Origin of the sequence: Robertmurraya korlensis (genome assembly GCF_023715225.1) — a bacterium.
GTDB lineage: Bacteria > Bacillota > Bacilli > Bacillales > Cytobacillaceae > Robertmurraya_A.
On sequence record NZ_JAMBNS010000009.1, the window covers coordinates 1 to 57,262 of the forward strand.

General features: G+C 36.8%; 59 protein-coding genes and 10 tRNA genes (1 of these 69 cut by a window edge). 46 read left to right on the forward strand and 23 right to left on the reverse strand.

Annotated elements, in window-relative coordinates; translation table 11 throughout:
• Nucleotides 1-136: 136 nt before the first annotated feature.
• From M3175_RS15955 to M3175_RS16000, 10 genes are all read left to right on the forward strand, one after another.
• Nucleotides 137-213, forward strand: a tRNA-Arg gene (locus M3175_RS15955).
• A 19-nt stretch (nt 214-232) separates the two neighbouring features.
• A tRNA-Ala gene (locus M3175_RS15960) sits at nt 233-305 on the forward strand.
• A 95-nt stretch (nt 306-400) separates the two neighbouring features.
• Nucleotides 401-477, forward strand: a tRNA-Met gene (locus tag M3175_RS15965).
• Nucleotides 478-494: 17 nt separating this feature from the next.
• Nucleotides 495-587, forward strand: a tRNA-Ser gene (locus M3175_RS15970).
• 46 nt (nt 588-633) lie between these two features.
• Nucleotides 634-709: transfer RNA gene (locus tag M3175_RS15975), tRNA-Asp, on the forward strand.
• A gap of 27 nt (nt 710-736) precedes the next feature.
• Nucleotides 737-809 (forward strand) — tRNA-Phe (locus M3175_RS15980).
• A 14-nt stretch (nt 810-823) separates the two neighbouring features.
• A tRNA-Trp gene (locus tag M3175_RS15985) sits at nt 824-894 on the forward strand.
• A gap of 12 nt (nt 895-906) precedes the next feature.
• Nucleotides 907-982 (forward strand) — tRNA-His (locus M3175_RS15990).
• A 17-nt stretch (nt 983-999) separates the two neighbouring features.
• Nucleotides 1,000-1,071, forward strand: a tRNA-Gln gene (locus M3175_RS15995).
• 128 nt (nt 1,072-1,199) lie between these two features.
• A tRNA-Gly gene (locus M3175_RS16000) sits at nt 1,200-1,273 on the forward strand.
• 120 nt (nt 1,274-1,393) lie between these two features.
• On the opposite strand, the gene M3175_RS24950 is transcribed toward M3175_RS16000, so the two are convergent.
• Nucleotides 1,394-1,522: a hypothetical protein gene (locus M3175_RS24950; RefSeq protein WP_285852312.1), complete on the reverse strand. Its 129-nt coding sequence runs from the start codon at nt 1,520-1,522 to the stop codon at nt 1,394-1,396.
• 261 nt (nt 1,523-1,783) lie between these two features.
• Between M3175_RS24950 and M3175_RS16005 the strand changes: the two genes are divergently transcribed.
• The 6 genes from M3175_RS16005 (at nt 1,784) to M3175_RS16030 (ending at nt 7,597) form a co-directional block, all read left to right on the forward strand.
• Entirely contained in the window at nt 1,784-2,488 is a 705-nt protein-coding gene (locus tag M3175_RS16005; RefSeq protein WP_251520995.1) for a response regulator transcription factor, read from the forward strand.
• A complete protein-coding gene (locus tag M3175_RS16010; RefSeq protein WP_251520997.1) occupies nt 2,478-3,884 on the forward strand; it encodes a sensor histidine kinase in 1,407 nt (468 codons plus the stop codon). The genes M3175_RS16005 and M3175_RS16010 overlap by 11 nt, the downstream gene beginning before the upstream one ends.
• A 160-nt stretch (nt 3,885-4,044) precedes the next feature.
• Complete coding sequence (locus M3175_RS16015) at nt 4,045-5,316, forward strand: S1C family serine protease (RefSeq protein ID WP_251521000.1); 1,272 nt, start codon at nt 4,045-4,047, stop codon at nt 5,314-5,316.
• A 92-nt stretch (nt 5,317-5,408) separates the two neighbouring features.
• Nucleotides 5,409-5,906, forward strand: a complete 498-nt coding sequence (locus M3175_RS16020) for a hypothetical protein (protein WP_251521003.1) — start codon at nt 5,409-5,411, stop codon at nt 5,904-5,906.
• A 2-nt stretch (nt 5,907-5,908) separates the two neighbouring features.
• Nucleotides 5,909-6,580, forward strand: a complete 672-nt coding sequence (locus M3175_RS16025) for a PspA/IM30 family protein (RefSeq protein WP_251521006.1) — start codon at nt 5,909-5,911, stop codon at nt 6,578-6,580.
• A 129-nt stretch (nt 6,581-6,709) separates the two neighbouring features.
• Nucleotides 6,710-7,597, forward strand: coding sequence for a peptidylprolyl isomerase (locus M3175_RS16030; RefSeq protein WP_251521009.1), 888 nt, complete (start codon nt 6,710-6,712; stop codon nt 7,595-7,597).
• Between the two features lie 46 nt (nt 7,598-7,643).
• On the opposite strand, the gene M3175_RS16035 is transcribed toward M3175_RS16030, so the two are convergent.
• The 3 genes from M3175_RS16035 to M3175_RS16050 form a co-directional block, all read right to left on the reverse strand.
• Nucleotides 7,644-9,023: a hemolysin family protein gene (locus M3175_RS16035; RefSeq protein ID WP_251521012.1), complete on the reverse strand. Its 1,380-nt coding sequence runs from the start codon at nt 9,021-9,023 to the stop codon at nt 7,644-7,646.
• A 126-nt stretch (nt 9,024-9,149) separates the two neighbouring features.
• Nucleotides 9,150-9,521 (reverse strand): MerR family transcriptional regulator, encoded by a 372-nt coding sequence (locus tag M3175_RS24955; RefSeq protein WP_285852326.1) that lies wholly within the window; start codon nt 9,519-9,521, stop codon nt 9,150-9,152.
• Nucleotides 9,522-9,685: 164 nt separating this feature from the next.
• Entirely contained in the window at nt 9,686-10,840 is a 1,155-nt protein-coding gene (locus M3175_RS16050; RefSeq protein WP_371321703.1) for a histidine kinase N-terminal domain-containing protein, read from the reverse strand.
• Between the two features lie 252 nt (nt 10,841-11,092).
• Here M3175_RS16050 and M3175_RS16055 point away from each other — a divergent pair, with 252 nt between their 5' ends.
• The 4 genes from M3175_RS16055 (at nt 11,093) to M3175_RS16070 (ending at nt 14,082) form a co-directional block, all read left to right on the forward strand.
• Entirely contained in the window at nt 11,093-11,317 is a 225-nt protein-coding gene (locus tag M3175_RS16055; protein ID WP_251521017.1) for a FeoA family protein, read from the forward strand.
• Nucleotides 11,317-13,320 (forward strand): ferrous iron transport protein B, encoded by a 2,004-nt coding sequence (gene feoB, locus M3175_RS16060; RefSeq protein ID WP_251521020.1) that lies wholly within the window; start codon nt 11,317-11,319, stop codon nt 13,318-13,320. Before M3175_RS16055 ends, feoB begins: the two co-directional genes overlap by 1 nt.
• Nucleotides 13,321-13,336: 16 nt before the next feature.
• Nucleotides 13,337-13,501 carry a FeoB-associated Cys-rich membrane protein gene (locus M3175_RS16065; RefSeq protein WP_251521023.1) on the forward strand — a complete coding sequence of 55 codons (165 nt, stop codon included), beginning with the start codon at nt 13,337-13,339 and terminating at the stop codon, nt 13,499-13,501.
• 119 nt (nt 13,502-13,620) lie between these two features.
• Nucleotides 13,621-14,082 carry a helix-turn-helix transcriptional regulator gene (locus tag M3175_RS16070; RefSeq protein ID WP_119710498.1) on the forward strand — a complete coding sequence of 154 codons (462 nt, stop codon included), beginning with the start codon at nt 13,621-13,623 and terminating at the stop codon, nt 14,080-14,082.
• 87 nt (nt 14,083-14,169) lie between these two features.
• On the opposite strand, the gene M3175_RS16075 is transcribed toward M3175_RS16070, so the two are convergent.
• Nucleotides 14,170-14,490 (reverse strand): hypothetical protein, encoded by a 321-nt coding sequence (locus tag M3175_RS16075; RefSeq protein WP_251521025.1) that lies wholly within the window; start codon nt 14,488-14,490, stop codon nt 14,170-14,172.
• A 198-nt stretch (nt 14,491-14,688) separates the two neighbouring features.
• Between M3175_RS16075 and M3175_RS16080 the strand changes: the two genes are divergently transcribed.
• The 3 genes from M3175_RS16080 (at nt 14,689) to M3175_RS16090 (ending at nt 20,173) form a co-directional block, all read left to right on the forward strand.
• A complete protein-coding gene (locus M3175_RS16080; RefSeq protein WP_251521029.1) occupies nt 14,689-15,960 on the forward strand; it encodes an MFS transporter in 1,272 nt (423 codons plus the stop codon).
• A 446-nt stretch (nt 15,961-16,406) separates the two neighbouring features.
• Entirely contained in the window at nt 16,407-18,164 is a 1,758-nt protein-coding gene (locus M3175_RS16085; protein WP_251521031.1) for an ABC transporter ATP-binding protein, read from the forward strand.
• The gene (locus tag M3175_RS16090) at nt 18,161-20,173 is read left to right on the forward strand and encodes an ABC transporter ATP-binding protein (RefSeq protein WP_251521034.1); all 2,013 of its coding nucleotides are present in this window, start codon (nt 18,161-18,163) and stop codon (nt 20,171-20,173) included. Before M3175_RS16085 ends, M3175_RS16090 begins: the two co-directional genes overlap by 4 nt.
• A 316-nt stretch (nt 20,174-20,489) precedes the next feature.
• Here the strand turns inward: M3175_RS16090 and M3175_RS16095 are convergent, their stop codons facing one another.
• Nucleotides 20,490-20,696 (reverse strand): alpha/beta-type small acid-soluble spore protein, encoded by a 207-nt coding sequence (locus M3175_RS16095; RefSeq protein WP_066058898.1) that lies wholly within the window; start codon nt 20,694-20,696, stop codon nt 20,490-20,492.
• 270 nt (nt 20,697-20,966) lie between these two features.
• Here M3175_RS16095 and M3175_RS16100 point away from each other — a divergent pair, with 270 nt between their 5' ends.
• Nucleotides 20,967-21,209: a hypothetical protein gene (locus M3175_RS16100; RefSeq protein ID WP_251521037.1), complete on the forward strand. Its 243-nt coding sequence runs from the start codon at nt 20,967-20,969 to the stop codon at nt 21,207-21,209.
• A gap of 37 nt (nt 21,210-21,246) precedes the next feature.
• On the opposite strand, the gene M3175_RS16105 is transcribed toward M3175_RS16100, so the two are convergent.
• Both M3175_RS16105 and M3175_RS16110 read right to left on the reverse strand, forming a co-directional pair.
• Complete coding sequence (locus M3175_RS16105; RefSeq protein WP_251521040.1) at nt 21,247-22,344, reverse strand: ABC transporter ATP-binding protein; 1,098 nt, start codon at nt 22,342-22,344, stop codon at nt 21,247-21,249.
• Between the two features lie 117 nt (nt 22,345-22,461).
• Nucleotides 22,462-23,364, reverse strand: a complete 903-nt coding sequence (locus tag M3175_RS16110) for a PucR family transcriptional regulator (protein WP_251521042.1) — start codon at nt 23,362-23,364, stop codon at nt 22,462-22,464.
• A gap of 147 nt (nt 23,365-23,511) precedes the next feature.
• On the opposite strand from M3175_RS16110, the gene M3175_RS16115 reads away from it, so the two are divergent.
• Nucleotides 23,512-23,772: a metal-sensitive transcriptional regulator gene (locus M3175_RS16115; protein ID WP_119707106.1), complete on the forward strand. Its 261-nt coding sequence runs from the start codon at nt 23,512-23,514 to the stop codon at nt 23,770-23,772.
• A 39-nt stretch (nt 23,773-23,811) separates the two neighbouring features.
• Here the strand turns inward: M3175_RS16115 and M3175_RS16120 are convergent, their stop codons facing one another.
• From M3175_RS16120 to M3175_RS16135, 4 genes are read right to left on the reverse strand one after another with little or no spacing between them, the layout of a single operon-like run.
• Nucleotides 23,812-24,864 carry a YheC/YheD family protein gene (locus tag M3175_RS16120; protein WP_251521044.1) on the reverse strand — a complete coding sequence of 351 codons (1,053 nt, stop codon included), beginning with the start codon at nt 24,862-24,864 and terminating at the stop codon, nt 23,812-23,814.
• Nucleotides 24,861-26,231, reverse strand: coding sequence for a YheC/YheD family endospore coat-associated protein (locus tag M3175_RS16125; RefSeq protein ID WP_251521046.1), 1,371 nt, complete (start codon nt 26,229-26,231; stop codon nt 24,861-24,863). Before M3175_RS16125 ends, M3175_RS16120 begins: the two co-directional genes overlap by 4 nt.
• A complete protein-coding gene (locus tag M3175_RS16130) occupies nt 26,209-27,300 on the reverse strand; it encodes a YheC/YheD family endospore coat-associated protein (protein ID WP_251521048.1) in 1,092 nt (363 codons plus the stop codon). The genes M3175_RS16125 and M3175_RS16130 overlap by 23 nt, the downstream gene beginning before the upstream one ends.
• Nucleotides 27,260-28,684: a YheC/YheD family endospore coat-associated protein gene (locus M3175_RS16135; protein ID WP_251521050.1), complete on the reverse strand. Its 1,425-nt coding sequence runs from the start codon at nt 28,682-28,684 to the stop codon at nt 27,260-27,262. Before M3175_RS16135 ends, M3175_RS16130 begins: the two co-directional genes overlap by 41 nt.
• Before the next feature lie 105 nt (nt 28,685-28,789).
• Between M3175_RS16135 and M3175_RS16140 the strand changes: the two genes are divergently transcribed.
• The 4 genes from M3175_RS16140 (at nt 28,790) to M3175_RS16155 (ending at nt 32,965) form a co-directional block, all read left to right on the forward strand.
• The gene (locus M3175_RS16140) at nt 28,790-29,929 is read left to right on the forward strand and encodes a DUF445 domain-containing protein (protein ID WP_251521052.1); all 1,140 of its coding nucleotides are present in this window, start codon (nt 28,790-28,792) and stop codon (nt 29,927-29,929) included.
• Nucleotides 29,930-29,997: 68 nt separating this feature from the next.
• On the forward strand, nt 29,998-30,351 hold the full coding sequence (locus M3175_RS16145; protein WP_119707111.1) for a YlbF/YmcA family competence regulator: 354 nt from the start codon (nt 29,998-30,000) through the stop codon (nt 30,349-30,351).
• 138 nt (nt 30,352-30,489) lie between these two features.
• Nucleotides 30,490-31,356 carry a Cof-type HAD-IIB family hydrolase gene (locus M3175_RS16150; RefSeq protein ID WP_251521055.1) on the forward strand — a complete coding sequence of 289 codons (867 nt, stop codon included), beginning with the start codon at nt 30,490-30,492 and terminating at the stop codon, nt 31,354-31,356.
• Between the two features lie 97 nt (nt 31,357-31,453).
• Complete coding sequence (locus M3175_RS16155; protein WP_251521059.1) at nt 31,454-32,965, forward strand: coproporphyrinogen III oxidase; 1,512 nt, start codon at nt 31,454-31,456, stop codon at nt 32,963-32,965.
• A gap of 32 nt (nt 32,966-32,997) precedes the next feature.
• Here the strand turns inward: M3175_RS16155 and M3175_RS16160 are convergent, their stop codons facing one another.
• Entirely contained in the window at nt 32,998-33,489 is a 492-nt protein-coding gene (locus tag M3175_RS16160) for a GNAT family N-acetyltransferase (protein ID WP_251521061.1), read from the reverse strand.
• Between the two features lie 119 nt (nt 33,490-33,608).
• Here M3175_RS16160 and M3175_RS16165 point away from each other — a divergent pair, with 119 nt between their 5' ends.
• The 7 genes from M3175_RS16165 (at nt 33,609) to M3175_RS16195 (ending at nt 42,324) form a co-directional block, all read left to right on the forward strand.
• A complete protein-coding gene (locus M3175_RS16165) occupies nt 33,609-34,397 on the forward strand; it encodes an enoyl-CoA hydratase (RefSeq protein ID WP_251521063.1) in 789 nt (262 codons plus the stop codon).
• Nucleotides 34,398-34,526: 129 nt separating this feature from the next.
• A complete protein-coding gene (locus M3175_RS16170; RefSeq protein ID WP_251521065.1) occupies nt 34,527-35,426 on the forward strand; it encodes an ABC transporter ATP-binding protein in 900 nt (299 codons plus the stop codon).
• Nucleotides 35,419-36,672 (forward strand): ABC transporter permease, encoded by a 1,254-nt coding sequence (locus M3175_RS16175; RefSeq protein WP_251521067.1) that lies wholly within the window; start codon nt 35,419-35,421, stop codon nt 36,670-36,672. The genes M3175_RS16170 and M3175_RS16175 overlap by 8 nt, the downstream gene beginning before the upstream one ends.
• 109 nt (nt 36,673-36,781) lie before the next feature.
• A complete protein-coding gene (locus M3175_RS16180; RefSeq protein ID WP_251521069.1) occupies nt 36,782-38,002 on the forward strand; it encodes a metallophosphoesterase family protein in 1,221 nt (406 codons plus the stop codon).
• Between the two features lie 12 nt (nt 38,003-38,014).
• Nucleotides 38,015-40,999: an ATP-binding protein gene (locus M3175_RS16185; RefSeq protein WP_251521072.1), complete on the forward strand. Its 2,985-nt coding sequence runs from the start codon at nt 38,015-38,017 to the stop codon at nt 40,997-40,999.
• Between the two features lie 110 nt (nt 41,000-41,109).
• Entirely contained in the window at nt 41,110-42,054 is a 945-nt protein-coding gene (yhaM, locus tag M3175_RS16190; protein WP_251521075.1) for a 3'-5' exoribonuclease YhaM, read from the forward strand.
• Nucleotides 42,055-42,153: 99 nt separating this feature from the next.
• Nucleotides 42,154-42,324: a sporulation YhaL family protein gene (locus tag M3175_RS16195; RefSeq protein WP_251521078.1), complete on the forward strand. Its 171-nt coding sequence runs from the start codon at nt 42,154-42,156 to the stop codon at nt 42,322-42,324.
• A 47-nt stretch (nt 42,325-42,371) separates the two neighbouring features.
• On the opposite strand, the gene M3175_RS16200 is transcribed toward M3175_RS16195, so the two are convergent.
• The gene (locus tag M3175_RS16200; RefSeq protein WP_251521081.1) at nt 42,372-43,241 is read right to left on the reverse strand and encodes a peptidylprolyl isomerase; all 870 of its coding nucleotides are present in this window, start codon (nt 43,239-43,241) and stop codon (nt 42,372-42,374) included.
• Between the two features lie 250 nt (nt 43,242-43,491).
• Between M3175_RS16200 and M3175_RS16205 the strand changes: the two genes are divergently transcribed.
• Nucleotides 43,492-43,569 (forward strand): YjcZ family sporulation protein, encoded by a 78-nt coding sequence (locus M3175_RS16205; protein ID WP_119710501.1) that lies wholly within the window; start codon nt 43,492-43,494, stop codon nt 43,567-43,569.
• A gap of 88 nt (nt 43,570-43,657) precedes the next feature.
• Nucleotides 43,658-43,741, forward strand: a complete 84-nt coding sequence (locus tag M3175_RS16210; protein ID WP_119707122.1) for a YjcZ family sporulation protein — start codon at nt 43,658-43,660, stop codon at nt 43,739-43,741.
• 59 nt (nt 43,742-43,800) lie between these two features.
• Here M3175_RS16210 and M3175_RS16215 read toward each other — a convergent pair whose 3' ends face one another.
• Both M3175_RS16215 and M3175_RS16220 read right to left on the reverse strand, forming a co-directional pair.
• The gene (locus M3175_RS16215; protein WP_251521085.1) at nt 43,801-43,980 is read right to left on the reverse strand and encodes a hypothetical protein; all 180 of its coding nucleotides are present in this window, start codon (nt 43,978-43,980) and stop codon (nt 43,801-43,803) included.
• Between the two features lie 102 nt (nt 43,981-44,082).
• Entirely contained in the window at nt 44,083-44,565 is a 483-nt protein-coding gene (locus tag M3175_RS16220) for a DUF3267 domain-containing protein (protein WP_251521088.1), read from the reverse strand.
• Between the two features lie 265 nt (nt 44,566-44,830).
• Between M3175_RS16220 and M3175_RS16225 the strand changes: the two genes are divergently transcribed.
• Nucleotides 44,831-45,166, forward strand: coding sequence for a DUF1878 family protein (locus M3175_RS16225; RefSeq protein ID WP_251521091.1), 336 nt, complete (start codon nt 44,831-44,833; stop codon nt 45,164-45,166).
• Here the strand turns inward: M3175_RS16225 and M3175_RS16230 are convergent, their stop codons facing one another.
• Both M3175_RS16230 and M3175_RS16235 read right to left on the reverse strand, forming a co-directional pair.
• The gene (locus tag M3175_RS16230; RefSeq protein ID WP_251521093.1) at nt 45,167-45,739 is read right to left on the reverse strand and encodes an HTH-type transcriptional regulator Hpr; all 573 of its coding nucleotides are present in this window, start codon (nt 45,737-45,739) and stop codon (nt 45,167-45,169) included.
• A gap of 255 nt (nt 45,740-45,994) precedes the next feature.
• Nucleotides 45,995-46,351 (reverse strand): YtxH domain-containing protein, encoded by a 357-nt coding sequence (locus tag M3175_RS16235; protein WP_251521096.1) that lies wholly within the window; start codon nt 46,349-46,351, stop codon nt 45,995-45,997.
• Nucleotides 46,352-46,481: 130 nt separating this feature from the next.
• On the opposite strand from M3175_RS16235, the gene yhzF reads away from it, so the two are divergent.
• On the forward strand, nt 46,482-46,664 hold the full coding sequence (yhzF, locus tag M3175_RS25695) for a membrane protein YhzF (RefSeq protein WP_503328609.1): 183 nt from the start codon (nt 46,482-46,484) through the stop codon (nt 46,662-46,664).
• 28 nt (nt 46,665-46,692) lie between these two features.
• On the opposite strand, the gene M3175_RS16240 is transcribed toward yhzF, so the two are convergent.
• The 3 genes from M3175_RS16240 to M3175_RS16250 all read right to left on the reverse strand — a co-directional run bounded on the left by M3175_RS16240 (nt 46,693) and on the right by M3175_RS16250 (nt 49,004).
• Nucleotides 46,693-47,220 carry a tryptophan transporter gene (locus M3175_RS16240; protein ID WP_251521101.1) on the reverse strand — a complete coding sequence of 176 codons (528 nt, stop codon included), beginning with the start codon at nt 47,218-47,220 and terminating at the stop codon, nt 46,693-46,695.
• 129 nt (nt 47,221-47,349) lie between these two features.
• On the reverse strand, nt 47,350-48,426 hold the full coding sequence (gene serC, locus M3175_RS16245; protein WP_251521104.1) for a 3-phosphoserine/phosphohydroxythreonine transaminase: 1,077 nt from the start codon (nt 48,424-48,426) through the stop codon (nt 47,350-47,352).
• Between the two features lie 158 nt (nt 48,427-48,584).
• Nucleotides 48,585-49,004, reverse strand: coding sequence for an HIT family protein (locus tag M3175_RS16250; RefSeq protein ID WP_251521107.1), 420 nt, complete (start codon nt 49,002-49,004; stop codon nt 48,585-48,587).
• A gap of 510 nt (nt 49,005-49,514) precedes the next feature.
• Here M3175_RS16250 and M3175_RS16255 point away from each other — a divergent pair.
• The 4 genes from M3175_RS16255 to M3175_RS16270 all read left to right on the forward strand — a co-directional run bounded on the left by M3175_RS16255 (nt 49,515) and on the right by M3175_RS16270 (nt 52,435).
• Nucleotides 49,515-50,255, forward strand: a complete 741-nt coding sequence (locus M3175_RS16255; RefSeq protein ID WP_251521110.1) for an ABC transporter ATP-binding protein — start codon at nt 49,515-49,517, stop codon at nt 50,253-50,255.
• Nucleotides 50,248-51,456 (forward strand): ABC transporter permease, encoded by a 1,209-nt coding sequence (locus M3175_RS16260; RefSeq protein ID WP_251521112.1) that lies wholly within the window; start codon nt 50,248-50,250, stop codon nt 51,454-51,456. The genes M3175_RS16255 and M3175_RS16260 overlap by 8 nt, the downstream gene beginning before the upstream one ends.
• 53 nt (nt 51,457-51,509) lie before the next feature.
• Nucleotides 51,510-51,626: a DUF4023 family protein gene (locus M3175_RS16265; protein WP_160548213.1), complete on the forward strand. Its 117-nt coding sequence runs from the start codon at nt 51,510-51,512 to the stop codon at nt 51,624-51,626.
• 86 nt (nt 51,627-51,712) lie between these two features.
• Nucleotides 51,713-52,435, forward strand: a complete 723-nt coding sequence (locus tag M3175_RS16270; protein ID WP_251521560.1) for an EcsC family protein — start codon at nt 51,713-51,715, stop codon at nt 52,433-52,435.
• A 249-nt stretch (nt 52,436-52,684) separates the two neighbouring features.
• On the opposite strand, the gene M3175_RS16275 is transcribed toward M3175_RS16270, so the two are convergent.
• Nucleotides 52,685-53,854, reverse strand: coding sequence for a M20 family metallopeptidase (locus M3175_RS16275; protein WP_285852315.1), 1,170 nt, complete (start codon nt 53,852-53,854; stop codon nt 52,685-52,687).
• 113 nt (nt 53,855-53,967) lie between these two features.
• A complete protein-coding gene (locus tag M3175_RS16280) occupies nt 53,968-55,023 on the reverse strand; it encodes a lactonase family protein (protein ID WP_251521115.1) in 1,056 nt (351 codons plus the stop codon).
• A 190-nt stretch (nt 55,024-55,213) separates the two neighbouring features.
• Between M3175_RS16280 and M3175_RS16285 the strand changes: the two genes are divergently transcribed.
• Nucleotides 55,214-57,139: a BglG family transcription antiterminator gene (locus M3175_RS16285; protein WP_251521118.1), complete on the forward strand. Its 1,926-nt coding sequence runs from the start codon at nt 55,214-55,216 to the stop codon at nt 57,137-57,139.
• Nucleotides 57,140-57,209: 70 nt separating this feature from the next.
• Nucleotides 57,210-57,262: the start of a PTS sugar transporter subunit IIB gene (locus M3175_RS16290; protein WP_251521121.1), read on the forward strand. Its footprint extends 253 nt past the window's final position; the window shows 53 of its 306 coding nt (coding positions 1-53); the start codon lies at nt 57,210-57,212; its stop codon lies off the right edge, out of view.

Consider the following 57,262-nt stretch of genomic DNA (forward strand, 5'->3'; position numbering starts at 1 on the left):
CGGTAGGTGACTACCGTACCGGTTCGATTCCGGTCCTCGGCACCAAGGATTTTTACGAAGTAAAATATCCAAAGCTTTTTGCGCAAGCAAAATAGCTGTCCTTAACACTCTAATATAAGTAACATTACAAAAATATGCGCCCGTAGCTCAATTGGATAGAGCGTCTGACTACGGATCAGAAGGTTATGGGTTCGACTCCTTTCGGGCGCGCCATTTCTATTAATATTTGTTTGGGGCCTTAGCTCAGCTGGGAGAGCGCCTGCCTTGCACGCAGGAGGTCAGCGGTTCGATCCCGCTAGGCTCCACTTAGATTTTTTCACGGAACGTAGTGAAGTGAAAATAATCTTCTTTCCTTCACTGAACGTAGTGTAGTAAAAATAATCTTCATTAAATTATTTTTGGCGGTGTAGCTCAGCTGGCTAGAGCGTACGGTTCATACCCGTGAGGTCGGGGGTTCGATCCCCTCCGCCGCTACCATAACGTTTCATCTCTTTGGAGGTATACCCAAGTCTGGCTGAAGGGATCGGTCTTGAAAACCGACAGGCGGGTCAAACCGCGCGGGGGTTCGAATCCCTCTACCTCCTCCATCTTAAAATGATTAATATTTTCAAGTAAACACTTGAGAAAAAAACTGGTCCCGTGGTGTAGCGGTTAACATGCCTGCCTGTCACGCAGGAGATCGCCGGTTCGATCCCGGTCGGGACCGCCATTTATACATAATTGAATAGTAATCTATGGCTCAGTAGCTCAGTCGGTAGAGCAAAGGACTGAAAATCCTTGTGTCGGCGGTTCGATTCCGTCCTGAGCCATCTTTCTTTTTTGAAGGGGTATAGTTTAAAGGTAGAACAAAGGTCTCCAAAACCTTCGGTGTGGGTTCAATTCCTACTACCCCTGTCAAATCCCATGGCGGTTGTGGCGAAGTGGTTAACGCATCGGATTGTGGTTCCGACATTCGTGGGTTCGATTCCCATCAGTCGCCCCATTATTAAAATTCTTCAATGGGCTATAGCCAAGCGGTAAGGCAACGGACTTTGACTCCGTCATGCGTTGGTTCGAATCCAGCTAGCCCAGTATGAAAAGCGGAGCCGACTGTTTTGGTCCGACAAGCGCTGGAGGGGCACCTGCGGAAGTCATAAGACTTCAAAGGGGCACCGAAGCTACCTCGAGGACCAAGGAGGCGCAGCTGGACAATATGATAAGCGGGTGTAGTTTAATGGTAAAACCTCAGCCTTCCAAGCTGATGTCGTGAGTTCGATTCTCATCACCCGCTCCATACATATAAACACGTTTCCAACACTAGAGTTGTTTCAAAAAAATGAAGCAGCCCTAGTGTTTTTTCTTTTTTTAGAAGTTAGTATCATAAAAAAAGGATAGGTGCATAGCACCTATCCTATTACCAATCTTGTGTATTTTCAAGTAAATGATCGATTTCAATTGTTGTGATGAATGAAAAACCTTCATCTTCAGTAAGCTCTCGAGTGGATTCTAACAATTCATCGATATCAGCTTTTATTAATCGCATAGTTATTTTTCTCCTCTCGTTTATGTACGTTATTAACCATACCCTATTTCCTGGTCTACTAAACTTTTCGATGCGAAGTACTTCTTTATGGGGGTAAGAATAAATAAAATTATTAATTTCTTTTCCTTATTATCTTATGAATAAAATATGACTAAACTATTACTTAGCTATTAATAAAATAGGAAGAATCTCATTTTTAGTTGAAAAAAATATTAAATACATTTAAATTAAGGTCGAGAGATGTAGGGGGAGATGAGATAAATGAACGTTTTAGTAATAGAAGATAATGAGAGTGTATGCTCAATGATTGATATGTTTTTTTCTAAAGAAGGAATCAAAGGGACTTATATCTACGATGGTTTGGAAGGCCTTAACATGTTTAAATCAGGTGAATGGGACTTAGTTATTATTGATTGGATGCTCCCAAGTATGGATGGTGTTATGATATGCCGAAAAATCCGAGAAGAAGGCTATACGGTTCCCATTATTATGCTAACAGCAAAGGATACGGAGTCAGACCAAGTACTAGGACTTGAAATGGGAGCTGATGATTATGTAACCAAACCGTTCAGTCCACTTGCTTTAATGGCAAGAATCAAGGCAATTAGTCGTCGTATGCAAAGTAATGAACTAGTAAAAGTCGAAAAAGGGATGCTACAAACCAAACATTTTAAAATTAGTAAAGATACAAGAGAGGTATTTTTAGATGATCAGCCAGTGTTGAATTTAACACCGAAGGAATTCGAGCTTCTTTACTACTTCGCACAGCATCCAAAGCAGGTCTTTACAAGGGAACAGCTTCTTGAACGAGTATGGGGTTACCAATTTTATGGTGATGAACGAACAGTAGATGTTCATATTAAAAGATTAAGAAAGAAGATAGGAACAGATTTACAGCCATTCTTCCATACTGTTTGGGGTGTTGGGTACAAGTTCGATGAAGTGGTGCAAGGAAATGAAAATTAAGTATTTGTACCAGCAGCTTATAAGCCACATAAGTGTGCTAGTAGTTGCTTTTTTAATATTAAGCTTAGTGTTCTCTCATTACGTAGAGGGACTGGTGTATAAAAATAAGGTGGATGAACTTGAATCATACGGTGAAAATATCTTGCGTGACATTACAGAGGGGAATCTTTCCTCTGACCGAATAGTAAATGAGTATATGACCGTATTAGGTGGACGGAATATTAGCTTTTCTATCTTTGATGAGAAAGGTTCGGTCATTTTTCCTGCTGATAAGCACAGGGGAGATTTAAGGTTAGTGGATGAAGTACTTGAACAAATTTCTAGCGGAGAGACTCTAATTGTTAAAAATAGAACAAAACGCTCGGATCAGGAAGTAACACTTGTTGCTATTCCTTATATAGTAAATGGACAATTAGCAGGAGGGATCTTACTTACTGCCCCAATTAGTGGCTCAAGAGAAATGATCAGTCAAATTAATCAATATTTATTTTATACCGTTCTCATTGCTTTAGTGGTGGCTGTTTTACTAAGCTTGATCTTATCAAGAATTCATGTTCATCGAATTAAACGAATTCAAGCGGCAACCTCATCCGTTGCTGCAGGCAATTACACAGTAAAACTACCTTCTTCAACTTTTGATGAAATAGGGGAACTTGCCGAAGACTTTAATTCAATGGTGATGCGATTAAATGCATCAAAAGAAGAAATCGAAAGCCTAGAAAGTCGCCGTCGTAATTTTATGTCCGATGTATCGCATGAGCTTCGAACACCACTGACAACGATTAGCGGAGTAATTGAAGGACTTAAAAATAATATGATTGCAGAAGAAGAAAAAGAAAAGGGAATTCAACTAGTAAGCAAAGAAACAAAACGTCTAATTCGCCTAGTAAATGAAAATTTAGATTATGATAAAATCCGCTCAAATCAGATTAAGCTTACTAAAGAAGAAATTCCATTAGATGAGTTATTTGAAATCATCCAGGAGCAATTATCGCTTCAAGCAGAAGAAAAAGGGAACTCTATTCACATAGAGGTAGAGGAAGGTACGTCCATTTATGCGGATTATGACCGTCTCGTACAAATTCTCATTAATATCACCAAAAATAGCATTCAGTTTACTTCAAATGGAAGTATCTATTTGCGAGGGAAAAATGGAATAAGGGAAACCATTATTGAGATTGAAGATACAGGAATTGGAATTGATCCAATGGAGATTGAAAAAATATGGCATCGTTTTTATAAAGCTGAAATTTCGCGAACATCAAATCCATTTGGGGAGTTTGGTTTAGGATTGTCGATAGTTAAACAGCTCGTACAGCTTCATAATGGAAAAATTGAAGTAACAAGTGAGAAAGGAAAAGGGACGATATTTACGATTTGTTTTCCTTCTGAATGATTCTAGCAACATTATAAGCCGCATTAGCGGCTTATTTTTTTTGCGAATAAACATAATCTTTCCCTATTATTTCTAATTCTATTAAAGGTTTGTTAATTATTTGTTCATAAATGGGGTCTATGATGTAACTATAAAGCAAGACAAAAAGGAGGAACTTAAAATGAGTGATTTTAATCAAGTTTCATCACAATTAGAAACTTCGCAAGAATATCATACAGAACCTGTAAAGAAGAAAAAGAAAGGAAGGAAGGTGCAAAGCTTTCTATCAATGGTAACTGCTGGGGTCGTAGGCTCTATGCTTACCATCGTGGCCATTCCTAATATTGATGCACTTCAAAACCTCTCTGAGAAGATAAGTGGAGTTAATGGAGAGCAAAATTCCGCAGTGTCTAACACAAATGAAAACACTGAGGCAGCAGTAGTAACGACCGCCACAACCACAACTAAAAATTCTGATGATATAGCTGTTGCGGATATGGTTGAGGCATCCTCAAAAGCAATTGTAGGGATTGTCAACTTACAAGAGCAAACTAGTCGCTATTCTACTGACTCATCTGCTGTTGAGGCCGGTTCAGGGTCAGGGGTTATTTTTAAAGTGACAGGTAATGAGGCTTATATTGTTACAAACAATCATGTAATCGAAGGGGCAAGTGAAATTGAGGTTTCTCTTTATAACGGTGAGAAAGCTAGTGCACAACTAATAGGGGCAGATGCTTTAACGGATTTAGCTGTATTAAAAATTGATTCCAAAGATGTTGAAGGTACACTTGAATTCGGTGATTCTTCCACATTACGTGCTGGAGAGGACGTACTTGCAATAGGAAATCCACTTGGCCTTGAATTTTCACGGACGGTAACCCAAGGGATTGTAAGTGCAACGGAACGGACAATTGCTGTGACGACTTCTGCAGGAGAATGGGAGCTGAATGTAATCCAGACAGATGCAGCCATAAACCCTGGAAATAGTGGTGGAGCGCTACTCAATTCTAGTGGGCAGGTAATCGGAATTAACTCGCTTAAGATTTCAGAGGATGGAGTTGAGGGATTAGGATTTGCGATTCCAAGTAATGACGTCGTACCAATCGTAAACCAACTCATTGAATCTGGCCAAATCACACGTCCTTATATCGGAGTGAGCTTAGCAGGTCTAGAGGAGCTTCCTCAAATGTATTTGCAGGAGGTGCCAGAAACAGTAACAGAAGGTGCAATGGTCATGCAAATCGATTCTAGCTCAGCTGCCGCAAAAGCAGGCCTAGCAGTAGGGGATGTAATTGTTAGTATCGATGATGTGAAGGTCACTAATTCAAATGATTTGCGCAAGTATTTATATAATGATTTATCTGTTGGTGATGAAATAACCTTAAAGGTATATAGCAAAGGACAAGAAAAAACGGTCACGATGACTTTAACAGGTCAGCAAGCGACAAGTTAATAAAAAAGTTCGGAGGAATTAGAAATGGATAATAAAAACAAGATGTTAAATAAACGGGATATTCAACTTAACTTGAAGGGAGGTGAATTCATTTGAACAAGGCGGTAAAATGGACAATGATCGTAGCACCGATCGTCGTTCTAGCAATTGTCATTGTTAGCATGTTTAGTATACCAACCATGACCGTTCAAGCTCAGGGGTTTCATGGAATGAGAGGTGGAGACGTTCATAGCTTTCATGTAAGAGGGATGATGGTGAACCAATCTTTCTTTTTAGTACCATTCTTACTAGGGTTATTGGCAAAGGCTGGCCTAGTAATAGCTGGTTGGATGCTATGGGTTCGAGGAAAAAGTAATGGGATGAAACTCACTGGTGGAATCTTACTTGCACTTGGAATACTTTCTTTAGTACCTACTATTCTAGCCATTCCGCTACTTATTCTACTAGGTTACTTACTTTATAAGAGTACAGTGAAGAAAGACACAAATGTTCAAGAATTAATGACGGGAGAAGATTTAGTTGTACCGTCCTATACAAATAGAGATTTCCTTGATGAGTGGGAAAACAAAGTACGTAGGGAGGAAAAGTAAATATGGGGATTTTCAAACGAATAAAAGATATTGCAACAGCAGATTTTAATGACGCATTGGATAAGTTAGAGGATCCAATCAGTATGCTCAAACAATACTTAAGAGAACTTGAGGGAGAGATTGGGAAGGCACAAAGGGCTCTCGCTCAGCAGCTGTATATTGAAAAGAAGTTTGAAGCAGTCATCGAATCAACGATAGACAGAGTCCAAAAAAGAGCAAGGCAAGCAGAGTTAGCAGTTGAAAGAGGAGAAGACCAGATTGCTAGGCTAGCAATAGAGGACAAGCTTCAACAAGAGAAAAAATTAAGATTGTATGAAGGACAGTACCATACAATTAAAAATCAAACGAATTTATTGTACGACGAACTTGATAAACTTAAAGAAAAGTACGACGAATTACAGGATCGTAAGCTGCTACTCGTTTCTAGAATGACAGCGGCTAAGGTATCAAACGATATCTCTCAAGTTCTTGCTTCCATTAATCCCGACCGTGCAGTAAAGGGGTTCATAAGAGTAGAGGAAGAGATACTCAAACTTGAAGCAAAGTCACAAGCAAATCAATATTTCACACAAGCGAATGCGGGAAGAATTGAGAGTGTTCTTGGAACATATTCACATGAAGATGTAGAGAAGGAATTGGAGAAGCTAAAATCTTCAAGACTAGAAACTGTATAAAATGGGAGAGGGGGACGAGTGAATCGTCTCTCTTTCTTTTTCATATCTCTTTCATTGCTTGTTAATAGTTTTGTCACATTTACAGGTTAGTATAGAGGAAGAGAAAACAAAGGAGAGGACAATTACAAAATGAAGGAAAAATTACTTAGGAAGAAGTTAGTAATAACAATAGTAACAGCATTAGTCGGACTAGCTATTATCGCTGGTATTCTCTTATCAACAAAAGATAGTGTAGTAGCAAAAGTAGGAGATGCGTCCATTTCAGAAGATGAACTCCAACAGACGTTGTTAGATCAATATGGAGCAGATGCACTTGATGTGTTAATTACAAACAAATTAATTGAGCTTGAAGCGGATAAACAAAAGATTACGATATCAGATAAAGAAGTTGAAGAGGAACTTGCTACATTGGCTGAATCATATGGCGGAGAAACTGCACTTGAAGAGGCAGTTGTAGCGAGCGGATCGACAATGGATGATGTACGTGACGATATTATCAATTATATTAAAACAGAGAAATTGATTGAGCCAAGAATTGAAATTACAGATGAAGAGATACAAACGTATTTTGATGAAAATAAGGATACTTTTGCTACAGCTGAACAAGTACAAGCAAGCCATATTTTAGTAGCTGATGAAGCAACTGCTAACGAAGTTAAAAGTAAACTAGATGCAGGGGAAGACTTTAGTGAACTAGCTAAAGAATATTCAACAGATACAACAACAGCAGAATCTGGTGGGGACTTGGGATACTTTAGCAGTGGTGATATGGTAGCAGAGTTTGAAGAGGTTGCCTTTGCACTCGGTGTGGATGAGATTAGTGCTCCTGTAAAAACTGAGTATGGTTACCATATCATTAAAGTTGTCGATCATCAAGAAGCGAAGGAAGCTAATTTCGAAGATAGTAAGGAAGAGATTACAGATACCTTAATGAATGATAAGATGTCTACAGAATATACAGTATGGTTAGAAGAGCTTAAAGAAGAGTATGAAATTAATAACTATTTAGAAGCATAAAAAGAAACCTCGATTGATTATTCAATCGAGGTTTTTTATTAATATTTTAGAAACTAACTGACTGTTTAGAAATCATTTCATCAGATGAGTTTGGGACAGCTGGAAGTGGGGTATCAATTAAAGAATGCTTTGTTACATTCTTTGAGACTTCTACATATTTCATGTGATGTTCTTCCATCTCAATAATTTTGAAGGTGTAGTTTTCTAGTGTAATTTCGTCGCCTTCTCTAGCCTCATAATTCTCAGTTAAAATCCAACCACCAATTGTGTCTACATCTTCATCATCAATAGTTAATCCTAATAGATCATTTACTTCGCTCACAAGCATTTTTGCATCAATAATATAGTGATCTTCCTGTAGCTTTCGTATCATAGGAATTTCATCCATATCAAACTCATCACGAATTTCACCAACAATTTCTTCAATGATGTCTTCCACTGTAACTAGACCAGAAGTACCGCCATATTCATCCATAAGAATGGCCATATGGATTCGTTCCTTTTGCATTTTAACTAATAAGTCATGAATAGGAACCGTATCTATAACACGAATAATCGGTCTTGTATAAATTTCAAGAGTCTTCGTTAAGAGTGTTCGGTTTTGTATGAGCTCAGTCATGATTTCTTTTATATTTACCATGCCTATAATATGGTCCTTGTCACCATCTATGATAGGATAACGAGTAAACTTTTCTTCGTTAACTACTTGAAGAAATTCCTCTAACGTATTGTCCTTTGATAGGGTAACGATTTCGCGTCTAGGAACCATAATTTCCTTGGCAATTCGGTTATCGAATTCAAATATTTTGTTTACATATTTAAACTCTGATTGGTTTATCTCACCACTTTTATAGCTCTCAGAAAGAATTAATCGCAGCTCTTCTTCAGAATGTGCTAAGTCATTTATGGAAGCAGGTTTTAGCCCAAATATTTTTGTTAATATTTTCGTTGTCCCATTTAGTACAAAAATGAAAGGGAACATTAGACGGTAAAACCAGATGAGTGGACGCGCAGTAAATAGCGTCATTTTTTCTGCTTTTTGCAGTGCCATCGTTTTTGGAGCTATTTTTCCAAATAACACATGAAGGAATGTAATAGCTAAGAAACCTATTCCGAAAGAAAGGAAGGATACTATTGTCTCTGTTCCGTTCATTTGCTGGAAAATAGGTCGCAATACGATTTCAATGGGTTCAATGGCTAACCACCCTAGTCCTAACGTTGTCATAGTGATACCAAGTTGGCAAGCAGACAAGTAGTTGTCAAGGTTAGCATTCACCCTTTTTGCAGAAATAGCACCTTTTTTGCCTTCCTCAATGAGCTGGTCGAGCCGTGCGACTCGGACCTTCACAATAGCATATTCCGATACCACAAAAAATGCTGTCAAAGCAATTAAAATGGCTATTAAAACCAAGTTTAATATGTCCAATAAGTTTCCTTATCTCGCTTAATAAACGAGTAAGGAGTCACCTCCCAGTTAATTCGAAAATTTTACTAACCTATGAAACTCGGGTAAAAACTTCATCAGCCATTCGCTCTCCATGGTTAACTCTTCTTAGAGCACTTTCGTTTGCTGACCATCTAGATTTTCAATTAATGGGATGAGTACAGAAATATCGTGCTGTAGCTGCTTCATTTGTTGACCAATGGAGTAAATATGCTTTTCCATTTCTCCCTGTTTCACTTCTTTTTGCTTTTTCATTTCTAGCTTTCTCTTAATCTCTTCCAAAGGGATATGCATTTCTTTACATTCCTCAATGAAGTGTAGAGCTTCTAAGGCTTCATCATTGTAAATTCTGTAATTCCCCTTTGAACGATCGGCATGCAGTAACCCTAAATTTGTGTAATAGTCAATCGTTCTTCTTGAAACTTTAGCAATTGAAGCTAGCTCCCCAATTCGGTAAAATGCCCCATTGTACCACCTCAGCTTATGAATTGTTCAATATAAATAATTATAATTATACGAAAGGAAAAACTGTACAGTCAAACGTTACGGTTAGATAAAAAATGGTATTATCCATATTTTATGATGAATTTAAGGTAATATGAAGGTTCTGGAGGGAATTGTTAGAAAAATGAAAAAAAGCCTCTTTACTCAGAGGCTTCTGTAAGTGAAGGAATAGGCATCGTCATTCTAAATATGGTTTTTTCCGTACTTGATTCACATATTAGACGACCTTTATGTTTCTCAATAATTTCTCTACATACGAAAAGTCCAAGCCCAGTTCCAAGTGTTTTAGTAGTAACAAAGGGCTCGAAAATTGATTTTAACATCTGGTCTGGAATCATTGGTCCATTATTTGAAATTTCAATAACGACATGCTTATTGTGTGAAAGAGAACAAATAATTTCTATTATTGGATCTTCACGGTATTGTGTTAATACATCAATTGCATTAAATATGATATTGATTAGCACCTGTCTAATTTCATCCACATATCCGAATAAATGAACATGCTCAATCGTTTCTCTAATCACCTTTACTTTTGAGTCAAGTATGCTGGGATATAAGAATATGAGTACTTCATCAATAAGTTCATTTAATGAAAATGAACTTTTTTCTTTCCCAATTAGCTCTTTCTTCGAGAGAAGTAAGAATTGAGAAATGCGGAAGTTTAGTTGCTCTAATTCGCTTGAAATAATATCTAAGTACTTAATAGATGGATCTTCGGCTTTTAATAATTGAATAAAACCTTGAACCGAAGTTAAGGGGTTTCTAAATTCATGAATAAAACTTGAGGTCATTTGTCCAAGTAGTGTTAGCCTATCCTTATGAGTAGAATCGATAAATTGCGTCTTTTCTTCAATAATTTTATTTTTCTCCTCTGTAAAATAAGAAACGGAGTAAAGTAGAAACTTATCAAAGAATGTATCGATGCTCTTTATGGATTCTTGGATTTCTTCTTTTGTAAAATCAGATTCAAGTAAATGGTGATAGATAATTGAACGGCCGATGTTGACATTATAAACAAATGTCCCAATGTTGATCGAATCATTTACTCGCTGCTCAGCCATTTTTAACGAAAATTCTTCAATGAATTTTTCAAATTCAAGACCCTCTATATCAAGACCATCAAGAATCAGTTGAAATAATGAAAAACCATTCGTATTAATTTCAAATGTATATGGATCTTCTGTTGATATTAATATTTCTTTTTCCCATAAAGAGACTAATAAATTCTTTGATTTGGAGAGATATTCAATTAATTTCTCCTTGGTTGCTTGTAGCATGCGATTGTCACTCACCCTTATATTCTTTTTCTCTCTTTATTAGTTAATATATTCGAGGATTTTAAATGGAATCCTCTTTCGAAGAATGAGAAAGATAGAAATCATACGTAAGTCTTATTAATTGTAAAAAAATTACATTATCATAAACGTATACGAGCATGAGTGACATTTCACACAGCGAGTCAAATGGAAACGTGCTATAAATAAAGATAATCATTCTCAATTAGATTCGTAGTGAGAAAAACAATTAGTATTTGGGTGAGAACTATGTTAGTAACATTAAAAGCGGGTGAAAAAGCCGTTATTAAAGATATTTCTGGTGCCAATGCTCTAGTTAGGCGTAGATTACTAGATTTAGGAATAACAGAGGGCTCGATTGTCTGTATAAAGTGCATTCTGCCGTTTGGGGGACCTGTCATGATCGAATCTTGCGGACAGTGCATAGGAATTAGGAGAAACGAGGCAAGTTACATTGAGGTGGAAAAAGAATAATGGAAATTGCTCTATTTGGAAATCCGAATACTGGAAAGACGTCACTATTCAACAGCTTAACCGGTTCGTATGAGTATATAGGAAACTGGAGTGGTGTGACAGTTGAGAAAAAGATAGGGTCCTTTAAGCAAAAAGCAGCAAGGCTAATTGATTTACCAGGGATCTACTCTTTAAACCCTTTATCTAAGGATGAAGGTGTTGTTACCGAATTTATTCTTCATGAATCATACGATAAAATCCTAAATATTATTGATGCTTCACAAATTGAAAGAAACTTACATCTTACTCTCCAATTATTAGAGCTAGGTAAGCCTATTATTATAGGAGTGAATATGGTTGATGTAGCTAGCAAACGAGGAATTGAAGTCGATACTGAGAAGCTTGAAAAGATATTAAGTATCCCCATAACTTCTGTAATCGCACGTAGTGGTAAAGGCTGTGATGTGCTTGCAGAGATGGTAACCGATTCTTTCTATGTAGGTTCAGACAAAAGCCTCATATACTATGGGAAGGAAATTGAAGAAACGATTCTACATATTTCACAATTAGTGAAAGACAGAACAAAGATATCCTCGCGCTGGCTCACACTTCAATTGTTAGAAGGAAATGAGTATGTCAAAAAGTATATGAATGATCTTATTGGAGAAGAAACAATTAATGAGATCATTGAAAAAGTTGAACAAGATATTTTTCAAGTATCTGCTAAAACGGTAGAGACATTTATATATCAAACTAGAAGAGAAGTCATCACATCTATAGCCGAAAAGGTTATCGTGAAAAGAAAAGACATACGCCCACCATTTTCTGAGAAAATGGATGCTTTGGTAACTAATAAGTGGTTAGGCATTCCTATTTTCCTTAGCTTGATGTATGTGATGTTTATGCTTACGTTTGACTGGCTTGGCTTTCCGCTATCTGATTTGCTTGATGGGTTCATTACTGGTCCTTTAACAAATTTAATTGAAGAATTACTTGGATTAGTTGAGGCATCTAAATTTATACATGCTATTGTTCTTGACGGTATTGTTGCAGGAGTGGGTGGGGTTCTTGTTTTTGTACCACAAATTTTCATCTTGTTTTTCTTTATTTCCTTACTGGAGGATTCAGGCTATATGGCTAGAGTAGCTTTAGTGATGGATCGGATGATGGAGTTAGTTGGTTTAAATGGAAAGGCATTTATCCCAATGATGATTGGATTTGGTTGTAATGTTCCTGGAGTCATGGCAGCCCGTACGATAGAAACTCCGAAGGAAAGATTGCTTACCATATTGTTAACTCCTCTTATGTCATGTTCGGCTCGGCTTCCTGTATATGCCTTATTTGTAGGAGCTTTCTTTGTAGAGCATAAAGCGTTTATCGTCCTTTCTCTATATGTTATTGGGATTGTCGTTGCTCTGGTTGTCGCAAAGGTTTTTTCTAAGACACTATTAAAAGGAGAAACCTCACTATTCGTCATTGAGCTTCCTCCTTATCGCCTACCTCAATTCCAAACACTATGGAGAAGTACATGGGATAAAGGAAAAGGTTTTATCCGTAAGGCTGGTACTTTTATATTTGCAGGTTCTGTCCTTATTTGGCTCTTATCGTATACTGGCCCAGCAGGAGTAGATGTAAATATGGATGAAAGCTTTTTAGCCATGATCGGAGGGTTATTTGCTCCCTTATTTACTCCAATTGGCTTTGGTTCCTGGCAAGCGGGAGCATCCTTATTGACGGGCTTTTTAGCAAAGGAAGCCATTATTTCAACAATGAATATTATTTACTGGGTTCCTGATGAATCTAGTCTACAAGGTTTACTCGCAACATCCTATTCACCGTTAGCTGCCTATAGTTTTATGTTATTTATCTTATTGTATATCCCTTGCTTGGCAACTGTAGCTACGATAAGAAAAGAGACGGCTTCAAGGAAATGGACAATCATTTCAATTGTTTATGCTTTTGTCGTAGCCTATGTTTTATGTTTCCTTGTCTATCAAGCTGGGAAGCTAGTAGGATTCTCGTGAAAAATGAGGTGGGATCATGTTGGCAAATATTCTATTAGGTAGCATTATTTTTGGTTATGCAGGCTTTGCTTTTTATAAGCATATTCAAAAATCAAAACAAGGGAAATGTGCCGCGTGTGCGGTAAAGAATGCTTGTAAAAATGAAGCCGTATGTACCAGTTCAATTACTGATAAAAAATAAATGTATAACTGCTGTTCAATAGGATAGCAGTTTTTTATTGGAATATTTTCCATTGTTGTTTTATAATAAAAAGAGGATGTGTAAAATTACACCAATTCATTTTAAAGGACTGAATGGATTTGACTAGAGACGAGATAATATCGAAAGTATCGGAGAAAATGAGGTTAATCCGGACGGAAGCAGGATACACACAGGATAAAATGGGTGAAGTCATCGGTCTTTCGAAAAAGACGCTCGTACAAATTGAAAAAGGTAGAATGGATGCGAACTGGCAAACCGTTGTTACTATTTGTGCTCTATTTCGTGAAACAGAAACCATTCAATATTTATTTGGGAGTGACCCATTAGAAGTACTGGAGACTGTGGCAAGAGATGGGATTGATTACCGTAAAGAAAAAACATTGGGTGGAAAGCTATGGTGGCGAGAAATTGACAGAAAAAAGGGGATCATTCTACAGCAGAATGTGTTAAGCCAACACTATCGCATCCTTGATGATGAGTACTTCCGCATTTTTAGCAGTTTCGAAGAGCATGCGTCCAGAGAGCGTTTTGAAGAGCTTGTGAATGAAATAAAGGAGTAAGAGCAAAAAGCTACTGGGTGTCCAAGAGGGGATACTTAGTAGCTTTTTTTCATGAGATATTTGGCATAAAGTTAGTTGTCAATTTCATCATTTGAGTTGTAGAGGGTGTTGAAAAGAAATGGATTTGGAGACATGGTTGAGCGAATGCTCGTTCTTAAAAATAGATTTGATCTTATTTAGAAATAAATGATTCCTTTGTCCATCAACAACTACTAGCAACTTACTGCCCTTTTTTATTGTTAAAAAGAATGTCACTAGCTTTGTTATGTGTAAGCCTGAAACGGAATGATGATTATGATAAAAAGTGACCATACCATTGAATTTCTTTGCTAATGTGTATAGTTCCATTATCTCTTTCATCATTATTCGGTTGGTATAACAAATCGTTACAGACGAAGTTTCATTCATGGACAGCACTCCTTTATCCTGTTATTTTAATCAATTATTACCCCTTCTTCCCCTAAATGAAACATGTTTGTTAGGGAATATACTGAGAATTCAATCTCTTCCGTCTGAAGACGGAGGAAAATCCCATCAAAGGTCTGTTTTGAGAAAATGCAATGCAAAGTAAACTGAAGGTATTAAAGGGAGTTAGGGGTAGAATAAATGAAAAAATTTATGGTTGTTTTTCAAAACAAAAATTTCGCCAAGCTTTTTTTAGCGAACTTCACCTCGCAAATGGGTAGTACGATTGGACTTACTGCATTTATGTTTTTCTTATTGGATCGTTTTTCTGACCAACCTATGTACGCATCTATAACAGAGTTAATGTATTCACTCCCCACTCTAGCTGTATTTTTCCTGGTTGGCGTATTGGCAGATCGGATGGATAGACAAAAGATTGCTTTTAGTTGTGACTGGATAAGTGCTGTACTTTCCATATTATTTTTAGTGACATTAATAATTGGGTCGATGCCTCTTATCTTCTTTGTTCTCTTTTTAAGAAGTGCCGTTCAAAAATTCTTTTTTCCCGCCGAGCATGCGATGGTTCAAGGAATTCTTAAGCAGGATGATTACACAACGGCTGCTGGTTTAAATCAATTGGTCATGAGTTTATTTATGTTATTTGGTAATGGGTTAGGGGTATTAGCCTATTGGACGGTAGGGATTTACGGGGCAATCATTATTGATACCATTACGTTTATGATAAGTGCTCTTCTTATTCGGTCTTGCCAGATTCAAGAGAGTGTAAGAATGCCAAATGGAAAGCATCAATTAAAAGATTTAAATATTTCTACAGTATTTATTGATTTCAAGGATTCAATGAAATATATACTAGAGCACGGCCTTTTGCGAACATTGTTAATTGGTTTTATTGTGTTTGGTGTTGTAAACGGTGGTTTTAGTGTAATGCCTGTTTTTATTTTAAAATATAAGCTTGCTCCGGAGAATTACGAACAATTTTCAATTATTATCGGAATGATGTTTGGAACAGGTGCTTTACTTGGAAGTGTCGTTGCGTCGGTTATTAGTGAAAAATTCAAACTTCATCAGCTTATTATTATGGGGCTTATGATTACGGGGTGTTTTGTCATCCTGTCATCACTAGTTACGTCCCTTTTCTTATTCTTTGTTCTAGTGTTTCTTGCAGCTCTAGGTTTGCCACTAGTTAATATTGGAATCGGAGGTTGGATGCCAAGTATTGTGGACCCTAAAATGATGGGGAGAGTTCAAGGGTGGATTTCCCCATTAATGATGCTTTCGCAATCGCTAACTTTGGGATTTATCGCTTATAGTTTTCCAGCGTTATTAAAAGTGGAGATGCTTTACTGGATGGTGGGAGGATGCTTATTGTTCGTGGGAGTATATTACGCAATTGCTCTTCCAAAGTACAGCCGGAATGTCCAGCCGCAATCCAAGCCATTGCCTGTTTCTTAGTAATAAAGGAAGCATATAAATATTAAGAAAATTCAATTGACTTTAGTGGGTTTTGATGATATTGTAACAAATATGGAAAATAATGAAAGGGTAGGAGGTTACGATCATGAGAGTAAGAGATGTTCACATTCACTTAACTGAATATGAGAGCGTAACCATTTTTTATCCTTGTCTTTGAATGAGCACAGCTTACTATTTAAAGAATAGCACGGGTTACGTATGAGTAGCTTGTGCTTTTTTGTCGCCTTTTGACATATCGCATAGGATGCGGTATGTCTTTTTTGTCTTGTTCAAAAGGTAGCACTGGGGAAATCCCATTACTATAAAAAAATCTAGGAGGTAGTAGCCATGCAAACATTATGTGTAGAAAGATTATTAGTATCAACCGGGGAGCTTGAGAGTGGCTAGTTATACATGACGGAAAGAAATGAGAGGAGACTACCAAGATGTTCTCTATTTTACGAAAATTAAGTTGGTTCTTTAAAGAAAATTGGAAACGTTATACTGTTGCGATAACACTTCTTGTTTTTATTGGATTTGTTGATGTTATTCCACCTAAACTTGTTGGAATGGTTATTGACGATATTCATATGGGAGTAATAAGTAAGGAAAAAATTGTGCAGTACTTATTAGCTTTTTTTGTTTTGACAGTTGTATCCTATGGAGTCACATATATTTGGATGTACCAGTTGTTTGGTGGGGCTTTTCTAATTGAAAGAAAGCTGCGCTCACAGTTTATGAGGCATCTGTTTAAAATGACGCCAACTTTCTTTGAAAAAAATCGAACAGGAGATTTAATGGCTCGTGCAACAAATGATTTAAAGGCTATTTCTACAACTGCTGGTTTTGGTATTTTAACACTAGTAGATTCCACAGCCTTTATGCTTACAATCGTTGCGATGATGACAATCTTTATTAGTTGGGAACTGACTCTTGCAGCAGTCCTGCCATTGCCAATCATGGCTGTTCTTATTAATTATTACGGCAATACCATTCATAAAAAATTTATGTTAGCACAGGATGCCTTTGGTGAACTAAATGATCGTGTTCTCGAGTCGGTTTCAGGAGTAAGAGTCATTCGCGCCTATGTACAAGAACGTGAAGATCAAAAACGATTTCACAATATGACAGAGGATGTTTATAAAAAGAATGTGGCTGTTGCAAAAATAGATTCTTTGTTTAATCCAACGATCAAAGTACTGGTTGGACTAAGTTATGTTATAGGCTTGGGCTTTGGATCATACTTAGTGTTCCATAATCGACTCACGTTAGGAGAACTTGTTTCTTTTAATGTATATTTAGGTATGCTTGTTTGGCCAATGTTTGCGATTGGAGAGCTTATCAATATTATGCAAAGAGGAAATGCTTCACTAGACCGAGTACAAGAAACTTTATCTTACGAGCCTGATGTTTCGGATCCATTGAATCCAAAATCAGATAATCACCCAGATCAGATTACGTTTAAGGAATTTTCCTTTCGATATCCATCCTCTAACGTAGATAATCTTAGTAAAATTGACGTAGATTTGAAGCGAGGGGAAACATTAGGGATTGTTGGAAAAACAGGGAGTGGAAAAACAACCTTAATAAAACAGCTTTTACGAGAATATCCGTTAGGAGTTGGAGCGTTAACTATCTCTGATGTAGAGTTAAATGAATATACGTTAGAGACAACTAGAGGATGGATTGGGTACGTTCCACAAGATCACGTCCTGTTTTCAAAGACAGTAAAGGAAAATATTCTTTTCGGACGACTGGACGCTACTGATGCTGATTTGGTTAAAGCTATCGAGTTAGCGGATTTCAAGAAGGATATTGAGATGCTTCCCGAAGGTCTAGAAACACTTGTTGGGGAAAAAGGTGTTGCTTTATCTGGGGGACAAAAACAAAGAATTTCAATAGCTAGAGCATTAATTAAAAATCCTGAAATTCTTATTTTAGATGATTCTCTTTCAGCCGTTGATGCCAAAACAGAAAAGAAAATCATCGAAAATATACGAAGTGAACGAAGCGGAAAGACAACAATAATAACGACTCATCGAATGTCTGCCGTTCAGCACGCGGATCGTATTCTCGTGTTGGATGAAGGGATGATCGTTGAGGAAGGAACTCATGAAGAATTGATGAAACAGAACGGCTGGTATCAAGAGCAATATGATAGACAGCAGGTTCAAACCTCATCTGATGTGGAGGTGAGTGTATGACGACTGGGAAACGCCTCGTACAATACGCTTTGCATTATAAAAATATCATCATTGCAGCACTTATGATGCTTTCTGTAGCAGTTACCGCTGACCTTGCAGGACCATTCATTGCCAAACGAATGATTGATCAACATATTTTAGGGATTGAGTCGACGTGGTATCAAACAAATGGAACGAAGGATTCAGTTGAATACAAAGGGAATTATTATAAACGTGAGAAATATATTGAGGATGATGAAGTGAAGGTAGAAGAAGCAACTATTCTACAAGTGAATCGTTCCTTTGTCTTTGTGGAGGAGGCGACTCCCTTTGATGGGGAAAGAAGCTTTAATAATGGTGTACTAACCATTACAAAGGGAGACAAGATTGAGACCTTTGAAGGAACAAAGCTTACAACGGAGGAGCTAGTAGCATTTTATCAGCCGGAAACCTCAAGAATTATTAGTTTATTATCACTGTACCTCGGATTGATTGTTATTGCAGCAATATTCGAATACGGACAGCGTTATTATTTGCAGATGTCTGCAAACCGTGTTATCCAAAAAATGCGTGAGGATGTATTTGGACAGATTCAAAAGCTTCCTATTCGATACTTTGATAATTTGCCTGCCGGTAAGGTTGTTGCGAGGATAACAAACGATACAGAAGCAATTCGAGAATTGTATGTTACTGTATTATCAACCTTTTTTACCAGTGCGATTTACATTACAGGAATTTACATTGCATTGTTCATTCTGAATGTAAAGCTAGCGTTCATTTGTTTATTACTATTACCAATTCTCTTTGTATGGACACTTGTTTATCGAAAATACGCATCGAAGTATAATCAAAAAATACGTTCGAGAAATAGTGATATTAACGCGATTGTCAATGAATCCATTCAAGGAATGAACGTGATTCAAGCTTTTAATCAAGAAAAGCAAACTCAGAAAGAATTTGAAAAACTAAATGAAGATCACTTTAAGTTTCAAAACAAACTGTTAAGTCTAAATTCATTAACTTCACATAATTTAGTAAATGTACTAAGAAATGTGATATTTGTAGCCTTTATTTGGTATTTTGGGGGAGAAGCACTAAAGCCAAGTGCAGTAGTTTCGCTAGGAATGCTGTATGCATTTGTTGATTATATTAATCGTCTTTTTAACCCTATTCAAGGCATTGTGAACCAGCTAGCCAATCTAGAACAAGCGCTCGTTGCGGCAGACCGTGTGTTTGAATTATTAACGGAAGAAGGAATTGATGTTAATGATCATCAGATGGAACGCTATAAGGGGAATGTAACTTTTGAGCATGTTTCCTTTGGTTATAAAGAGAATGAGTATGTATTGAAGGATATTCATTTTACTGCGGAGCACGGGGAAACGGTGGCGCTTGTCGGACATACCGGTTCAGGGAAAAGCTCAATTATTAATCTGCTTTTTAGGTTTTACGATTGTCAAAAAGGGAGTATTTTAGTTGATGGAACGGATATTAAAAATATTCCCCACCAAACATTACGACAACATATGGGAATTGTGTTGCAGGATCCTTTTCTATTCACTGGTACCATTGCTTCAAACGTTAGTCTTGATAATCCAGCCATTACTCGTGAAAAGGTCGAACAGGCACTTCGTGATGTAGGGGCAGATAGAGTATTTAAACATCTGGAAAAAGGCTTTGATGAACCGGTAATTGAAAAGGGAAGCACCTTATCAAGTGGTCAGAGACAGCTTATATCCTTTGCAAGAGCATTAGCATTCGATCCGGCCATTCTGATCTTGGATGAAGCAACATCTAGTATTGATACTGAGACAGAAATGATCATTCAAGAGGCGATGGATGTTTTGAAAAAGGGAAGAACCACATTCATTATTGCTCACAGACTATCTACTATTCGGAATGCTGATCAAATACTCGTATTAGATAGAGGGTCTATCGTTGAAAAAGGGACACATGATGAATTAATGGAACAAAAAGGAAAATATTATCAAATGTATCAGCTTCAACAAGGTAGCAGCATAGCTGGTTAATGTTCAAAGAACTTTCGAAATTTAGACATACAATTTTCTAAATTTACGTCAAGTCGTTCCCCGAATTCGTGTTAATGTTAAAGCAAACAAAGGGACGAAAGGGGACTGGCAGATGGAAGAGCTTTCGGTGACATTAGTTATTGCAAGTATTATGGTTTTAGGTTACTTTATTGGATTTACCATCATAAAAGAATCATAAAAACAGCCTTTTATTACGAAAGGCTGTTTTTTATTTGGGCACAATATGAAAGCCCTCTTCCGGAGTGGAAGAGGGCTAAGCCATACCTTATTCAATTGTGTACTATCTTAAGTTAAATTAGCGTTGAAAAGATCCGCTCATAGATTGTTGAGCCATAGATACTAAACGCTTAGTGATTTCTCCACCTACAGATCCGTTAGCACGTGAAGTAGTTTCGCCACCAAGGTTTACACCAAATTCGCTAGCGATTTCGTACTTCATTTGCTCTAATGCTTGCTCTGCTCCTGGTACTAATAGTTGGTTTGAAGAATTGTTGTTTGCCATGTTGAACACTCTCCTTCAGTTTTTTTGGTGGACTATTTTGGATTGAACCAAATTGATTTTAGTAAATCAAGCTTTCAGCATAGTCCGTTATAAAAGTTTTTGTTGTTGGCGACTTGTTGTCGCTGTGTTTACTCAATATTATGGATGATTTATTTAATCCTATTCGATATAAACTGCAGGTAATGTTTTCCTGTTCATAATTTCTTTTTGTCTTACATGAACAGGTGATCTGCTTCTCAAACTAATAAAAAAACAAAGTAGGGAAGAGAAATGGGAATATGTCCAGTTTGTAACGGGCTTGAAGAAAAATACTTTACTTGTAGTACATGCGGAAATGAATTAGAGGAAGCAGGAAGATTAATGGATTTTTTTGACGACTATAGTGCCTATATGCCAATTGATTTAATGAAGCTCGAAGATGGATATTCCGACGATTATGCAAAGGGACTCTGTCCGCATCTTTATAAGTGTCCGTCTTGTTATAATGATGTGGTCCAATTTATACAAGAATAGAAAAAAGGATGCAGCGCACATGCTGCATCCTAGATGATTAACGTATTCTTGACTCTGTAGTTACATCGAAGAAATGAGCTTTGTTCAAATCAAATGCTAAATCAATTGATTGACCAGGTTTAATATCTGAACGAGAGTCTACTCTTGCAACAAAATCCTGACCTTCAATGCTTGAATAAAGCATTGTTTCAGCACCAGTTAATTCTGATACATCAATTTTTACATGAATTTTTGTACCTTGAGAAGCTTCAATGAAAACAGGCTCATCATGAATATCTTCCGGACGGATACCGAGAATAATTTCTTTACCAACATACCCTTGTTCACGTAGTACTTTCATTTTTCCTTCAGGGATAGCGATAGAAGTTTTGCCTGCTACAAATTTACCTTCCTCGATTTTTCCTCTTAGGAAGTTCATTGCTGGTGATCCAATAAATCCACCAACGAATACATTTTCAGGCTTTTCGTAAACTTCTTTTGGTGCTCCAACTTGCTGGATAACTCCATCCTTCATAACAACAAGACGAGTAGCCATTGTCATAGCTTCTGTTTGGTCATGCGTTACATAGATAGTTGTTGTTTGTAGACGTTGATGAAGCTTTGCAATTTCAGCACGCATTTGAACACGAAGTTTAGCATCAAGGTTTGATAATGGCTCATCCATTAAGAATACTTTTGCATCACGGACAATCGCACGACCTAAGGCAACACGCTGACGTTGACCACCAGAAAGTGCTTTTGGTTTACGATCCAAGTAAGGTTCTAGACCAAGGATTTTTGCAGCTTCTTGAACACGACGATCAATTTCATCCTTAGGAAACTTACGAAGCTTTAATCCGAAAGCCATATTGTCATAAACACTCATATGTGGGTAAAGTGCATAGTTTTGGAATACCATGGCAATATCACGATCTTTTGGTGCTACATCATTTACACGTTTTCCATCAATAGAAAAGTCACCTTTAGAGATTTCTTCAAGACCAGCAATCATACGTAAAGTTGTTGATTTTCCACAACCAGATGGTCCAACAAATACGATAAACTCTTTATCTTGAATATGAAGGTTAAAGTCTTCAACAGCAGTTACTTTATTGTCGTAAATTTTGTAAATATGATCTAGAACTAACTCAGCCATAATGAATTCCTCCCAATAAACTGTAATCGTTTTCTTGTATATAGATTACATGATTGAAAGGTTCTTGTACTATGTGAATAGTGCACAAAAATACGGAGAAGGAAATTGGGCAATGTGCTATTTTTGCTTTTGTGATTGAAGTAAGCAGGCGATATAAAGGGTAATGGCACTAGGATAATCTTTTAAATTTACGCCAGCTTTATCTGTAAACTTGTCTACTCGATATTGTAAGGTGTTACGGTGAATGTATAATTTCTTTGCTGTGACACTCGCGTTTAAATTGTTTTCTAAATATACTTGAATGGTTGTGAGCGTTTCAGGATCGTCCATTAAAGGCTGAAGAAGTTGAACTTCAATAGCGTTCAACAGCTCAGTTGGCAGATTGTGCGAGAGCATAGTAGGAAAAATGTTCTCAAACGTAAAAACTCTTTCCTTCCGCTTCCATTCTAAGGATTGTTTAAAGAACTGACGATCTTGATGGAATATTTCCTTTAATTCCTCAGTGGCAGAGTGAAACTTTCCAATAAAGAAACTGACACGTAGGTAAAGATCGTTTTCAAATGTCTCAGAGATTTCCAAGAAATTTTCTGCCATTAAAAAGCTGTGAGATTCGTGTTCAATAAGTACAGCATGATTTGGACTTTCCCAAAAAATAATGATCTCTTCAGAGAGGAAGCCTTTTAAAGCGAGTTCTAGATCTTTTTGATCCCAGTCCTCACCTGAACAATGAAGGTGAATAATTCGAACCCGTCGCTCCTCTTTTTGTAAAGGAACCCTTCCATCAGAAAATAAAAAATGGTACCATCCCTGAGATTGAAACTCTATGACTGGTGGTTCAAAAGAATGGAAAAGGGCATTTAGAAGCTGTTTTTCTTTTGGGTCTAACCTGTTTTTTCTAATCCCAACCCAACCGTCTTCGTTTTCTTCATAAAACCAGTCATACTCTTTTGTATCTTCAAGTGTAGGCTGTTGATTTGTATATTTACTGTCTTCGAATAATTGTAGAATTTTTTTTAGCATATGGTTGCTCCCAAATCATTGTATATCTTCATTATATCAGGTAACGTCTGGTATCAATAATTTGTCTTATAATTTCTATTTAAGAAAAGAATACGATATAATCTATTCAATAGGGGATACCGTATGGATAGTTGAGAGGTGAATATATTGGAATACTCACAAGAAATGAAAAATCGGTTAAAACGTCTCGAGGGTCAAGTTCGTGGTGTAATACGTATGATGGAAGAGGAAAAACATTGTAAAGATGTGGTAACTCAGCTATCTGCTGTGCGATCGGCAGTTGACCGTGCAATGGGATATATTGTAGCAAAAAATCTAGAGGCATGTATTCGTGAAGCTAATGACGAGGGAAAAAACGCCGAGGATGCGATCCAAGAGGCTGTAAATATGATAGTAAAAAGTCGTTAGTAAAGTAAAAGACACACCATGTGATGAATAGTGTGTCTTTTACTTTTTTTCTATTGTAGAACGGAAAAGCTCGCAAAGCATTTTCACGCGTTTTTCCTCGATCGTTTTTTCATCGAAGCTCATTGGCTTTGAATTAATTTCATAAATAACATATCTTCCTTCTGAAGTTAACCCCAGATCAATGGAGAACTCAGCAAAGAACCCGTATTTCCTATTTAAATCTTTCCCGCAAAGCTCTACGATTTTTTTGATTAAGAGGTCTTGTTCCTTTGTTTGAAATTGTGAATAAGGAAGTAGCTTTCCTCCATTAGGAATATGTGTAGTTACTTGTTGATTGCCAGATTGTCTAATACCTACACCAACAGGGACATGCTTTTCACCTTGGAAAACAGCTAATATTCTAAAATCATACCGTTTTCCTTGATAAAGTTGAGGGCTTACAGCTTGCTGTGCAATATAGAATATTTTGAGAAATATATTAGACCATTTTCCCCAGTAATCATGAAAATCATGGTAAATAGCCTGATGGCTTTGGTCAACGAGTAAAACTTTACCATCTCTTTTCAAATTAATTATATGGATGCCTTTTCCCATTGAAGAATTTGCTTGTTTTATATAAAGAGAGCGATGAGTTAAAAGAAATTCTTCTAATTCTGTTTTGTCTTCGATTTTTATTGTCGGTAAGAAATACGGTTTAAGATCCAAATGATCCTTGAACTGTAAGTAACAATCGTATTTGTTTAAAAAACATGGGTTATAAAAGGGGATGGATTGCTCTTTAAAGAGAGTTACAGCTTCTTTAAAGGCGGTGGTATCTTCATGTTTTCGAAACGGAACGCGGTTGTATACTAGGTGAGGAAAGGGAGCCAATACAGTCTCCCATGTATGATTACTAGGATCATATTTTGCAGCTTTTATACCGTTACTTAAGATATCGTCAGAAGAGAAGACAACCGATGTTCCGCCTATCTCTAATATCTCCTGTTGAATGGATCGGAACAACGGAATATTGCCAACTAGATTTCTGTCACCTTTTTTACTGGTTAGAATACCGATAAAAGGATTTATATTCCTAAGATTAAGAGAAGTCATTTAAAGACCTCTCCTGGCTGCTTAATCGCTTGCTCTGATAAAAAGACACCAAATGCTAGTGAAAGTTTACGAGTTAAAAGGTCAAACTCCTTCATATCGGGGTGCTTAAAGATCGAACGACCTGGTTTTGAATTCGCCTCAAAAAGCCAAACTTTTCCTTCACGGTCGACTCCTAAATCAAACCCAATTTCCCCCACAATGCCTTCCATATGATTTTCTAATACATGGCTTAGTAGAAGACTAGCTTCAGATAATTTTTGCAGTAGCTTCTTTTGCTCCTCTTTATCCTCAATGACTTCTTCAATGGTTTTTATACAACCACCACTTTTGACGTGCGTAGTCACACTTCCAGGTCCAGCTACCTTTGCTGCAACGGCGGTAACCTTCCAACGGCCATTTTCATCTTTATTGGTGTGAACTCGGAAATCAACTGGACAGCGCTCATGGCGCAGTAAGTGTATCCCTTGTTGAACAAGAAGATGATTTAGCTTGTTATTCGGAAACGTATGCTTCATTAAAGCTTCTAATGTTTCAAATTTTCTAAGACGATTGATTCCATCAGTATCTCGGAACCGACAATAATAATGATTTTGTTCTCGATCATAAAGGACTTGAAAAATTCCAAGGCCCAAGCTTCCGTTCATCGGTTTTACATACACATGACCATATAAAGAAAGCATTCTTTCAATCATTGAAAAAGAAGTAAAAGGATGTGTTTCTGGTAGTAGAGAAGAAACAGCATCAATCGATTCAAGTCTCTCAAATACATCTAATTTATTAAAAAAGCCTGGATTATACCAAGGAATTAAATACTCGCTTTGCAATCGATCTTTTACTTTTCGCATTGCCGCCTTTTTTTCGCTCCGGCGGTTTGGGAGTCGATCATAGATGACATTTGGGAACGGCAAAATCATGGATTCCCACCCATTCTTGTGATAGATAAGTCCCTCAATCGTTCCTTCCTCCCAATTGATATGCTGTTCGCCAAAAACAAAGGGGAGGGCTCCAACAAACTTTTTAACAGATAACAACTTGGAAAAAAACATGGATCTTTCTCCAATCGGCCGCATGGCAAATGGAGTAAAACCCGAGGTGAAAATTCCAATAAGAGGACCAATATGAATGGTCTTTTCTGCGATAAATAGATGGAAGGGAATGTCTAAAGATGGGAATTTAATAGCTTCTGCAATGTCTGGGCTAAGAACAAGAACATTTTTCCCATCTGGGTGTGGATAGCATGTTGCTTGGATCGCAAATGTTCCGAAAGAGATACGAGTTGGAGCATGATGATTAGAAAGCTCGGATGGAAAGTATACGGTACCTCTTTCAAGATGGTCGCTAATGTCAATTCGATATTGTTTTTTCATGATTCATCAAACTCCTTTTTTGCTCCATCAGGTGTTTTGCATAAAGGATGGGAGCTAACTCTAGCACAGCTTTTACTTCTGGTGTGGTGGAAATAACTACTTTTCTTCCCGGCTTTGAATTTACGTCAAGTATCCATAGTGATCCATCCTTTGCGATACCAATGTCAACACCGATTTCAAATAAAGGACGGAAGGTACCTTCCAAAATAGTTGGAAGGAGGGACAAGATATATTGAACTTCTTTTAGAAGAAAAGAAGATGGAGAATTTTCTTTTGACCATTCCTCAAAGGTATGAATTTTCCCGCCGGCACTAATATTTGAAACGATAGACCCAACAGAACCTTCACGAATACCTTTGCCACGAACAATCCACTTACCATGTTGATTCTTTTGCAGCAAAATTCGAAGGTCAAAAGGATGCCCCTCCTTATTGGTTAAATGTTTATAGGGTTGAATGAGAAATGTCTTCTTCTTTAAAAGAGATTGAAGCCAAACAGAAAAAAGTTCTTTTGATTCAAAAACACGGCTCACATGTTTCCCTTTTTTATCGGTTTCAACAATATATTGCTCTTTTTCTTTTTTTATAAAGTAAATGCCCTTCCCTTGAGAACCATTAATGGGTTTAATAATGGCTGGGTTGATATGTGAAAGCGAGTGTATCACTTGATCTGCGTGCGCAACTAGTGCTGAGTGAAGTAGATAGGGATGGAGCTTTGAATGATTCAAGACATTATAAAGTTCCATTTTGTTTGGAAGACCATAACCTATAAAAGTTACATCATTTCGTGTTTTTAACCAACGTACAATGGATAGACAACTTTGGGAATGCGTATCATCACCATAAAAGCATCTGTCGTACAAAATATCAGGAAGTGGGAATTCTGCTTCGATCCAGCGGGATTCGTTCAGATTATATTCCTCACCAACGATAATTTCTGACGTTGGTACAATATTCGATGGGACAAACCTAAAGCAACGGATTCCATAGTTGCTGGCAGCCTGTGCTATTCCACTGAAATAAGAATTTTCATTCCTCAGGTTTAATGTCATGAATCCAAAGGTCAGCATGAGTGTTCTCCTCCAATTCCTTGCTTTTGTACTCGAAAGCGAGTGCTGTACATAATTCCATAATTGCTCTTGTAGAAGGACGAATTTTAACTTCTTGCTCTTCGAAGTTTTTTGAGGGCTTTGAGTTTACCTCAATGAGCCAAAGCTTTCCATCCTGGTCAACGCCTATATCTAAACCCAATTCACCGGTTAAACCATCTGTGTTTTCACTAATTACAGCTGAAATTTCCTTGGCTAACTCTTTCATAAGCTCGAGTTGCTGAATCGCCACATCTCTCTCAAAGAGTTCAGTTAATGCTTTAATGGGTTTATACGTTTCCCCACCTCTAGCAATATTGGCTACAAATTGTTTTTCGCCTGATATCCTAGCTACTACAGAGGTGACTTTCCATGCATTATAAAGATTTTTGTGACATAATACTCTAAAATCAATGTGGCGATTTTTATATAAAAGCAAGGGGATACCTTGCTGAATAATATAAGTTGAATTTTTTCGGAAGCGTGAAAACCATTTGAAAAAGTGCTCAACCTTAGAAAAGGACATGAAATCATCACTCTGTGTTCCGGTTGATACCTTTACGATAAATGAATGACTTTCTTTGTATAAGTGTAAGATTTTTCGACCTTGACTCCCATGGATGGGTTTAATAAATAGGCTCGAATGGTTATTTAATAACTCAAGAAAATTGGTCTCCGTAAATAGTAAAGTTTCTGGGAGATGTGGTAGCAAATGGTCCTCTTGAATTAACAGTTCATGAACATCCCATTTTGATAAGAAGCGATCATTAAAGAACGGAATATTCACTCTTGTCATTTCGTTTTTTATATTATTAAAATAGTCACTTCGCTCCTTTTTTCTTGAGTGAATGCGGTTATAAACGACATCAGGTGGAGGGAATGTATGTTTCTTCCAGCCGTCATTATAGTAATAGCCACTTATTTCATCTATCGAAAAATCATCACTTTTAAATACGTAAAAAAGTCCACCTGTTTGCTGTGTATGGTAATGAAGTTCCTCGCAAAATGTATGAACGGACCGAAAATTCGGTTCATGATTCGTTTCCGTGCTGTCTGTCATGAGGGCTACAATAGGACCGACTATTAAGGTGTTCGACTCTTCGATAAATTTGGCTAAATACTTTGTTGCCACATTAGGTATTTTAAATTGTGGGAGTAGGGATGAAGGCAGGTGTACTTCGTTTTTTGGTAAATCATTTATTTTTACATAAACTTCTATACACTCCCTACCAATCTTTAGAAATATGGTAGGACGTGCTAAAATGTGAAAATAACTTGCTAGTGCTCTGCTTATCTGAATACAATTTTCTTTTGTTTGAAACGTTTCGGTAGGAATAACCGTAATAGGTAAGTAAGAAGTAGCCATCACGATACCTCTTTCTATTGACCATGTATATGGGCAAAAGCTGATACGGTATCGTATGAAAAAACAAAAACATTTGTGAAAATTTTTATGGAAGGTAGATGTTGTATGAATATAGCAATAACCATAGTCTTTATGGTTGTCATTGGAGCAGTGATTGGAGGATTTACTAACTCACTTGCCATTAAAATGCTGTTTCGCCCATATCGAGCACTTTATATAGGAAAATGGAGAGTGCCGTTTACACCTGGATTAATTCCAAAGAGAAGAGATGAATTAGCTGAACAAATGGGAAAAATGGTGGTTGATCACCTACTAACTCCTGAGAGTATTCAGAAGAAATTCTTAAATGAGCAATTTCAGAAAGATATGATAAAAGTTGCTCAAACGGAGCTCGATCCACTTTTAAGAAGCGAGCTTACATTGGCACAAGTCTCTGAGAGGCTAGGCTTTAAGCATTTAGAAACAAGTACAACTGAAAAATTGTCTTTATTTATTCATAACAAATACGAAGAAGTGATGCCTCGTTTTAGGGAGAAACCGATTAAGGATGTGCTTCCGAAGGAGCTTCAAGAAAAATTAAGTGAAAAGATCCCTGATATTAGCGAATATATTCTAGTAAAAGGTAAGGATTACTTTAATAGTGCAGAAGGTCAGCTTAGAGTGGAAAGAATGATTAATGATTTTGTCCGTGAACGAAGTGGGATGTTAGGGAATATGCTACAGATGTTCCTTGGAAATGTAAACCTCACAGAAAAGATTCGTCCAGAGATATTAAAGTTTCTTGAAAATGAAGGTACAAAGGACCTGATAACGACACTTCTTTCAAAGGAATGGGAAAAACTATTAAATAAGAAAACGGAAGAATTTGAGGAGCAATTAGGAAAAGAGCAATTATTACAACTGATCAATCAAACAGTAAAAAAGTTATTAAAGATCGATCAACTTGTACAAAAACCTATTTCAGAACTGCTTGAAAGTAATCGTGAGAACATCATTAACGATTTTGTTCCTGCTGGCTTGCGCTTAGTTTTTGACTGGACTACTGGCCGTATGGAGACCATTCTTGAGCGATTACATTTAGCAGAAATTGTGAAGGAGCAAGTCGAAACGTTTTCAGTAGAACGACTTGAGGAAATGGTATTGTCCATTTCTAGAAGTGAATTAAAGATGATCACGTACTTAGGAGCATTATTAGGAGGAGTTATTGGCCTTTTCCAAGGTATTGTTGTTCTATTCATTGGATAGGGATTATTCGCTTTTTATTGAATTGTTTGGTATAGTTGGAAGGATTTCTTGAAAAGGAGTGTATAAATATGGCGGTTAATTTACATGATGCAGCTTATGAATTAGAAAAGGCGATTCGCTCAAGTAATGAATATGCGAGTTTAAAAAGAATCTATGATGAAGTAAATGCTGATCCATCAGCAAAACAAATGTTTGAGAATTTTCGTAACTTACAGCTTGAATTACAGCAAAAGCAAATGATGGGCCAAGAAATTACACAAGAAGAAGTTGAGCAGGCACAAAAAACAGTAGCACTTGTTCAACAACATGAAAAAATTGCGCAGCTAATGGAAGCTGAACAAAGAATGAGCATGATTATTGGTGAATTAAATCAAATTATTATGAAGCCACTAGAAGAGCTCTATGGAGCTATGGGACAATAGTATTTAAAACACTTTATCTATTTTGATAAAGTGTTTTTCTTTTTAAACAACAAACTCTTCCTTCTAATTGTTCTAATTGCCTCTCTGTTTTCATACATGTGATATAAAGGGAAATGATGAAGGTGGGGGGCACTAACTATGATTTATCGTCTGCTTGCTATAAATATAGACGGAACACTTCTTCAATCAAACGGGCGAATCCAAAGGTCAACCAAGGAAGCCGTTGAATATGTGCAGGGAAAGGGAATTTATGTTACCTTAGTGACATCTAGAAGCTTTCCATCAGCAAAGAAAGTCGCAAAGGCATTAAAACTCGATTCCTATTTAGTCACACACCGGGGGGCTTATATTGCAAGTTCGATGGATCAACCGGTGTTAGTAAGAAGAATTTCGGAGGATGTCACCTTCGAGCTGGTTCGATTATTAGAAGCCTTTCACTGTCAAATAAGATTAGTAGATGATCGGTATTCATTGGCCAATCGCTCAAGAGTGAGCAATAATTTACTAGCAAAAACAGTGTTTACTTCAGGAGACCCAGTCTTTTATTCACAACAATATGTGGATTCACTAAGCGATGCCATTTCAGACGAACCATGTAGTCCACCAAAAATAGAGATATATTTTGAAAGGAAGGAAGACCTTCAGGACGCAAAGAAAGCTATCTATACGATGTATGATGAAGTAGATACATTGCAGCTTGATGAGCTTCGATTAGAAATTGTACCAAAGGGTGTATCAAAGTTAACGGGTCTTTTATACTTAGGAGAAAGACTCGGTGTGAAGCGTTCAGAAATGGTGGTTATTGCCGATGCAATAGATGATATAGATATGATTGAAAAGGTAGGGTTAGGTGTTGCCATGGGGAATGCACCCGTTGAGGTAAAAAAGGCAGCAGATTGGGTCACTCGCTCAAATAATGAAAATGGTGTTGGATATGTTGTAAAGGAACACTTCCGTAAGCAACAGCCAATTGAATTCTTAAAGAAAATGAATATTATCAAGTAATTGGAAGGTATGGATCAACGATTGAAAGTTGACCCATACCTTTCATTTTTGTACACTTTTAAAGCAATGATATAAATTTAACTAAAAGGTGATTCTTTTGCAGATTAATATACATGGTTTGATGGAAGAAAAATTCCAACGCCCACTTACCAATATAGCCAACTTATTTTTTGAAGAAACGAAAGTATTCATGGAAAACCATTCGGACCAAGCGGAGTTAACAGTAAATTTTGATTTGCAAGTAACGGATTGGCTTCATGTCCAAGCGGAAATACCAGGTTCTGAACCACTACATGCAAATTATGAAAAAGCCCTCCCAAATGATCTTTCTCAAAAAGAAAAAGAGAGAATGATTAAACATGCGATTTCTTATGTATATTTATCTGTTCTACAAACTTATACAGGAATGACACAAAAGTGGGGGATTTTAACAGGCATAAGACCAACGAAACTTCTCCACAAAATGTTGCATGAAGGGATGCCGAAAGAGAAAGCGCACCAAAAGCTTCAAACGGAATATATGATTTCTGATGAAAAGATTCAATTAATGCAGAACATTATTGAACGTCAATTATCCGTTATTCCGGACTTGTATCAACTGCAAAACGAAGTGAGCATATATATTGGTATTCCGTTTTGCCCAACGAAATGTGCGTATTGTACGTTTCCTGCCTATGCTATTAATGGAAGACAAGGATCGGTCAATTCATTTTTAGGTGGTCTGCATTTTGAAATGAAAAAGATCGGACAGTGGTTAAAAGAAAATAACGTGAAAATCACCACTGTTTACTATGGTGGCGGTACTCCTACAAGTATTACTGCTGAAGAAATGGACATGCTCTATGAAGAAATGTACGAGTCTTTTCCTGATGTAGCAAATATTCGTGAAGTAACGGTGGAAGCGGGTCGCCCTGATACCATCACGCCTGAAAAGCTAGAAGTATTAAAAAAGTGGAATATCGATCGAATTAGTATTAATCCGCAATCATATATTCAAGAAACCTTAAAAGCGATAGGCCGTCATCACACGGTAGAGGAAACAATTGAGAAATTTAAGCTTGCGCGAAAAATGGAAATGAATAACATTAATATGGACTTAATTATTGGTCTGCCTGGAGAGGGTGTTGAAGAATTTTCTTATACTCTTCAAGAGACGGAGAAGCTCATGCCAGAATCGTTAACCGTGCATACCCTTTCCTTTAAACGCGCTTCTGAGATGACGAAAAATAAAGAAAAATACAAAGTTGCAGAGCGTAGTGAGATTGAAGAAATGATGGGGCTTGCGGAAACCTGGACGAAAGAACATAATTATGCCCCTTATTATTTGTATCGCCAAAAGAATATTCTAGGAAATCTGGAGAATGTAGGGTACGCCCTTCCTAATCAAGAGAGCATTTATAATATCATGATTATGGAAGAACAGCAGACAATTATTGGATTAGGTTGTGGTGCTGCAAGTAAGTTTATTGACCCTTCAACAGGAAAGATTACGCAATTTTCAAATCCAAAAGACCCAAAAACATACAATGACTCATACGAGAAATATACAAATGATAAACTAGAAATACTCACCAGCTTATTCTCAACCCCAAGCTCTTCTATTAAGTAAGGAGATACTGGTAATTATAGTAGCCACGGATATTAGTTATCCGTGGCTTTTTTGTATGTTTCGTGTATTTGTTCCATATTTAATGGTCGCAGCATTCGGTTTTCCGGATGGTCAATTGGTTGAAATCCGAATTTTTCATACAGGCTGTGAGCATCCTTGGTGGTTAAATGGAAGGCAGCCCCCTTTAGTCTTGGCTCACTAACAATCGTCTGGATTAACCATTTGCTTAATCCTTTACCCCTGTACTCTTTTATCACAAACACATCTGCTAAATAAGCAAATCTAACAAAATCAGTTATTACACGAGCAAAGCCAATTTGCTTGGCTGAAGAATTTTCTTGTGGATTACCATCAAACAGTCCAAAACATAGATGAGAATTCTCTATAGATTTTATTACTAAATCGCGAGTCATTCCCTTTCCCCAATAAGATTCGTGACAGATAAATTGTTCAATAACATCAAGATTTAAAAGATCTTTGTTAGTTGTAATAAAAAATTGATTATATGAGTAGGTTGATTTCAAGATGGGCACTCCTTTCCTTATTAACTATACCGATTTTTGGGATAATTTTAAATAATTAGTTTTTTATCCAATGGAATATCGATATAATAATAGAAGAGAAGTCATGGGAGGGGAGAAGGATGAAAACGAATACTGAGGCCGATGTAGTGTTAGTAAATGTAAATGGGCGAGTGGCAACGATACAATTGAATCGACCAGAAAGCTTGAATTCACTAAATGTGGAGCTAATCAAGGGATTGACGACTAAACTAAAGGAAATAAGTATCGCAGATGATATTGATATTGTGATTTTAACTGGAAACGAACGTGCCTTTTCATCAGGTGGCGATATAAAAATGATGCTACAGGAAACGGATGAAAGCGATTTCTTTAGTGTGATGGACAGCATTAACGAATTGATCATGACTCTTTATTCGTTACCAAAGCTAACTATTAGTGCTATATCAGGCTCTGCTGCTGGTTTAGGTCTAAGTATCGCTTTAGCGACAGACTATATTCTAGCGGATGAAAGAAGCAAGCTTGCCATGAATTTTATTGGAATTGGTCTAGTACCTGATGGTGGAGCTCACTTCTTCCTAGAGAAAAAGTTGGGTGAGGATCAAGCGAAACAGCTGATTTGGGAAGGAAAAGTAATGACTGCGGATGAGGCATTCCAAAAAGGCCTCATTCATGAAGTTGCTCCTAATTATTTGGAAGCACTGAATCATAAGCTTGAGGAATATTTAAAGAAACCACTTCAAGCTATGATTAAAACAAAGAAAATATTAGTTGAGAAAAACCGACCTCAGCTCTTAAAAATACTTGAGCTAGAGAAATATGCACAGCACAAAATGAGACAAACGGAAGACCACAAAGAAGGAATCCGTGCCTTTGTCGAAAAACGAAAACCTCAGTTCAAAGGGAAGTAAAAAGAAACTCAGCCATTAGTTACTGGCTGAGTTTTTTTTACATAGGAGGTTTTTGCAAAATAGATGTACGAAAAAGTGTAACTTTTTCCATTTCCGTACGTAATACCTTATGAAAGAGGAGGGAAGGACATGGTGTTAAAAATCGAAAATATAACAAAGCGTTTTGGAACGTTTACGGCAGTGAACAATCTTTCTTTAACCATACCAGAAAGAGAGATGTTTGGTTTTCTGGGGGCAAATGGAGCAGGGAAGACAACGACTTTTCGAATGATCTTAGGCTTAATGGATAGTAGTGAGGGATTAATCACATGGGGCGGAAAACCCATTAATTATTCAACGAGCAGATATATTGGCTACTTACCGGAAGAACGAGGACTGTATCCTAAACTTAAGGTAAAGGAACAAATTGTGTACTTGGCAAGGCTAAGAGGAATGGAAAAGGGAGAGGCACAGAAGGAATTAGAAAACTGGCTCGAACGATTTAAAGTTCCCGAATATGCAAACAAAAAGGTTGAAGAGCTTTCTAAGGGAAATCAGCAAAAAATTCAGTTTATCGCTGCCGTTCTGCACAAGCCAGAATTGCTTATTCTTGATGAACCTTTTAGCGGACTTGATCCGGTAAATGTCGAATTGCTAAAAGAGGCCGTACTGGACTTAAAGAAAAACGGGACAACAATTGTCTTTTCAAGTCACCGAATGGAGCATGTTGAAGAGATGTGTGAGCATTTATGTATCATGCATAAAGGAGCACCTGTTGTACATGGCTCTCTTAGGGATATTAAGAAGAGCTTTGGTAAGAAAAATGTTGTGATTCATGCTGATTTCTCACTCGACTTTTTAAAAGAATTTCCTGGAGTAATAAAGCACAAAAAGACCGCAGAAGGAATTCATCTTCAAATAACGGGGGAAGAAATAGCAGAGAAACTACTTAAGGAAATTGTTCCCTATGGGTTTATACGAAAGTTTGCCCTTGAGGAGCCGAGTTTAAATGATATTTTTATCGAGAAGGTAGGTGCCTCGTATGAATAAATTTTGGATCATCCTGGCTCATACCTATATGAGCAAATTGAAATCGAAATCATTTATTATCACAACAGCTGTTACACTCTTGATTATTTTAGGACTTACGAATCTCTCAAACGTGATGAATTATTTTAATAAAGGAGAATCCGGAGAGGAAATTGTAGTTGTTGATGAGAGTGGAGCACTTTTCTCACCATTAAAGGAGCAAGTTGAAGCAGTCAATGAAGATATTAAACTAACCCAATTTACCGGGGATGAGGAAGCGGCAAAGACAGCGATAAGAGAAGGTGAATATGATGGACTTCTTCTTGTACGTTTAAACAGTGTGAACTTACCTGAAGCAACCTATCACGCAATGACCATTGCTGATACAACCATTGCAAACGAAGTGAAAAATAGCCTTCAGCAATTGAAAACACAGTTAGCCGCTACACAGATGGAACTCTCCCCAGAGGAGCTAGCAAAACTGTATGAGCCTGTTGAATTCGAGCAACTAGCATTAGAAAAAAATGCAAAAACAGAGGAAGAACTAAACCAAGCTAGAGGCCTTGTTTATGTACTTTTATTTGTCATCTATTTCTCTGTGATTCTTTATGCAAACATGATTGCAATGGAAGTTGCAACGGAAAAATCTTCTCGTGTAATGGAGATCCTTATTTCAAGCGTATCCCCGATTAAGCAGATGTTTGCAAAGATTCTTGGTATTGGGTTATTAAGTATTACACAAATGGCTGTTTTACTTGGTGTAGGGTATGCTTCCATTAAGCAAAATCTTGATACGATGCAAGGTGGGTTTTTTAGCTTTTTTGGTTTTGGGGATATCCCGTTAGCTACCATTGTATATGCCGTTGTATTTTTTATTTTAGGATACTTCCTTTATTCAACTCTTGCTGCCTTTCTTGGGTCACTTGTTAGTAGAATAGAAGATATTCAGCAGATGATTACACCAATGACGATGTTGATTGTTGCTGGATTTATGATTGCTATGTTTGGATTAGGTCAACCAGAAACGCCTTTTATTACGATCTCCTCGTATATCCCGTTCTTTGCTCCCATGCTAATGTTTATGAGAGTTGGTATGTTATCGTTACCAATTTGGGAGCCAATACTAGCAATTGCGATTCTCATCGTCACTATTATTCTTCTAGCAATTTTCGGCGCAAGAGTATATAGAGGTGGCGTGCTCATGTATGGACGCTCAACTTCTTTTAAAGATATTAAAAAAGCCCTTCAGTTGACAAAAAATAAATAAGCAAGCTTCGATTTTGAAGCTTGTTTTTTTTCATTTAGTATAAGAACGTGCATTCGTATTTTTAAGATGATAAAATATAGAAAAATAGAAAACTAAATGAGGAACCATTATGAAGAAAGTTAAATTTATTCATGCTGCAGATTTGCATTTAGATAGTCCGATGGTAGGCCTTAAATTTTTGCCAGCATCCATCTTCTCACGTCTAAAGGAAAGTACGTTTGTCGCGCTTGAAAGAATCGTGAATAAGGCGATTGAGGAAAAGGTCGATTTTGTTATTTTAGCTGGCGACCTATTTGATAGTGAGGATAGAAGTATTAAAGCTCAAACAAGACTTCGTAATGAAATGAAGCGGCTTCAAACTCATGGAATATCTGTATTTGCTATTCATGGAAACCATGATCACCTTGATGGAAGTTGGGCACATCTTGATATGCCTGAGAATGTACATATCTTTTCAACAGAAGTAGAAAAAAAATTATATCAAACGGCAAATGGGAGCCATATTCACTTATACGGCTTTAGTTATCCTAGCCGGCATGTCTTCGAAAGAAAAATAGTTGATTATCGAAAAGAGGAAGAAGCGGATTTTCATATTGGGATACTACATGGAAACATCGAAGGAAACCATGACCACGGAAATTATGCCCCATTTTCATTAAAGGAATTACTAGACAAGGATTTTGATTACTGGGCCCTTGGACATATTCATAAGGGCTCGATCCTCTCACAAGATCCTCCTGTTATTTATCCGGGAAATACGCAAGGGCGAAATAGAAAGGAAACAGGGATAAAAGGGGGTTATCTAATTGAATTAGAAGAAGGGAAGAAGAGTATTGATTTTTTTCCTACCTCAGATTGTGTGTGGATAGAGAAGGAGATCAATGTAAGTGAAGTAAATGGGTTTGAACAACTTTACTTAACCTGTAAAAGTGTGCTTGATACGGAAAGGGAAAATAAGATAGGAATTCTACTTAAACTCCATTTAACTAATCTTTTAAAGGAAAATAATCCAAGTGAAAGAGATATTTTAAATGATTTATTGGAAGCTCTTCAAGAAGATGAAAGAGAAGAAACTTCTTTTGTTTGGCCATATGCTGTAACTGCTGAAGAACAGAGCATATGGGATAGAGAGACATTGGCAAACCAAACGGATTTCTATGGGGAGCTATTTCGCCTTTCAGAGGAACCAGGGGAACTTGAAAGAGGTCTAGACTTACTATATAAGCATCCGCAAGCAAGGAAATTTTTGAACCCACTAACCGATGAAGAAAAAAAAGAAATGATCCAATATGCGGAGTGTTTTTTAGTGGAACAATTGTTAAAAGAATAGGAGGTGAAAACCATGATCATTAAAGAAATACAAATTTATGGTTACGGTAAATTGGAAAATGTTTCGATTTCTAATCTGAATTCCTTTTGCGTTTTTTACGGAGAAAACGAAGCGGGCAAATCAACGATTATGTCTTTTATTCATAGTATGTTTTTTGGTTTTCCGACAAAAGTTCAGGCAGAGCAAAGGTATGAGCCGAAATCAGGAATCAGGTATGGTGGGAAGCTCCTTCTTAAAACAAGTGATAAAGGACGCATCGTTATTGAACGAACGAAAGGGAAAGCCACAGGTGATGTTACCGTTACTTTAGAGGACGGTACAAGAGGGGGAGAGGATCTCCTGAAAGAGCTGTTATCCCGTATGGATAAATCTCTTTACCAATCGATCTTTTCGTTTAATCTACAGGGGCTTCAAAATATACATCAGTTGAAAAAAGAGGATTTGGGCAGGTTTTTATTTTCTACGGGTGCTATCGGTACAGACCGTTTGGTTTCGATAAACGCAACCCTACAGAAAGAGTTGGATGAAAGGTTTAAACCAAGTGGAAAAAAACCTATTATTAATGAAAAATTAAAAGAGCTAAAAGAAGTTTATAGTCAGTTAAAGGGTTCAGAAAATAAAAATGAAGGCTATTGGCAGTTGGAACGGCAACGCGATGAACTGGTTGAGGAAATCTCTCAACTAGCGCGAAAAGAAGAAAACTTACTGCAAGAGCTTCAGCAGCTAAAAGAATGGAAAAAGCTTGAACCAGTTGTCAAAGAGCTTGAATATGTAAATGAGAAAATAAAGGGAAAACCTCCCATTCAGTTTCCTGTAGATGGCATTAAAAGACTAGATCAAATAATTCAATGGATGAAGCCGTTGGAAGCCGAGAAAGAAAGGCTAGATAGGAAAATATTAGAGCTAAATGAGGAGATAAGAAATTTTCAACCCAATCTCGAACTTTTAGAAAAAGAAGTAGACATTCAAGACGTATTGGACAGACTTCCTTTACTCGAAACACTCTGTGAGGAAGAAAAAAGTTTGCGCATTCAGATTGAACATCTACAGAGACAAAAACGAGAGAGCTTAGACAAATTACATATTCCTTTAAACGATGATGCACTTTTGAATATTGATACGAGTATGTTTATGAAGGAACGTGTGAACGTAGCACATAAAAAGCAATGGAAACTCAATGAAAAGAAAGAAGAGCTTGATGCGTTATTTGAGCAAGAAAAGATGGATTTAGAGTTACTCGAAAATAAAATAGCATCTCGTAAGAGTGAGTTACTTTCCGAGAAGGAATTTCGTGAGCTCGAGGAAGAGGTAATGCACTCCAGTCCATCTAGCTTAAGAAGTGAGCTAATACAAGTGAAACAAACAATCAATATGTTAAAGGGATATGAGGAGGAAGCAAGCAAGGATTCGAGGAATCGCTTCTTTCAATACCTGACACTTACATTCGTATGTATATTCCTTGGTGTCTTTGGTGTTCTGAAATCAGAATCTTTATTGATTCTTTTTAGTATCAGCTTGATTCTTATTGTGTTGGTTTCTTCACTTTTTACAAAAATGAAGAAACCAAAGAAAAATAGTCGAACGCAGTTAGAGGAATTGATAAAAAAGGAAAAAGAACTTGATGCACAAATTCAAGGATTAAATCCTGAGAGATTTCACGAGAATAAGGGGCGGTTGGAAAAGGAGAAACAAAAAGCGGAAGAGTTCAAAATTCTTAACGTGAAATGGGAGCAACAAAATAACCATTATGAACGAATCATCTCAGAGTTTGAGAAATGGGAAACGGAGTCTGCAGAAATAGAATCAGAACTGAAATTTATTGCCCAAAAACTATGTTTATCAGAAGAAATTACAAAGGCATTTTTGGTAGACACATTTGACCTATTAGTACGTCTCAAGAGCATGATCCATGATCAAAATGCCCTCCAATTACAATTGGATAAAAAGACTGACGCCATTCAAAAGATTTCAAATCGTATCGAAGAGCTCGGAAGATTATTTATTCAAAAGCAGATACCAGTGTCACAACTGGCAATGGAACTAAGAAATCGATTAAGAGAAGAACAGCAAAAGTTTATAATATTCAGTGGGAAAAACGAGAAGCTCGAAGAAAGTACAGAGGAGTTAGAGAGGGTCCAAAGTGAACTGAATCAGTTTGTTACAGAAATGAAAGAACTATTTGTTTTAGCTGATGTAATCAATGAAGAAGAGTACCGTCGTGCAGGACTTGATATGGACAAACAAAATGAGGAAAGAAATAAAGTAGAAGAACTTGAAAAGCAAATCGCTTTTTCATCGTTAACAAAGGAAGCAATCGAAAAATTGATCAAGATTACTGATATTGATCAAGCCATAAAAGAAAAGAGTGGGAACATTGAGCAGAATCATAAAAGACGTGAGGAAGCTTTAAAGACTCTTTCAGAAACAAAACATCAAATTTCGATACTTGAAGAAGGAGGAATGTATTCAGAACTTCTTCATAAGTATACGCAATTGAAAGCTGAGTTAGAGGATGAAGCAAAAGACTGGGCACGTATTGCTCTAGCTAAAGAACTACTGAATCAAACCATGAGGGTATTTAATGAAGAAAAGTTGCCGGCCGTTTTAGAAAAAGCCGAGGAATACTTATCATTTTTAACGGATGGCAATTATCAGCGCATCGTTCCAAAAGAGAATGAAAGTGGGTTTCATATTCATCGCAAAGATTATTCTGTATTTGAAGCAAATGAATTAAGTCAAGCAACAATGGAGCAGGTGTATGTGGCGATAAGACTTGCCCTTGTGACGACCATTTATAAAAAAAGACCATTCCCTATTATGATTGATGATAGCTTTGTGAACTTTGATCATATTCGAACGAGTCGGGTTCTTCAATTATTAAGGAAAATAACAAATAATCAAGTTATATTCTTCACTTGTCACCGTCATTTACTAAAGGATTTACAAGATAGCCATATCATCCGTCTCGAAGAAATTCCCGTTCCTCAGTTGAAGTGAGGACGGGATTTCTTATACAGCCGAAGAATTACCATCCTCACCGTCTATGAATATTAACTTCTATGATGATTAAATATGCTATACTAGAATCATAGAAAGGGGCGTATTTGATGTCAAAAGGTATCCTTGATTATGAAGTAGGAGAAGCTATTGAACAGTTTCTACTAATAAAAAATTCTGTAAAAGGGATCGCTAGTAATGGTAAGCCCTTTTTAACGATTATATTCCAAGATCAAAGTGGTGAAATAGAAGCAAAACTTTGGGATGCATCTGATGAAGATGAGAAAATATATGCAGCACAAAAAATCGTTAGAATCGTTGGGGAAATACAGAACTACCGTGGACGTAATCAATTAAAGTTAAGACAAATCCGGCCTGCAGCTCCTACAGATTCTGTGAAGTTAGCTGACTTCTTGGAAACAGCACCTGTTAGTAAGGATGAAATGTCTAGTAAAATTACACAATATATTTTTGAAATGAAAAACCCTAATATCCAGAGAATTACAAGGCATTTATTAAAGAAACATTTAAATGAGTTTTTAGAGTACCCTGCTGCAACAAAAAACCACCATGAGTTTGTGTCAGGCTTAGCTTATCATGTGGTTAGTATGCTTGACTTAGCTAAGGCAATAGCTGAACTTTACCCTAGCTTGGATAAAGATTTATTATACGCTGGAATCATTCTCCATGACCTTGGAAAAGTAACGGAACTATCTGGGCCCATTTCGACTTCATATACTGTCGAAGGCAATCTTTTAGGTCATATATCTATTATGGTTAACGAAATTGGTAAAGCGGCTGATGAGCTTCATATTACTGGTGAAGAAGTGGTTATCCTCCAGCATCTTGTGTTAAGTCATCATGGGAAGGCTGAGTGGGGAAGTCCCAAACCACCACTAATTAAAGAAGCAGAAATTCTTCATTATATTGATAATTTAGATGCAAAAATGAATATGCTAGACCGAGCATTAGAGAGAGTAAAACCTGGTGAGTTTACCGAAAGAATTTTTCCTCTAGAGCAAAGGTCATTTTATAAGCCAACTTTTCATAAATAATCCCTAACAAAAAATGCCCTTAATGGGCATTTTTTTGCTTTTTACCTCATATGGTTTATTATGACTTGGACAACCATTAAAGTAAAAGGAGGACGTTCTATGATACCGATTTGGGTTTACTTTGTAGTTGCTGGAATTTTCATAAGTGCAATGATGGCACTTCGTACAGGGAGGAAAGAGAGAGAGGAAGAACAGCAAAGTATCGAACGAGAAGGAGAAATATATATGAAGAGGGTTGAGAGAGCCAGAGAGGGCCGTTCAGCTCAATAAAAAAGGTTCCAGAGTATCTGGAACCTTTTTACTTAAAAGGCCTAATATTAGCCTTGTGTTGTGGCTTCTTCACTGTCCAATGCTTTTTCTAAATCTTTATCTTTAATTTCTACTTTTGCATCCTTCAGTTCGCGTTCCATTGCTTCAGTAATCGATGCTTCGTCTAGCTTGGACACTTTTACTTGATGTTCAATTTCAGCTTTCATATCTTCGTATGATTGCTTTTCTTTCTTCTCAGTTACCTGGATAATATGGTAGCCATGCTCTGTTTTTACAGGTTCACTGATTTTGTTAACCTCAAGTGCATAGGCAGCCTCTTCAAACTCAGCAACCATTTGTCCAGCTCCGAACCAGCCAAGGTCTCCACCGTTTGCTGCAGAAGCTGTATCTGTAGAGTATTCTTTTGCTACATCTTCAAATTTTTCTCCAGCATCAAGTTTAGCTTTTACTTCTTTTGCTTTTGCCTCATCTTCAACTAAAATGTGACGAGCTTTGATTTGTGGCTTATAGTTTTCGTAGTATTCCTTCATTTCTTCTTCTGTAGCCTCAATATCCTTCACAGCGGCTTTTTCTTGTAGCATACCAATTCTGAACGTTTCACGAAGATCATCTTCGCTATCGTATCCATATTGAGCTAAAGCAACTTCAAAATTGTCACCTAGTTGCTCTTTTAATTCAGCAATTTTTTCATCAAGCTCTTCATCACTGACTTCATAGTTGTCAGAAAGAACTTTTTCATAAACAAGCTCACGTAAAGTAGCTTCTCCGTATTTTTCTTTCATTGCCTCGTAAAGCTCGTCCTTCGTAATATCCCCTGCAGACGTTTCTACAACCGCTGCAGAATCATTCGCATTGTTACATGCAGTTAACGTAACGATGCCAGCAATGACTGATAGGGATAACATCCATTTTTTCATCTTGAACACTCCTACAAAATTTATTTCGTATCATTCGGTCACAAACATTACTATACCATACCTAGTGGGAAGAGCAAAAAAAAATATCTGTTCCACAATGGTAAATCTTCAAAAATAAGTAAATAGCCCATCCCATTATGCAATGGGTTACATAATATAAAGGGAACTAGCAATTAGTTCAAAAAAATCAGGCAATCCTTCAAGTTTACTGGAATGCCACCATTAAAATTAGAGAGAAAGGGAGGTTTTAATGATGGGACACAATGGCTTTGCGCTACTTGTTGTATTATTCATCTTATTGATTATTGTGGGGGCAGCTTATTGTTAAGCTCCATATGAAATAACACGAATCCTTTTAACGGATGTAGCTGTACTTGAATAGGATATATTAACTTTCCTTGAGAGGAGGTGTTAGAATGGGTCACTCATATGGTGGAGGCTTCGCGCTAATTGTAGTATTGTTCATCCTTTTAATCATCGTTGGTGCTGCTTGGCTATAAGCGAATAAATGATTAAAGAAAAAAGAGCGGTGGATGAATGTCCACCGCTCCTTGTTGTTCTATGTAAATAGGATTTCTACATAGGAAGATATCAGAAGGATTGTTATTAATATATTAATTGTCCTAAAAATTTGCGGCTGTCGTTCTTCAGGAATCTCTTTCTGTAAACAGAGAGAGTTTGTAAGTCTGTTAATTTGGAATAAAATAAAAACGGCGAGCACTATAAAAAGAAAAATCATCGATAAATCCCTCCTATGGGAAGGTGTTTTCTTGTATTGTATCATAATCAATTTTTAAGTTAAAAGAAAAATTGATTTAGCTACTATTAGAGAAAGAGGACATCAGTATGATGTCCCTTCCTTATTGATAATTAAAATTTCGTAACCATCTTCGTTTTCTTCAATAAATGCATTCTTAGGAGCGCTAATTACATCTTTTCCGCAAATAAGATCAGAAACAGACATTCCAATATGGTAAGCTATTAAAATCGTAAAATAGTGTGCGTAATGTGGAAATAGGAAGCAAGCTGCCAACAATACTGAATTAATAATGACAAATGGCGATAGTAGAGCAATTAAAAACTGATACTTTTTAATAGGTTCTGTAATTTGAATTTTAATTGTTGGAATAAAGCCAAATTTTATATCTACGTTTTTTTTAACCTTCTCATTTAAATGAGCAATTGGCAAAAAATGTAGAAATTTATGAGCAGGATACAGTAAAAATAATGCTAAAATAAAATAAATAAAATGATTGTCATAAAAGGATGTTGCAACAAATAAGTATGTTGCCGGAATATAAAGTAGAATAAAAGTAAATAACATAGTTAAGGCAGACAGTATAAAAAGTCTCTGCGATCCATATTGTCTCGTAAAGTTTATTGTTTTCCAGCAATTCAAGCGAATCAGCCTCCAAATGGAGATATAAGTATTTTGTAAGCTTCATATGTTCCACTTACTTTAGATACTTTACGATGAACAGATGAAAAAATCAATAGGAAAACAGCAAACAATTTTCGATAAATTTTTTGTCATATCATTTTACATTATATACAATAGAATTTATGAAGAATAGAAAAGAGGTAGAAGGATGTTTGACGAGGAATTATTAGAGAGAATAAAGCGCTTAGAGTACCATCAATCCTTGCTTTTAAAGATGATTGGTAGCAATAAGGCTAAATTTGATTTGTTAGTAATTGAAAGAGGTTTATCTGAAAGTGATGTACAGGTATTTTGTACGAATTGTGAACGAATGAGCATAGAATTGGAAGAACAGAAAGCGGAAGGATTTGTATACTTTCATCCGCTTTTTAAAAAGTTTAAAGAAGAATTACACCCACGGTTACAAGTAGATGAGGTAATTCATGCGTGTATCTTCCAAAGACTGTTTCTACCATTAATGGATGAGCTTAAAAGGTACTTATGATTATACATACTCAGACGATGATTTTTTCTTTGTAAGCTTTCCTTCTTTTTCTTCAAAATCCTGTTCAATGTTTCTAAATGAAGTTTCGAAAATCTCCATAAAGTCGTCCCCATAAATATTTCGGACAATGGCCATTACCTCAATGATATCGGGAAACTTGCCGTATAGTTCCTTTAATGGCAAAGCACCTGAGAAAGCTGCATTTCCTGATGGCTCATAGTGTTCCATTAGGTCTAGAAGTATGTTTTCTCCTTTTTCAGTAATTTGCACATACGTGTTTCGCTTATCATTTTCCTTTTTAGAGAATTCTAAAAGTCCTCGCTCTTCCAGTTTCTTTGAAAAGTTGAAAGCTGTTGAAACATGCATAACCCCAAATTTCGCCACATCAGAGATGGATGCACCATTTAGATGGTAAGCAATCCATAAAATATGATGTTCATTAATGTTCAGATCATGTGGCTTAATCCACTGCTGCCAATCCTTTTCAATGGCTTTCCAGAGAGCTTTGCTTAATTGTGCAATTCTCTGACTAAATAGCATTGCTTCTTTCATCGTATAATCTTTTCCCGTCATCCCTATTAGTCACCCACTTTTTTTTTGTCTATTATTTTCATTATGCCAATAAAACAAAAATTAATAAAGATGTAATTTACAAAATTTTTAGAAATTAGATAAAATTTTATTTCCAATTTAGAATGATACCGACAGATTTATTGGATTAATCGCAACAAACATTAATGATTAAGTTGAATATTTCTTCTCAAATGAAAAAAATCCTTCTTTTCTATTGAAAAAAAGGATCAACAAAAGCTTCTGTTTCTATAGTGACTATTTTTTTTGTAAATCATTTTCAAGTTTTCTTAACGCTTCTTGAATAGAATCAAGTTCCACTTTTATCGCATTTTGGTTATAAGCGGTAGACTCCTTCCAGGCTTGTACACTAATTTTTATATCTTTTATTAAGCTTGAAAGGACAACTTTCCCTTCTTTAGTAACTGATACCATCTCATTGCTCAAATCTCGTATAGAATTGCTTAGAGTGGCCAAATTTTGTCTCCATTCCTCTTCTGAACGGACTAAATTTTTCCGAAGTGCTTCGCCAGATCGAGGAGTTGTTAGTAACGTAGCAACACCACTAGCAATTCCTCCAACTACCATTCCAAGAAGGACTTTCTTTGCATTCATAAACTCACCCCTAAAATTTCATGTATAGGACTTATATTAACATGATACATCATAGGTAAACATGTTGTATCACATAGATTCTCTGATCCAAGCATATATATAAATATTTCACGAACAAGAAGGTGGTAGAGTGGTTAGCTTATTCTTTCTAATAAGCATAATTTGTTTAGGGGCCGCAGTTTTTTATATTTTATCCTTAATGAAACCGGGTTTTTATCCTCCAAAAAAGTTGTTGAAAAAAAGAGCCGGAGCATTTTTAGGGACTGGAATCGTCCTTTTGTTAGCTGCCATTCTTCTTTCCAGCATAAAATAGAAAAGAACCCTTAAAGGGTTCTTTTCTATTAACCAGAAATAACTTGCTGGTTAAGTTTTGTTCTTTTAACAATTACATAAGCAATTGGGTAAAGCACAATCATAGCAATTGTGTTAACCACAGTAGCAGGTAAGACCACACCAGCAAATAATGCTGCAAATGGACCTGGCAAGCCAGCAATTACACTAGCTGCACCTAGGAATACAAGGCCGGACACAACTGTACCAACAGCAGTTAATACACCAACACTCACCATATTGTTTCTAAATTTCTTAAGAGCTAGAAATAAACCAAAGAAAACAAAAGCAGTGATTGGCTTATCGATAATATTCGGGAATAGCCCTCCAGGAAAGCTCGTAGTTAAGCCAGAAATAATGCCTGTAACTAATGAAACAAGCAGTACATTTTTCTTTTCTGGGAATAGCAGTATTCCTAAAAACATCATCGTTAACATCATGTCAGGCTTCATTCCAAAAAGAATGGGTGGAACAACTGCATGTAATACCGCACCCATACCCACTAGTAATGATAGTGCAACAAGATTTTTCGTATTCATTTCTCATCTCTCCTCGTCTGTTCTATTCTCATTTTCGTTCCTCCTATAGTGCACTCTTTGCCTATAGCGAAAAACTTGCTCTTATTATATCACACTACTAATTATTAAAAAAGTTGGCTATTATGGTAATTATTTTTGAGAAAATTTCTTCATGAACTCAGCTAGCTTTTCAACATTTTCAAGGGGAACAGCGTTATAAATGGATGCACGGCAACCGCCGACTGAACGGTGACCATTTAAACCAACAAAGCCTTCTTCTTTTGCCTGTTGAAGGAAAGCTTTCGTTGCTTCTTCGCTTTGTAAAGTGAAAGTCACATTCATTTTTGAACGGCTATTTGGTGTGGCATGCCCGTTATAAAAACCTTCACTTTCATCAATGGCATCGTATAGAAGCTTGGCTTTTTGATCGTTTATCTTTTCAATTGCTGTAACACCGCCTTGATTTTCAACCCAATCAAGTACAAGCTTTAATAAATAAATAGCGATTGTAGGTGGCGTGTTATATAAGGAATTGTTCTCTGCGTAAGTTTTGTAATTAAGCATAGTTGGTAACGCATCTGTAGAGCGTTCTAACAAGCTTTTCTTCATAATTACAACAGTAACTCCAGAAGGTCCTAGATTTTTCTGTGCTCCAGCATAAATCAAATCAAATTGTTCAACTTGTATATTTTTGCTTAAAATATCACTCGACATATCTGCAATTAAAGGAACTGGTGAATCCGGGAAGCTTTGCCATTGCGTACCGAAAATCGTGTTGTTACTAGTAATATGAAGGTAGGCAGTTTCAGGTGAAAGATCCGAAAGAGTAAACTCTGGAATCATTTTGTAATTGCTATCTTTACTCGAAGCGAGAATGCTTGTTTGTCCAACTTTCTTAGCCTCTTTTAACGCTTTTTCAGACCAAGCTCCAGAGAGGATGTAGGAAGCTGTTTGACCTTCCTGAAGTAAGTTCATCGGAACCATAGAAAACTGAGTGCTAGCACCACCTTGTAAGAAAAGGACTTCATAATCATCAGGAATGTTCATCAGCTTTCTAAGCTTCGAGATGGCTCCATCGTGAACCTCCTCATAGGGCTTACTTCTATGGCTTAACTCCATTACCGACATGCCGGTACCGTTAAAATTAAGCAAATGCTTTTGGGCTTCAATTAGAACCTCCGCCGGAAGAGCAGCTGGTCCTGCATTAAAATTTAGTGCACGATTCATACAATACATACCTCCATTTAGATGTTTACGATTTAAAGCAGCAAAGAAAAAAAGATATATTTATCCTAACAGAAAATCGTACTATGTAAAGATGAGAATTTGAACATTATGAAAATTTTAAAAAAGAATAGAAAAAAGACTGTCCTTAAAGAACAGTCTTACAATTCACTGCTGATAGAATCCGCGATTTTACGAAGATCCTCTGGGGAGTAGTTGCTTTGATTTGACTTCCAAACTGCTCCAAATCCATCTCCTTCACCGTATCGAGGAATTAGATGCATATGAAAGTGGAACACGGATTGTCCAGCTTTTTCACCATTATTATTCACAAGATTTAGGCCAACTGGCTGATACGCATCTTTAATGGCATTAGCAATCTTCGGTGCCACTTTGAATAATTCGCTGGAAATTTCGGGAGTCAATTCGTATAGGTTTTCCTTATGTACCTTTGGAATGATTAATGTATGTCCCTTTGTTACTTGACTAATATCTAAAAATGCTACCACGTGGTCATTTTCAAATACTTTCGCTGCCGGAATATCTCCATTTACAATTTTGCAAAAAATACAATCGCTCATTATTTGTCCCTCCTATTCATATATATGTATATTTTACCATATTATTTAAACAAATAAGAGGGCAGGATTCACAAGGAATCCCGCCCGTTCTTGAAGGGGAAAGCTTTTTAAGCGTTCTATAGCAATAAATTCTCTTTGATAAACACCTCATTTAAAAATGATTTGTCTATAGAGATTTCGATCCTTTGTTCAAGCGAACCATCCCCTTATCTTTATATGTTTTACAACTTATAAAGCATAGCAGACTGGTCTTTTGCGAACACCTCATTTATAAAAATGTGGTTAGATCAACGCATATAGGAACGTTAAACGTATCGTGATTGATTATTATCGCCCACTGACACCTCATTTCGATGATTGAACATCTACTGTTGTTCCCCTTCGAATATTATCATGCCCGCTTTAAGAGCTTCTATACAAAAAGAAATGATTTTTTTTAAAAATGCCTATTTCTATTTTTTAGGATGACATTTTGTTAAAATGGTGCTAACAACTAATGGAGGAAGATAAATGACACTTTTGCAGCTTTCAAATATAACCGGCGGATATACTAGAAACCCTGTTTTAAAAGACATTTCTTTTGATGTGAAAGCGAATGAAATTGTTGGTCTAATTGGACTAAACGGGGCAGGCAAAAGCACAACCATTAAACATATTATTGGCTTGATGGAGCCACAAACAGGTGAAATTACGATTAATGGAAAAGCCATACATACAAACAAAGAGGAGTATAGACGAGAATTTACGTTTGTACCAGAAACACCCATTCTTTATGATGAGTTAACATTAGAAGAGCATTTACGGTTAACAGCTATGGCATATGGTTTAGATGAAAAGACCTTTCAGGAGAGGAAAGAAATTCTGTTGAAGGAATTTCGAATGAGTAAGAGGCTAAAATGGTTTCCTGCCCATTTTTCAAAAGGAATGAAACAAAAGGTAATGATTATGTGTGCATTTTTGGTTCAGCCTTCACTTTATATTGTGGATGAGCCTTTTGTAGGGCTCGATCCACTGGGAATTCAATCTTTGTTAGATCTCATGAAGAAGATGAAGGAAAGCGGAGCAGGGATATTAATGTCTACCCACATACTCGCAACGGCGGAAAGATATTGTGATCGGTTTGTTATTCTGCATGAAGGTAAAGTTCGTGCGAAGGGGACGTTAGGAGAATTAAGGGAGCAATTTTCTATGCCGGATGCTACACTTGATGATCTCTATATTCAACTCACAAAGGAAGAAGACTATGTTTGATGCACATAAGCTGTGGAGGGAGCGACTCGGAACAGCAAGTAAAGAAATTGGTCGTTATTCTCGATATATTTTTAATGGTCACATCGTCATTGTTCTTGTTTTTTTATTAGGAACGGCTGCTTTCTACTATCAAGAATGGGTAAAAACATTATCAAGCGATTTTCCCGTTGCTCTGTTAATGGCAATCATATTATCCCTTGTGGTTACAATTAGCCCCATTTTTACTTTTGTAGTTGATCCTGATAAAGTGTTTCTTCTTGCCCTAGAAGAAAGACTGGAATCATATTTTAATCGCAGCATTCTTTTGAGTTTTTTTATTGGGTTGTATTTGTTAGTACTTTTCCTCGGTGTCCTAATGCCGATATACGCTCAAGTAACTGGAAGTGGTTTTCATCATTTCCTTCCGTTTCTTGTCGTACTAGCTGGGCTAAAACTGTTAAATCTGTATATTAGATGGAGAGTACAGTATTATGTGGAGGAGTCCACTCAAAGATTAGATACGGTCATTCGATTTGTCGTAAATGGCGTATTTTTATATCTTTTGTTTAATCAAGCAGCAATTTGGTTAATTGGGGTTGTCGCTTTTTTATTACTTCTTCTTTTCTTTACGTATTATATTCAAACAAAGAAAAAGGGATTAAAATGGGAGCGTCTTATTCAGTTGGAAGAAAGAAGAATGATGTCATTTTATCGCTTAGCCAATTTGTTTACAGATGTTCCAAAATTAAAGGATGAGGTAAAGAGACGCAGATGGCTGGATTGGATTACCTCGAGTTTACCATATCAACAGAATGCTACATTTTTACATTTATTTCTACAAACCTTTATCAGAGGTGGAGATTATCTAGGCCTGTGGATACGTCTAACCGTTATTGGGGGACTTGTCCTATATTTTGTCACTTTTGGATATGGACAAATACTTTTCGTTGTATTGTTTCTTTACTTAACAGGTTTTCAATTGCTTCCTTTATGGAATCACCATCAAAATAAGCTATGGATACAATTATATCCAGTAAAAGAAATAACGAAAAAAATATCATTCCAGAAGCTGCTTTTTGTCGTATTAAGCATTCAATCCCTTTTACTATCCATACCAATCTTCTTAAAGGGTGACTTGATTATCAGTGCTCTTGCATTGTTCGCAGGGGTGGCATTTAGTTATTTGTTCGTATATCAGTATAGTCATAAAAAGCTGACGTAATTTTTACAAAGCTGGATACACTATGACTACCCAGAAAAGAAAGGGGAGTCATGATGGAAAATACGAGTCAATTTGTTGATAAACTGGCAGAAGATAAAAAAAAGGAACTAAAAAATAAGAAGCGTGGAAACAATCACCCAGAAAAAAGGCTACCGAATAAACAACATTAAGTGGAAGAAGGCGATAGCCTTCTTCTTTTTTTTGAAACAAATGTCTTTTTTACACGTATAAAAGAAAGGAGGGGGAATTAATTTTGATGAATGAGTATGAATTAAAAATTTATAATGAAATCATTTTATGGAAACGAAAATTATTAAAAAAATCACCTTTCCTTCAGCGAGTATCTAAAAAAGCACAAGGGAAAATAAATGAGTTGATTCCAGCAAAGGCCCATCAAATGATTACAGATAGTATTAAACAAATGGTTAAAGCTCTTTTAGTAGGCTCTTATGTCACTACAAAAAAAGAGAATAGGGCTGGTTCATCTTTAATGGAAAAAGATAAAATGGCCGCTGAAAAACTTTCTTTTTATCGTAAAACAGCTACATTAGAAGGGGCGGGAACAGGAGCGGGAGGGATATTTTTAGGTTTAGCTGATTTTCCACTACTACTATCCATTAAAATGAAGTACTTAAGTGAAACGGCTACGATATACGGTTTTAATCCTGAAAAGCTTGAGGAACGAATATTTATTTTACATGTGTTCTCACTAGCTTTCTCAAGTGATGAAAAAAGACTGGAAACATTTGATGTCATTGAAAATTGGGAAGAAAGAAAACAAAATTATGAAGATATGGACTGGCAATCTTTCCAACAAGAGTACCGAGATCATATTGACTTTATAAAAATGCTTCAGCTAGTACCTGGAATTGGAGCTGTCGTAGGGGCGTATGCGAACTATAATCTTCTAGACTCCTTAGGAGAAGTGGCAATGAACTGTTATCGACTTCGCTTACTTAAAACGGCCCCCACTGCCTGAATAGTAGGGCATTTTTTTATGTTTGAGATAATAAGGATTGATCAAAAGTGAGGAGGATTTGAACAATAAAGACAAAGAGAAGGGTGAGTCAGTCCGAATAGGGGGTTGATTTGGACAGCAAAGGCAAGGAGAAGAGGGAGTCAGTCCGAAACAGGGGTTCATTCAGACGGGAATAGGTTCAAAATGCTTTTCGATGTCTTAAACACAGGCTACTTTAGAAGGAAAAAGCTTGGAGTTTATCTCCAAGCTTTATTTATAGTTAATGGCAGCTGACAAGAGCGTTTTAGCAGCAACGAGTAGGGCTTGTTCATCAATGTCGAATTTCGGGTGATGATGTGGGTAAGCTACCTCGACACCAACAGGCTTCGCTCCAGTAAAGAAGAAGGTTCCTTTCACATGTTGTAAATAATAAGCGAAATCTTCTCCACCCATTTGCAACTCTGCTTCTTCCACTGCTTTAATGTCTTCTATATCATTTGCTAGTTGAACAAGATACTCCGTTTCTTCTTTATGGTTAACAACAGCAGGATATCCTTTTATATACTCATAGGAATACGAGCAGTCGGAGGCAATGCAAGTACCTTTCACAATGCGCTCGATTTCGTCAGCAATAAAATCACGAAGGTCTTCGTTAAATGTACGGACGGTACCGATTAATTTTGCTTTATCCGCAATTACGTTGAAGGCATTGTCTGCGACAAAGGATCCAACCGTTACAACCGCGGACTCTACTGGGCTGACACGTCTGCTAACGATTTGTTGTAAATTGGATACGAGCTGGGCACCAACAACAATGGAATCCTTTGTTTTATGTGGCTGTGCTCCGTGTCCTCCTTTACCTTGGATGGTTATCACAAATCGATCTGCTGCTGCCATAATAGGACCTGTTCGGTATTGAATTTTCCCTGTGGGCTCGCTTGCCCACAAATGCGTTCCAAAGATAACATCTACTCCTTCTAGACAACCTGCTTCAATCATGGATGCTGCTCCTCCAGGAGCATACTCTTCTGCATGTTGATGAATCATTATATATGTACCGTGAAGTTCATCTTTCAATTCATGAAGCACTTTAGCTAGGACAAGTAGGGAGGCAGTATGACCATCGTGCCCACAAGCATGCATAACACCTGGAACCGTTGATTTGTACGGAACATCCTTTTCATCTTGAATAGGAAGTGCATCAAAGTCTGCGCGCAAGGCAATTGTTTTTCCAGGATAGTTTCCTTGTATCGTTGCAACTACCCCATTGCCACCGACACCTCTTTGAACTTCCACACCGAGTTTTTCATAATATGATGCGATAAAGTTAGCTGTGTTCACTTCCTGAAAAGAAAGCTCTGGATGCTGATGCAAGTATCTTCGAATTTCAACCATTTCAGGATAATAATCTTCTAGCTTTGTAAACAGTGTCGTAAGCAAATTAATCCCCACTCCTTTTACTAATTTCAGATAATTATAACATCTTTTTCACTAAAAAATGGTTCTTTGATATGAAAAAACGAAAGACTACCTAAAGGGTAGTCTTTCGTTTGTTAAATAGTTAAGAACTTTACGCAAACTGCATAGGGAACAGTAATGTCAGATTGCAGGAGACTTAATTTTCCTGACTCCTTGTCTCTAGCAAAAAGAACAAGATTGCCTGACTCTTGATTAGATGCAACAATATATGATTCTGTCGGATCTAGTGCAAAGTCACGTGGCCAATCACCTTCTGTAGGTGTATGTTCTAAAAATGAAAGGGAACCATTTTCGTCTGCAACAAAGCTTGCAATACTATTATGTCCGCGATTTCCAGCGTACACAAAACGCCCATCGGAGCTGATGTGAATCGCGCTTCCTTGATTGTTTTCGGTAAAATCTGAAGGAAGTGTTGAAATCGCTTGAATTTGATTGAAGCTACCGTTAGTTGAATCGTATTGAAGAACGAGTACTTCTCCACTAAATTCTGTCATCACATAAGCGAGTGGTTTTGTTGGATGAAAGACAATATGTCTTGGGCCACTTCCAGGTTTCACAGAAAGTTCATAAACTGGCGATAATTGATCTTCTTTTAGTTCATATGTAAAGATCTTATCAATTCCAAGCTCAACTGCCACTACGTATTTTCCATCAGGAGTGAGGCCAGAGTAGTGTGTATGAGCCTTTTCCTGTCTAGGATCTGGACCGCTTCCTGTGTGCGCAACGCTTGAAGAAGCAGGTTGGATCTCACCCGTCTCTGGGTTTACCTTATGCACTTCAACTGTTCCTTTATGGTAGTTCGCGGTATACAATGCGGTATTGCTTGGGTTTATTTCTAAGTGACAAGGAGGAGAACCAGCCGACCCCTGATCATTTATTTTTTGAAGCTTTCCCGTATCTTCTTCAATGGAAAAAGAGGTTACTCCACCAAGATCCCCGTTTTTTGAAACGGAATAAAGAAATTTGTTATCTCCTGTAATAGAAACATAGGTAGGGTTTTCTATTTTACCTGCAAGTTCAACCTCTTCTATTTTTCCAGCTTTTGTGTCTAATACAAAGCGATAAATCCCTTCACTATCACCTTTTGTGTACGTTCCCACATATCCAATTACTTTATCAGCGCTACTCAAGGCATTCCCTCCAATAAATTAATATACAATGTTATCCTATTCTTACAATCATTGAAAATCAAGAAGGAAGTCTTATTTTAATTATCAACTTGACAAGAAATAGAGAGAAATGTTAACTTTTCAGAAAAGTCCGTAGAACGAAACAAAACATATTTTAGAAAGAAATAGATTCTAGGGGAGTAGGTTCGAAATGATTATTTCTCGTCTCACGATGATACTCGGAGAACTAATGGGAGCGAAGGTGCCTATTACGAGCGAGTATTTAGCAAGTGTTATTAAAGTAACATCAAGAACCATTCGTAATGATATGAAAGACCTTCAGGCAATCCTTGAAAAGAACGGTGCAGATATTAAATCAGTAAGAGGAACAGGATATGAACTAGTTATAAATAACAATCAACAGTTCATTACCTTTATAAATGAAGTGTTTCAAGATACGGCTGAAACGAGCGTTGGAAGACCGGATTCACCTGAAGAACGGATAAGGTATATTATTACGAGGCTACTTCTAACAAATAAATTTGTAAAGCTTGATCATTTAGCGGATGAAATATTTGTTAGTCGCTCTACGATTTTAAATGATGTAAAGGATATTAAGAAAATCCTCTCACGGTATGGATTAAGTCTAGAAAAGAAACCGAATTATGGTTTAAGGATCAAAGGTGATGAAGTCAAGGTCCGCTTTTGTATGTCCGATTATATTTTTAATAAAAAAAGGGACGAACTTGATATTGTGAATGAACAACTGAATATCCTAACCAAGGAAGAAATTCTAGTCATTCGAAACGTGATTTTAGCGCTTATTAGAGAGCATCATATTACCCTTTCTGATGTGGGATTAAATAATTTGATTATCCATGTAGCGATAGCTTGTAAGCGTATCCGTGAAGGGAATCATGTGTTATTGTATTCAGATGAGTTAAATGAAATCATTGGTCAAAAAGAATTTTCCGTTGCGGAAAAAATTGTGAAGAATCTAAGCGAAAGCCTCATGGTTGATTTTCCGGAAAATGAGATCGCCTATATAGCCATTCATCTGTTAGGTACGAAAATGATTGAAAAATCACCTGGTGAGCAAGTGGAGAGAGTAATCGATAAAAAAATTGCTCAGTTAGTATCTGACATTCTTGCAAAAATAGATGAAAAGCTGTCTTTAGGAATTAGCGAAGATAAGGAACTCTTAGAACAAATGTGTCTTCATATTAAGCCAGCAATCAATCGTTACCGTTATGGAATGAATTTAAGAAATCCAATGATTAATGAAATCAAGGCCAATTATCCAGTAGCATTTCAAGCAGGTCTCATTGCTGGTAAAGAGTTGAAAAAGCAACTTAGCATTGATATAGACGAGAATGAAATTGGATACCTAGCCCTCCATATTGGAGTAGCCATTGAACGGAAGCAAATCCACCACGGTCCGAAAAGATGCTTAATTGTTTGTGCATCAGGAGTAGGTAGTGCGAGATTGCTTTACTATAAGCTTCAGTCAACCTTTGGTCCAAAGCTTGATATTGTCGACACAACCGAATTTTATAAGCTTCAGCAAATGGATTTACATGATATTGATTTTATTATTAGTACAGTACCTATTCAGCAGAAACTGACTATTCCTGTCATCCATGTGAATACATTTTTAGGGGATCAAGATTTAATTAAAATTAGGTCGGCTGTGTCAGAGCAAACGACAACCCTCGAGTATACGAGGGAAGAACTAGTTTTCTTGCAGCAAGCCCTTCTCTCGAAAGATGAAGTATTATCTTACATGTTTTCGAATTTGAAAGAAATGGGTTTGATAGATGATGTTTTCATTGAATCAGTGAAGGAGAGGGAATCACTTTCTTCCACCTCCTTTGGAAATTTTGTTGCGATCCCACATCCATTAAATCCATTAACAGACGAGACTTTTTGGTCGATTTGTACCTTACAAAAGCCCATAGAGTGGGGCGATAAACAGGTACAATTTGTTTGTTTGCTTAGTGTCGAAAAGGATAGTAGCGGAGATTTACAAAGAATGTACGATATGCTCGGTAAAGTAATCGATGATCGTGAGTTGGTACAACAATTAATAAAGGCAAAGTCGTATCATGAATTTAAAGACACCTTCTTAAAGCTGTAGATGCTGGTGTCTTTGCTTTTAAAAATGGAATTTGTTTGATTACTTTATGTGTTGTAAAGGAGGAATTTTGATGAATATTTTATTATGCTGTGCAGCAGGCATGTCAACAAGCCTACTAGTAAG

Coding starts and splice junctions, on each gene's coding strand:
- M3175_RS16215 (WP_251521085.1), bottom strand. CDS start 43,980: ATGATTTTTCTTTTTATAGTGCTCGCCGTTTTTATTTTATTCCAAATT.
- M3175_RS16145 (WP_119707111.1), top strand. CDS start 29,998: ATGGCGGTTAATTTACATGATGCAGCTTATGAATTAGAAAAGGCGATT.
- M3175_RS16065 (WP_251521023.1), top strand. CDS start 13,337: ATGTTGGCAAATATTCTATTAGGTAGCATTATTTTTGGTTATGCAGGC.
- M3175_RS16180 (WP_251521069.1), top strand. CDS start 36,782: ATGAAGAAAGTTAAATTTATTCATGCTGCAGATTTGCATTTAGATAGT.
- M3175_RS16025 (WP_251521006.1), top strand. CDS start 5,909: ATGGGGATTTTCAAACGAATAAAAGATATTGCAACAGCAGATTTTAAT.
- M3175_RS16090 (WP_251521034.1), top strand. CDS start 18,161: ATGACGACTGGGAAACGCCTCGTACAATACGCTTTGCATTATAAAAAT.
- M3175_RS16170 (WP_251521065.1), top strand. CDS start 34,527: ATGGTGTTAAAAATCGAAAATATAACAAAGCGTTTTGGAACGTTTACG.
- M3175_RS16165 (WP_251521063.1), top strand. CDS start 33,609: ATGAAAACGAATACTGAGGCCGATGTAGTGTTAGTAAATGTAAATGGG.
- M3175_RS16220 (WP_251521088.1), bottom strand. CDS start 44,565: ATGTTATTTACTTTTATTCTACTTTATATTCCGGCAACATACTTATTT.
- M3175_RS16055 (WP_251521017.1), top strand. CDS start 11,093: ATGTTAGTAACATTAAAAGCGGGTGAAAAAGCCGTTATTAAAGATATT.
- M3175_RS16205 (WP_119710501.1), top strand. CDS start 43,492: ATGATGGGACACAATGGCTTTGCGCTACTTGTTGTATTATTCATCTTA.
- M3175_RS16255 (WP_251521110.1), top strand. CDS start 49,515: ATGACACTTTTGCAGCTTTCAAATATAACCGGCGGATATACTAGAAAC.
- M3175_RS16005 (WP_251520995.1), top strand. CDS start 1,784: ATGAACGTTTTAGTAATAGAAGATAATGAGAGTGTATGCTCAATGATT.
- M3175_RS16230 (WP_251521093.1), bottom strand. CDS start 45,739: ATGACGGGAAAAGATTATACGATGAAAGAAGCAATGCTATTTAGTCAG.
- yhaM (WP_251521075.1), top strand. CDS start 41,110: ATGTCAAAAGGTATCCTTGATTATGAAGTAGGAGAAGCTATTGAACAG.
- feoB (WP_251521020.1), top strand. CDS start 11,317: ATGGAAATTGCTCTATTTGGAAATCCGAATACTGGAAAGACGTCACTA.
- M3175_RS16235 (WP_251521096.1), bottom strand. CDS start 46,351: ATGAATGCAAAGAAAGTCCTTCTTGGAATGGTAGTTGGAGGAATTGCT.
- M3175_RS16095 (WP_066058898.1), bottom strand. CDS start 20,696: ATGGCAAACAACAATTCTTCAAACCAACTATTAGTACCAGGAGCAGAG.
- M3175_RS16110 (WP_251521042.1), bottom strand. CDS start 23,364: ATGCTAAAAAAAATTCTACAATTATTCGAAGACAGTAAATATACAAAT.
- M3175_RS16140 (WP_251521052.1), top strand. CDS start 28,790: ATGAATATAGCAATAACCATAGTCTTTATGGTTGTCATTGGAGCAGTG.
- M3175_RS16210 (WP_119707122.1), top strand. CDS start 43,658: ATGGGTCACTCATATGGTGGAGGCTTCGCGCTAATTGTAGTATTGTTC.
- M3175_RS16195 (WP_251521078.1), top strand. CDS start 42,154: ATGATACCGATTTGGGTTTACTTTGTAGTTGCTGGAATTTTCATAAGT.
- M3175_RS24950 (WP_285852312.1), bottom strand. CDS start 1,522: ATGCGATTAATAAAAGCTGATATCGATGAATTGTTAGAATCCACTCGA.
- M3175_RS16100 (WP_251521037.1), top strand. CDS start 20,967: ATGGGAATATGTCCAGTTTGTAACGGGCTTGAAGAAAAATACTTTACT.
- M3175_RS16240 (WP_251521101.1), bottom strand. CDS start 47,220: ATGAATACGAAAAATCTTGTTGCACTATCATTACTAGTGGGTATGGGT.
- serC (WP_251521104.1), bottom strand. CDS start 48,426: ATGAATCGTGCACTAAATTTTAATGCAGGACCAGCTGCTCTTCCGGCG.
- M3175_RS16185 (WP_251521072.1), top strand. CDS start 38,015: ATGATCATTAAAGAAATACAAATTTATGGTTACGGTAAATTGGAAAAT.
- M3175_RS16015 (WP_251521000.1), top strand. CDS start 4,045: ATGAGTGATTTTAATCAAGTTTCATCACAATTAGAAACTTCGCAAGAA.
- M3175_RS16200 (WP_251521081.1), bottom strand. CDS start 43,241: ATGAAAAAATGGATGTTATCCCTATCAGTCATTGCTGGCATCGTTACG.
- M3175_RS16150 (WP_251521055.1), top strand. CDS start 30,490: ATGATTTATCGTCTGCTTGCTATAAATATAGACGGAACACTTCTTCAA.
- M3175_RS16270 (WP_251521560.1), top strand. CDS start 51,713: ATGAATGAGTATGAATTAAAAATTTATAATGAAATCATTTTATGGAAA.
- M3175_RS16250 (WP_251521107.1), bottom strand. CDS start 49,004: ATGAGCGATTGTATTTTTTGCAAAATTGTAAATGGAGATATTCCGGCA.
- M3175_RS16260 (WP_251521112.1), top strand. CDS start 50,248: ATGTTTGATGCACATAAGCTGTGGAGGGAGCGACTCGGAACAGCAAGT.
- M3175_RS16225 (WP_251521091.1), top strand. CDS start 44,831: ATGTTTGACGAGGAATTATTAGAGAGAATAAAGCGCTTAGAGTACCAT.
- M3175_RS16125 (WP_251521046.1), bottom strand. CDS start 26,231: ATGAAAAAACAATATCGAATTGACATTAGCGACCATCTTGAAAGAGGT.
- M3175_RS16285 (WP_251521118.1), top strand. CDS start 55,214: ATGATTATTTCTCGTCTCACGATGATACTCGGAGAACTAATGGGAGCG.
- M3175_RS16075 (WP_251521025.1), bottom strand. CDS start 14,490: ATGAATGAAACTTCGTCTGTAACGATTTGTTATACCAACCGAATAATG.
- M3175_RS16265 (WP_160548213.1), top strand. CDS start 51,510: ATGGAAAATACGAGTCAATTTGTTGATAAACTGGCAGAAGATAAAAAA.
- M3175_RS16120 (WP_251521044.1), bottom strand. CDS start 24,864: ATGACTTCTCTTAATCTTAGGAATATAAATCCTTTTATCGGTATTCTA.
- M3175_RS16010 (WP_251520997.1), top strand. CDS start 2,478: ATGAAAATTAAGTATTTGTACCAGCAGCTTATAAGCCACATAAGTGTG.
- M3175_RS16085 (WP_251521031.1), top strand. CDS start 16,407: ATGTTCTCTATTTTACGAAAATTAAGTTGGTTCTTTAAAGAAAATTGG.
- M3175_RS16105 (WP_251521040.1), bottom strand. CDS start 22,344: ATGGCTGAGTTAGTTCTAGATCATATTTACAAAATTTACGACAATAAA.
- M3175_RS16175 (WP_251521067.1), top strand. CDS start 35,419: ATGAATAAATTTTGGATCATCCTGGCTCATACCTATATGAGCAAATTG.
- M3175_RS16130 (WP_251521048.1), bottom strand. CDS start 27,300: ATGCTGACCTTTGGATTCATGACATTAAACCTGAGGAATGAAAATTCT.
- M3175_RS16080 (WP_251521029.1), top strand. CDS start 14,689: ATGAAAAAATTTATGGTTGTTTTTCAAAACAAAAATTTCGCCAAGCTT.
- M3175_RS16030 (WP_251521009.1), top strand. CDS start 6,710: ATGAAGGAAAAATTACTTAGGAAGAAGTTAGTAATAACAATAGTAACA.
- M3175_RS16135 (WP_251521050.1), bottom strand. CDS start 28,684: ATGGCTACTTCTTACTTACCTATTACGGTTATTCCTACCGAAACGTTT.